This window comes from Streptomyces sp. NPDC052064 (genome assembly GCF_055585925.1).
Genome location: NZ_JBVJJE010000004.1, coordinates 230,687 through 285,682 on the forward strand (window position 1 = coordinate 230,687; position 54,996 = coordinate 285,682).

A 54,996-nucleotide genomic window follows, 5' to 3' on the forward strand; every position below is an offset into this window, starting at 1 on the left:
TCCCTCAGTTCCTGCTGTGGCCGTCGCGCGCCGAACAGATCCCGCAGCCGTACGTCTTTGACCGCACGTCAGCCCGTCGAACCTGACCGCCCGGCACGGAAGGGCCAGAGCTACAGCCCCCACCAGTAGTGCTTCGTCTGATTCTGGGTCTGGCAAGGGGGCGGCCGCAGGTGGTGGGCTTTTGGGTCCAGCCCCCGGAGGGTGAGGAAGGCCCGGACTGCGGTGACGAGGGTGACGTGGTGGTGCCGGCCGCGCCAGGAGCGGCCTTCGAAGTGGTCCAGCCCCAGGCTGCCCTGCCGCCAGGTCACCTCGGTGAACCGGTCCACACTGGTCTCGCCAGCGTGGAGCGAGATTGCTTCCGGGGTCCGGTAGCGAGGCGGTGCCGGCGGCCCAGCCCGCCGTAGCCGCACCGGCCTCCTGCGGATGGGCGACTTCCTTGCCGGTCAGCGCCGGCACATACGACAGGCCCTAACGTTTGCCCGGAGTTTGCCGAGCGCTGGCCCGGCGGGCTGAACACACCTGCCGCACGCCCCGTACGGAACTGCGGCGGACCCGTACCCCCACGCGGGTCCGCCACCTCACCGCGTTCCGCACGGGAAGGACCTCCGGGTGCCTGTCTTCACACGCTTCAGCGAGTCATCGCAGCCGGGCAGCTCGGGGGCCGAGTCCGAGACGGGGCGTGGCGAGTGGGAGCAGGCCGTCGCAGAGGACGTGGAAACTTCCGAGGCTCCCGCCCCCGGATCCCGGCTCACCCGTCTCCGCACCTGGCGCACCCGTCACCCCCGAGCCGCCCGCGCCCTCCACCTGACCAGCACCGCCCTCGCCGCCGCTCTGGTCCTCGGTGCCCTGCTGCTGCCCAACACCCTCGCCGCCGTCGAGCCGGACAGCTTCGCGCGGATCCCGGCGGAGGCGGTCATCGGGGCCGTCGTGATGCTGGTGCTGCCGCGCCGGCCCCGGCTGGCGGCGGCGGTGCTGTACGGGCTCGGTCTCACCGCGCTGACCACGGTGAACCTGCTCGACATGGGGTTCAACGAGTACCTGGGCCGGGGCTTCAACGCCGCGCTGGACTGGGACCTGCTCCCGGACGCGCAGGCGTACGTCGAGGACACGCTGGGCGCGGGCGTCGCGACCGCCGCCGCCGTCGGCGCGGTCGTGCTCGTCCTGCTCATGGCGGCCGTCATGGTCGCGGCGACGACCCGGCTCGCCGAGGCGCTGGCCCGCCACCGGCTCCGCGCGACCAAGGGCGCCCTGCTCGCCGGCACCGTCTGGGTCACCTGCTCCGCCCTGAGCCTGACGCTGTTCGGCGGTCCGATCGCTTCCGAGCGCGGGGCCGGGGCCCTGCGGGTGCACGCGCAGCGGACGGTGGAGTCGCTGCGGGACGAGGCGGCGTTCGTGCGGCAGTCGAAGGCGGACACCTTCGGCAACACTCCGCCCGACCAACTGCTGCCGGACCTGCGCGGCAAGGACGTGATCTTCACCTTCATCGAGAGCTACGGCCGCAGCGCGATCGAGGACCCGATCATGGCACCCGGCGTCGACCGGACCCTCGACACGAGCACCGAGGCCCTGGCGAAGGCCGGCTTCCACGCCCGCAGCGGCTGGCTGACCTCGGCGACCTACGGCGGCAGCAGCTGGCTCGGCCACTCCACGACCATGTCCGGCCTGTGGATCGACAACCAGCGCCGCTACCGCACGGTCACCGCGGGCGACCACCTCACCCTCACCAAGGCGTTCCAGAAGACCGGCGCGTGGGACACGGTGGGCGTCATGCCGGGCGTGCAGAAGGGCTGGCCGGAGGAGAAGTGGTACGGCCTGGACAAGCTCTACGACGCCTTCGACCTGGGCTACCGGGGCCCGAAGTTCAGCTGGTCGACGATGCCCGACCAGTACGCGCTGGAGGCGTTCCAGCGCCAGGTGCACGGAAAGAAGCGCGACAAGCCGCTGATGTCGTTCGTCATCCTGACCTCCAGTCACCAGCCCTGGGCCCCCATTCCGAAGACGGTCGGCTGGGACGAACTCGGCGACGGCTCGGTCTTCGACGCCGTCCAGAAGGCCGGCAAGAAGCCCGCCGACATCATCACCGACACCACCAGATCCCGGCAGGAGTACGGCAAGTCCATCCGGTACTCGGTCACCAGCCTCACCCAGTGGCTGGAGCGCTACGGCACCGACGACACCGTCCTGGTCTTCCTCGGCGACCACCAGCCCATGGCCCGGGTCAGCGGCAACCGCGCCAGCCGGGACGTGCCGGTGTCGATCGTCGCGAAGGACCCGAAGGTCCTCGACAAGGTCGCCGACTGGAACTGGACGGAAGGCCTCAAGCCCGACCGCGACGCCCCCGTCTGGAAGATGAGCGCGTTCCGCGACCGCTTCCTCAAGGCGTACGGCTCCACACCGCACGCCTCGGGAGGCTGATCAGCCGCCGGAGGTGTCCAGCTCCGCGTCCTCGCCGATGCCCGCGCAGTCGTACGGGTCCTTCAGCCAGCCGTCCGGCAGCACCACCCGGTTGTTGCCGGACGTACGGCCCCGGGGCCCGTCGGCGCCGGCGGGCCAGGGCTGGTCGAGGTCCAGCTCGTCGAGACCGGTCCGCAGCTCTTCGAGCGACGAGGTGATCGCGAGCCGCTTGCGCATCTCGGAGCCGACCGCGAAGCCCTTCAGATACCAGGCGACGTGCTTGCGGAAGTCGATCACGCCCCGTGACTCGTCGCCGATCCACTCGCCGAGCAGGGTGGCGTGCCGGACCATGACGTCGGCGACCTCGCGCAGGGTGGGCCTGCGGAAGTCGGTCCTGCCCTCGAAGGCCGCCACCAGGTCGGCGAACAGCCAGGGCCGCCCGAGGCACCCGCGCCCCACGACCACTCCGTCGCAGCCGGTCTCCCGCACCATCCGCAGGGCGTCCTCGGCCGACCAGATGTCGCCGTTGCCGAGCACGGGGATCTCCGGCACGTGTTCCTTCAGCCGGGCGATGGCGTCCCAGTCGGCGGTGCCGCCGTAGTGCTGGGCGGCCGTGCGGCCGTGCAGCGCGATGGCGGTGACGCCCTCCTCGACGGCGATCCGGCCGGCGTCGAGGAAGGTGATGTGATCGTCGTCGATGCCCTTGCGCATCTTCATCGTCACGGGCAGGTCACCGGCGCCGCTGACCGCCTCGCGCAGGATGGCCCGCAGCAGGTTCCGCTTGTACGGGAGCGCCGACCCGCCGCCCTTCCGGGTCACCTTCGGCACCGGACAGCCGAAGTTCAGGTCGATGTGGTCGGCGAGGTCCTCCTCCGCGATCATGCGGACGGCCTTGCCGACGGTCGCCGGGTCCACACCGTACAGCTGGATGGACCGGGGCCGCTCACTCGCGTCGAAGTGAATGAGCTGCATCGTCTTCTCGTTGCGCTCGACCAGCGCCCTGGTGGTGATCATCTCGCTGACGAACAGGCCCTTGCCACCACTGAACTCCCTGCAGAGCGTGCGGAAGGGCGCGTTGGTGATCCCGGCCATGGGGGCCAGGACGACGGGGGGCTGGACGGCGTGCGGACCGATCTGGAGGGGCGTGGACATTCCTCCATTGTGCCGTGCAATGAGCTGGCAAAATTCATTAGTTAGCCACACTATCGAAATCGGCCTACGATGGTCCGCATGCCCGAGCTCAGTCACCGCCGCCGCATGCTGGTGCTCGCGATCTGCTGCATGAGCCTGCTGATCGTGAGCCTGGACAACACGGTCCTGAACGTGGCCCTCCCGTCCATGCAACGGGACCTGCACGCGAGCACGTCCGGCCTCCAGTGGACGATCGACGCCTACACCCTGGTCCTGGCCTCGCTGCTGATGCTCGCGGGCTCCACCGCCGACCGGATCGGCCGCAAGCGCGTCTTCACAGCGGGCCTGGTCGTCTTCACCCTCGGCTCGGTGCTGTGCTCGCTCGCGCCGAACCTGGAGGCGCTGGTCGCCTTCCGGATGGTGCAGGCGGTGGGCGGCTCGATGCTGAACCCGGTCGCCATGTCGATCATCACCAACACCTTCACCGACCCGCGCGAGCGGGCCCGGGCGATCGGCGTGTGGGGCGCGGTCGTCGGCATATCGATGGCCGCCGGCCCGCTGGCCGGGGGCCTCCTGGTCGAGTCCGTCGGCTGGCGCTCCATCTTCTGGATCAACCTGCCCGTCGGCCTGGCCGCCCTCCTGCTCACCCTGCGCTTCGTCCCCGAGTCCCGCGCCGCCGAGGCCCGCCGCCCCGACCCGGTCGGCCAGCTCCTGGTGATCGCCCTGTTCGGCTCCCTGACGTACGCGATCATCGAGGCGCCGACCGCGGCGTTGTCCTCGGCAGCCCCCTTCGCGGCGCTGGCCCTGGTCGCCCTGGCAGGCCTGCTCCGGTACGAGCCGCGCCGCGCGGAACCCTTGATCGACCTGCGCTTCTTCCGCTCGGCACCGTTCAGCGGAGCCACGGTCATCGCGATCGGCGCGTTCGCCGCACTCGGCGGCTTCCTGTTCCTGTCCACGCTGTACCTCCAGAACGTACGCGGCCTGACCGCCCTGGAGGCGGGCCTGTGGATGCTCCCGATGGCGGCCCCGACGTTCCTGTGCGCACCGCTCTCCGGCCGCCTGGTCGGCAGCCGGGGCCCGCGTCTGCCCCTGCTGATCGCGGGCTGTGCGATGACGGCGAGCGGCATCCTCTTCGCGGCGTTCGAGGCCGAGACCTCGAACACCACCCTCTTCGCCGGGTACGTCCTCTTCGGCATCGGCTTCGGTTTCGTCAACGCGCCGATCACCAACACGGCGGTCTCCGGCATGCCCCGCGCCCAGGCGGGCGTCGCCGCGGCCGTCGCCTCCACGAGCCGCCAGCTCGGCCAGACGCTGGGCGTCGCGGTGGTGGGCGCGGTACTCGCCTCCGGCGTGGGCGTGTCCTCGTACCGCGAGATGTTCGTCTCCGCCGCCCGGCCGGGCTGGTGGATCATCGCGGCGTGCGGGTTCGCGGTGCTGGTGCTCGGGGCGGTGAGCAGTGGGCGCTGGGCTCGGGGGACCGCCGAGCGGACGGCCGAGAGGCTGGAGGCGGCGGAGGTGCGGGATGTCGTGGCAGCTGCGGAGCGTGCCTAGCCGCGGGTGAGTTGTGGCTGGTCGCGCGGATCCCCGCGCCCCTGAAGGTCGGTTTCCCTGCTCAGCGCTATGGCTTGCAGCCTCTCCAGGCGCTCTCGCGAGTCAGGGTCCGCCGGAACGTACGTCACGATCCGCGGCCCCGCCCCCGGCGTCAGCCACAGGTCCGTGTGGTCGACGGTGACGCGGCCGACGTGGCGGTTGAGGAACTCCTTGCGTTTGCTGCGGTGGGCGACGACCTCGTGGCGGTCCCAGGCCGTGCGGAAGGCGGGGGACTCCGTGCGCAGCCGCTTCAGGAGCATCTTCCAGGCGGGCTCGGCGAGATGGCCGGCCATCGTGGCGCGGAAGCGGGCGGCCATCATGCGCTGCGTCTCCTCCAGGTGCACGATCGACGACTGCCACTCGGCGTGGGTGTAGGAGAGGAGCACGCAGTTGCGGTCCTCGGGCGGCACCGCGTCCAGGTCGCACAGCAGCAACCCGTACGTGCGGTTGTAGGCGAGGATGTCGTACCGGCTGTTCTGCAAGCACGCCGGGAACGGCTCGACCTGCTCCAGCACCGCCCGCATCGCCGGGGTGGCCGACGGGCACGTGGTCGCCGGTGTCGGATCCGTGGCCCCGGCCAGCCGGAAGAGGTGGGCGCGCTCGCTGGGGTCGAGCAGCAGCGCGCGGGCCAGCGCGTCGAGGACCTGGACGGAGACCTGGATGTCCCGGGCCTGCTCCAGCCACGTGTACCAGGTGACGCCCACGGCGGAGAGCTGGGCGACCTCCTCGCGGCGCAGACCCGGCGTACGACGCCGGCGGCCCCGGGGCAGGCCGACCTGCTCGGGGGCGATCCGCTCCCGGCGGCTGCGCAGGAACGCCGCCAGCTCGTGCCGCCGGACGTCCGCGTCGCGGGGGGCCTCGGGCGGGCGTGCCGCTGTCTCCTGCGCCATGGTCGTCATGCCCTTCAGCCTGCCGCCGCCCGGACCCTGTTTCCAGGTGGTGCTTCTACCAGGATAAGAACACTCTGGTACCAGCCTGGGTATCGCCGCAGGCTGATGACGTGACCACGGAATCCCTCACTTCACGTCCCGTCAGCTCCTCCGCCGCCCCGGCTCCCGTGCTCGGCGGACTCGGACTGTTCACGGTGCTGCTGGCCGCGGCACTCCCGCTCATCGACTTCTTCATCGTGAACGTCGCCCTGCCCACCATCGGCACCGACCTCGCCGCGAGCGAGTCGGTCCTCGAACTCGTCGTCGCCGGGTACGGGGTGTCGTACGCCGTCCTGCTGGTCCTCGGGGGGCGGCTCGGTGACCTGTTCGGCCGGCGGCGGCTGTTCCTCATCGGAATGGCGGCCTTCGGGCTGACCTCACTGGCGTGCGGACTGGCGCCCGACGCCTGGTCGCTGGTCGCGGCCCGGGTCGCACAGGGCGCGTCGGCCGCCGCGATGCTGCCGCAGGTGCTGGCCACCATCCAGGCCACCACGACCGGCCCCCGCCGGGCGAAGGCCATGGGGCTCTACGGCGCGACCGCCGGGCTGGCGATGGTCGCCGGGCAGATCCTCGGCGGGGTCCTGGTGGCCGCCGACATCGCGGGGACCGGCTGGCGCTCGGTGTTCCTCGTCAACGTGCCGGTCGTCCTCGCCGGACTGTTCCTGGCCGCCCGCGCGGTCCCCGAGACCCGCTCCGCGCGCCCGGAGCCGGTCGACGTCCCGGGCACGGTCCTCCTGGCGGCCTCGCTCCTCACGCTGCTCGTCCCGCTCACCGAAGGCCGGGCGGCGGGCTGGCCGCTGTGGACATGGCTGTCGCTGGTGGCGTTCCCGTTCGCGGCGGCGGCGTTCTACGTGGTGGAGCGGCGGGCCGACCGCGCGGGCCGCACGCCCTTGGTCCCGCCGAGCCTGTTCGAACTGACCTCCCTGCGGCGCGGGTTGCTGCTGGTGCTGCCCTTCTCCATCGGCTTCAGCGGCTTCATGTTCGTTATCGCGGTGGCGTTGCAGCAGGGCGCCGGGCTCGATCCGGTCGCCGCGGGCCTGGCGCTCGCGCCCCTGGCGGTGGTGTTCTTCGTCTTCTCGCTGCTGGGCCCGCGGCTGGTCGCCCGGTACGGCACGCGGGTGGTGACGGCGGGTGCCGTGCTCCAGGGCCTGGGTCTGGCTCTGATGGCGCTGGCCGCCTGGCGCTTCTGGCCGCACCTGGGCTTCGTCGAGCTGCTCCCGGGGGCGGCGGTCGCCGGCGCGGGCCAGGCGCTGCAACTCCCCGTCGTCTACCGGGTCATCCTCTCCGAGGTGCCGCCCGTCCGCGCCGGCGTCGGCAGCGGCGTGATGATCACCACTCAGCAGTCGGCGCTGGCACTCGGTGTGGCGACCCTGGGCACGCTGTTCCTTTCCCTGGTCCCGGGGATGGGCATGCGGAACGCCCTGGTCACGACGCTCCTGGTGCAGATCGCCGGTGTGGTGCTGACCGGCCTGCTGAGTCTCCGGCTGCCGCGTACGGTCGCTTGAGGTCCCTCACGGCCTGATAACCCGCATCCGGGGAAGCCCTGTTGATGTTGGTTCTGCTGCACACTCCTTGCTGCGAGCAGACCGGATCGGCCGGATTCCTGGACGCGGGAGGCGTCATGGCGCAGATCGACACCAGCAAGGTCAGCCGCTGGGACCAGCACGGCCGGGAGCACGTGGTGCGGGTGCGGCGCACGGGCGTGCAGCGCACGATCAGATGCGACACCTGCGGCTGGCGCAGAGGCGCCCAGTTCCTGCCCTGGCTGAAAGCGGAGGAACACCTGGCGGAGGCCCACCAGGCGACGGTGGACCCCACGGCGGCGTGAACGGCCGGACGGGGCCGGCCCTAGATGAATGATGCGAAGGGCTCGCTGTCGCGCATGACATGAAGCGAGGGAGTCCAAAGATCGGTTGTGACGCCCGACCCAGACTCCCTCGCTACCGCGCTCTACGTGAAGACCGATGACCTGCTGAAGGAATCGCCGCACCTGGCGCCGTGGCGGCCCAGGATCGGCATCGCGCCCCGGCTCAGTGACGCCGAGCTGGTCACCCTCGCCGTGATGCAGGCCCTGCTTGGCTTCACCTCCGAGCACCGATGGATCCGCCACGCCCGCGCCCGGCTGCGGCATCTGTTCCCCTACCTGCCAGGGCAGTCCGGCTACAACAGGCGGCTACGCAAGGCGGCCGACCTGATCGCCCACGTCAACCGCCTGCTCGCCACCGACACCTCGCTCTGGACCGACACCGTCCGGGTCGTCGACTCCACGCCCGTGGAATGCGGACGTTCACGCGAGACGGTCAAACGCTCCGACCTGGCCGGATGGGCCGAGTACGGCTACTGCGCCAGCCACTCCCGCTTCTTCTGGGGCCTTCGGCTGCACCTCGTGTGCACCCTCCACGGGCTGCCCGTCGCGTTCGCTCTGACCGGCGCGAAAGCCGACGAACGCCAGACCCTTCTCGGCATTCTCGACGCCGAGTCCGACCTCGTCGGCTCCCACCCAGGGCAGACCCTGATCAGCGACCGCCACCACTACGGCGCCGCGTTCGAACGCGAACTCACGCAGTGGGGAATCCGACTGCTGCGGCCAGCCCGCGAGGGCGAGCCCGCGCGGGCCGGGTCCGAGCTGTTCAGGCCGCTGCGGCAGACCATCGAGTCGGTCAACCAGACCTTCAAAGCCCAGCTCCCCCTCGAACGCCACCAGGGCCGTACCCCCGGCGGTGTCATGGTCCGCGTCCTACAACGCGTCCTCGCACTCACGGCCGGGATCTGGCACAACGACCACACAGGGCCCGTCATGCGCTCACTGACCGCTTACGACCACTAACTCCTCGGGTCATTCATCTCAGGCGGCAGGAGCCGGCGACGGCCTCAGGCCGAGTGGACGCTCGGCGAATGCCTTCTCCGAATCGACCTCGTAGCAGACGTTGATGCTCGAGTCACCGAGAGTTGTGTCGACGAAGCTCTGGACGTCTTCAACCGACTCTGACTCCCAGAGGCACGTCACGGCGGATCCATCGACGTGCGGGTAGACCTGCAGCACCCGGGTGCCACCGGGCGCTCCGATGCCGTCGGTAAGGGCCTGGGCGCGGGAAAACGCTGTCTCCGGGTTCAAGATCTTGTGCTGGACCACGACGTACATGAGGCCCTCCTCGTTTGGTGTCGTGTCGTTTGACGATTCGACGCTGGGCGTGCGGAGGTGGACGCCGCGTCGCGCATGTTCACCAATTCCATTGTGGACTGGGATCGTCATTCCTGGCCACGGAGCTCAGACCGGCTCGAACGCCACCAGGGCGCCCGGGACTGGCCAGCCCGTCATGTGCTCACTGACCGCCTATGACCGCTAACCCTTCGCATCATTCATCTAGTAGAGGATCGAGGGCAGGTACGCCCCGTCGGGCTGGTTGTACAGGCCGATGGTCATCAGGCTCATCAGCTGCACGACCTTGAGGCCGTTGGACAGGCACCACTTGAGCAGCACACTGTCGCCCGCGGGCACGAGGATGCCCGGGCCGGCGAACTGCGGGGCCGCCGCGATCAGGGCCTGGAGATCCGGGGTGGTCTCGCCGACGGCGTGCGCGAAGAAGGCGAGGTCGGTGGCGTACCCGGTGACGCGTCCCTCGCGCTCGACGACGCGGGCGGTGCCCTGTTTGAGCCCGTCGGCGACCTCGCCGCCCCGGTCGACGCCGTGGACCTGCCGGCACACGTCGTTGCAGGCGCCGATGTCCGCGTCCGTGGCCTCCCGCACCGCGTAGCCGGGCATCGCACGCCCGATCGGCGGGCCCTGCACACAGGCCACCGTGGCCCGGTGGACGAAGCCCAGACTCACGTACAGCGAGAACGACCTGTTGTGGTAGCCGCTCTGCAACAGCCGGATGCCCGGCGCCCCGCGCTCGTCGGCCCGCTGCATCACGTCCCGCATCAGACGGCGGCCCACGCCCGCGTTCTGCACGGTGGGGTCGACGGTGACGGGTCCGACCCCGACGACGGTCGAGCGTTCGTCTAGGAAGTTGCTGCCCACGATCCGCCCGTCGAGTTCGGCGACCACGCTGTAGAAACCGGGGTGCGTCAAGGCTCCCTCGATCACCGCGACGCCCACGTCGGGGCTCGGGAAGTCGGATGGGAAGGCGTGCTCCCCGGCGATGCCGGAGAAGGCCTCGTAGCAGATCCTTCCGCACTCTGCGGCATCGTCCGCCGTGCCCGGGCGCAGCACGAGATCCATGATCGCCATCTCCTTCTCAGCGCCCCCGCGCGGCGACCCACCCCTCACTTCCCATCCTGTGCCCCTCCGGGCCGGGGCGCACCCGGTACGGCGATCCCCTAGGCCCGCAGTCCCCGCACCACCAGGTCCGTGACCGCCGCGAAGTCCGCCTCGATCCCGGGCTCTTCCCACTCCCGGGCGTAGCACGGGTCGTGGAAGCGGCCCGTGGCGTGGAAGAGGGCGCGGGCGGTCGTCCCGGGATCGGTGGTGGCGGCGAAAGTGCCGGACTCGACGCCGGACTCGACGATCCGGGTCAGCTGAGCGGTCAGGTCGGCGATGTGCTCGCCGACCGCCGTGCCGTTCTCGCCGGTGAGGACCATGTACGTGGCGAACAGCTCCGGGTCGTCGCCCGCCTTGCGGCGCTTCGCGGCGAACAGTGCGGTGAGCCAGTCCCGCAGCCGGGTCTCCGGGTCGCGGTCCGCGGCGACGATCCCGGACAGTTCCCCGGACGTGCGGTCCAGCCAGCGCTTGGTGACCGCCTCGCGCAGCGCCGCCTTGGTGCGGAAGTGACGGTAGACACTGCCGTGGCTGACGCCGAGCGCGCGGGCCACGTCCACCACGGTGGCCTTGGCCGGACCATGGCGGCGCAGCACCTCCTCGGTCGCCTCGAGGATGCGCTCGGCGGTCAGGATCTCGCTGGTCGGTGCCATGTCCTGACCGTACCGTTCCTAGGATTGCTGGCCGCGGTTGGCCAACTCGCCCTGATCCGGACAGCAAGACGTCGCCCGCCCACCGTGATCGATGGCTGACCGGCCGCGATCCGCGCCGCCACCACCGCCGGCCGGGCCCCGAGTACCTGCATCCGTCGCTGCTTTTGCACCCGCTCGTTCTGATCGGCGTAGCCACGCACACCGTTGGCGGACCGCTTGCCACACGGAGCGGCCAGGCGACGGCCGATCGTGCGGATGGCCCGGCGCAGGCCTGCGCGCTCGTCGTACAGGCAGCGCATCGACAGTTGGTACTGGTCCTCGCTGGCACGGGTCATCGCCCCGCCCAGCGCGACGACGACACCGCCGTCAGTTTCTTCTTCCGCTCCGCCCGCCGCGTGTCCTTCACTGCGACCTGGCCAATCCTTACCCGCTCAGCCAGATCGCCCCGCTGACAGCGACCCAGATGCTCACCCACGAGACGCAGGACCTTCTCATCCGCCGACGCCAGACGCAGCCGGTCTCTGATCCGCGCCCCCGACGGCGCAGCCACGGTGAAGGGAGCTGCCAGCCCGCGCAGCTCACGTCTTCTCCCACGTTTGCGCGGCACGCCACTCCCTCCTCTCCCTGGTCTCGTCGAACTAAGTCGCCGCGACCGATCATGCGTCCCAACTGATCGCTCGTCCGGAAGAACCAACTTCGTTCACCCGCACGAGGGACACAACGGTCAGCCGTCAGCCAAAACCGATCCACAGCTGCTCGCCCGGAGCCCGGTTCAGCTCTCGAGGTGTGCCATCTGGGCCGCCGGGTAGCGGTCGCCGGCGGCGGCACCGGGCGGTACGGCCTCCTCGATCGCGGTCAGGTCGGCCGCGTCCAGCGTGACGTCCAGCGCGCCCAGCGCCTCCGTGAGCCGGTCGCGGCGGCGGGCGCCGACCAGGGGCACGATGTCCGTGTTGTGCCGCGGGCCCCGCGAGAGCACCCAGGCGATGGCGATCTGCGCGACGCTGACGCCCTTCTGCTCGGCGATCTTCCGCAGCGCCTCGACGAGGTTCAGGTTGTGCTGGAGGTTGTCGCCCTGGAAGCGCGGCGACATCGCCCGGAAGTCGCCGGCGCCGAGCTGCCGGTCGGCGGTGAAGTGGCCCGAGATCAGACCCCGGGAGAGCACGCCGTACGCCGTGATGCCGATGCCCAGCTCGCGCGTGGTGGGGAGGATCTCGTCCTCGATGCCGCGCGAGATGAGGGAGTACTCGATCTGGAGGTCGGAGATCGGCGCGGTGGCGGCGGCCCGGCGGATCGTGTCGGCGCCGACCTCGCTGAGGCCGATGTGCCGCACGTATCCCTTCTCGACCAGTTCCGCGATCGCGCCGACCGTCTCCTCGATCGGCACGTCGGGGTCGAGGCGGGCGATGCGGTAGACGTCGATGTGGTCGACGCCGAGCCGCTGGAGGGAGTACGCGGCGAAGTTCTTCACGGCGGCGGGCCGGCCGTCGTAGCCGGACCAGCCGCCGTCCGGGTCGCGCAGGGCGCCGAACTTCACGCTGACCAGGGCCTGTTCACGCCGGGCGGCGGGGGCCGCGCGCAGGGCCTCGCCGATCAGCATCTCGTTGTGGCCCATGCCGTAGAAGTCGCCGGTGTCCAGCAGGGTGACGCCCGCTTCGAGCGCCGCGTGGATGGTCGCGATGGACTCGGCCCGGTCCGCCTCGCCGTACAGCGCGGACATGCCCATGCAGCCGAGGCCGAGCGCGGAGACCCGGGGGCCGGTGGTTCCGAGGGTTCGGGTTCGCATCGTCATGCCCTCCACCATGCCATGACAGCTGACAGATTTCAATATCTGTCATTCGATACTTGTCACCTCCTGTCGCCCCCCCCGGCGGCCCGCCCCGGAACCCCCGCTACCGCGCCGTGAACGCCAGCTTCGCCCCCAGCGCCACGAACGACCCCGCGAAACCCCGCCGCAGCCACGCCATCACCCGTGGCCGCCCGACCACATGGCTGCGCACCGACGCGGCCAGCACCCCGTACGCGGCGAACACGGCGAAGGTCGCCAGCATGAACACCCCGCCGAGCCCCACCATCCGCACCACCGCGTGCGGCTCCCCCGGGCTCACGAACTGCGGCAGGAACGCGAAGAAGAAGATCGTCAGCTTCGGATTGAGGATGTTGATCAGCACCCCCCGCACGATCACCCGCCGCGCGGACACCGGCGCCGCCCGCTCCTCCACCACGAGGGCCTCCTTGTCCCGTACCGTCGCCCACGCCATGTACAGGAGGTAGGCGACCCCGGCGTACTTCAGCACCTGGAACGCGGTGGCACTGGCGTGCAGCAGGGCGGCGACACCGGTGACCGTGGCCAGCAGATGCGGCACGATCCCGAGCGTGCACCCGAAGGCCGCGACGACACTCGCGCGCCGGCCCCGGGAGAGCGCGGCGGCGAGGGTGTAGACGACTCCGGTGCCCGGCGTGGCGACGACGACAAGAGTGGTCAGCAGGAACGCGATGCTCATGCGCTCACCCTGTCGCCGCGCCACTCCCGGGAACAGGACCAATCGGCAGCGGCGATGAAGGGCCAATCCTGCCGATCTCACAGCCCATCGCCGAGCTCCTCAAGAAGCACCGGGTACACGACTCGCGCAAGGACAGGCCGTTCTTCGTCAACAAGACCCGCGGCCAGGGCACGCAGTTCAAGACGGGAGGCAGCGGCGAGCACGTCACCTTCGAGATCGTCGCCGAGGGCCACTCGGGGTGGGCCGGCCGGGTGGAGCCGGTCCGTGACGACCTCGACCGGGAGGCCGTGGACAACACGGGCCGGGTGATCGCCGAGGTCGACGCCGACATCCTGGTCACCGTGGAGGCGGCCGGGACTGCCTCGAGTGCGAGATCCAGATCGGCGGTACCCCGCTGTGGCTGCTCGGCAATCACCCGAAGAGCCAGAGCGGCGACGATCCCTGCTGGGCACCGGCCTGCGGGATGTGATGAGCCACCCGGGGCACCAGGGCACCCCGGGCACCCCGGGCACGGGTACCTCCGAGTGGAACCGCGCGCCTCGGACCACGCCCCCGTCTACGCGGACCTGGATCTCTGAAACGCGGCGGTGCCGGGCCCCTCCGCGGAGGAACCCGGCACCGCCGTAGACCCGAGAGCGATCAGCAGCCGACCAGGCGGGCCGCCAGGTAGCCCTCGATCTGGTCGAGGGAGACGCGCTCCTGCTTCATCGAGTCACGCTCACGGACGGTGACCGCGTTGTCCTCCAGGGTGTCGAAGTCGACGGTCACGCAGAACGGCGTGCCGATCTCGTCCTGCCGGCGGTAGCGGCGGCCGATCGCGCCGGCGTCGTCGAACTCGATGTTCCAGTTCTGGCGCAGCGCCTGGGCGAGGCCCTTGGCCTTCGGGGACAGCTCCGGGTTGCGGGACAGCGGGAGCACCGCGACCTTCACCGGGGACAGCCGCGGGTCGAGGCGCAGCACCGTGCGCTTCTCCAGCTTGCCCTTGGCGTTGGGCGCCTCGTCCTCGACGTAGGCGTCGAGCAGGAAGGCGAGCATCGCCCGGCCGACACCGGCCGCGGGCTCGATGACGTACGGCGTCCAGCGCTCGCCGGCTTCCTGGTCGAAGTAGGTGAGGTCCTGGCCGGAGGCCTTGGCGTGGGCGCCGAGGTCGTAGTCGGTGCGGTTGGCGACACCTTCCAGCTCGCCCCACTCACTGCCGCCGAACTGGAAGCGGTACTCGATGTCGGCGGTGCGCTTGGAGTAGTGGGAGAGCTTCTCCTTCGGGTGCTCGTACCACCGCATGTTCTCTTCGCGCAGGCCGAGACCGGTGTACCAGCTCCAGCGCTGCTCCATCCAGTACTCCTGCCACTTCTCGTCCTCGCCCGGCTTGACGAAGAACTCCATCTCCATCTGCTCGAACTCGCGGGTGCGGAAGATGAAGTTGCCCGGCGTGATCTCGTTGCGGAAGGACTTGCCCATCTGGGCGATGCCGAACGGCGGCTTGCGGCGCGAGGTGGTCTGCACCTGGGAGAAGTTGGTGAAGATGCCCTGCGCCGTCTCGGGCCGCAGGTAGGCGACGGAGCCGGAGTCCTGCGTCGGGCCGAGGTGGGTGGACAGCAGGCCCGAGAACTGCTTGGGCTCGGTGAACTGGCCCTTGTTGCCGCAGTTGGGGCAGTTGACGTCGGCCAGGCCGTTCTCCGGCAGGCGGTTGTGCTTGGCCTCGTAGGCCTCCTCCAGGTGGTCCGCGCGGAACCGCTTGTGGCAGGAGGTGCACTCGGTCAGCGGGTCCGTGAAGGTGGCGACGTGGCCGGAGGCGACCCAGACCTCGGGGGCCAGGATCACGGACGAGTCGATACCGACGACGTCCTCGCGCGACGTCACCATGTAGCGCCACCACTGGCGCTTGAGGTTCTCCTTGAGCTCGACACCCAGGGGGCCGTAGTCCCAAGCGGCGCGCTGGCCGCCGTAGATCTCACTACAGGGGAATACGAAGCCACGGCGCTTGCTCAGGCTGACGATGGTGTCGATCTTGTCGGCGGCCACGGTGCTCTCTTCATTACGACGACGGGCGACGAAGCGAGTTGCTTCCAGCGAATGCTTCAGGTTACCGGCGGGGGCGCCCCCTCAATCAAATCGCTCCCCCTCCCGCGACCGCCAGACCCCCTCCACGGAACCCGCTCAGCTCGTTTGTTGACAACGGTTTCCATATTTGTTGAAAATGAGTGTCATGAACGTACGACGACGCCTCATATCCGCCACCGCGGTCACCGCGGCCACCGCTCTCGGCCTCGGTGCTCTCTCCGCCTGCTCCAGCGACAGCGCGGCGACGGGCAACACGGACAAGTTCGACGTCGTCGCGTCGTTCTACCCGATGGCCTTCCTCGCCGAGCAGATCGGCGGCGACCACGCGAACGTCACCAGTCTGACCGAGCCCGGCCAGGAGCCGCACGACCTGGAGATCAGCACCAAACAGCGGGCGCAGCTGGAAGAGGCCGACGCGGCGCTCTTCCTCAAGGGCCTCCAGCCCGCCGTCGACGAGGCGGTCTCGCAGACCGGCATCAAGACGAAGATCGACGCGGCCGGCCTGACCACCCTCGAGGACCACGGCAGCACCGAGCACGACCACGCGGGCGAGGAAGGCCACGCCGAGGAGGAGGGCAACGCCGAGGAGGAAGAGCACGCGCGCGACCCCCACATCTGGCTGGACCCGGTGAAGTACGCCGAGGTCGCCCAGGGCGTCGGCAAGGCCTTCGAGAAGGCCGACCCGGACCACGCGGCCGACTACAAGAAGAACACCGCGGCCCTGGTCGAGAAGCTGAACGGGCTCAACGGCAAGTTCGAGACCGGCCTGAAGAACACGAAGACCAAGGTCTTCTTCACCAACCACGCCGCCTTCGGCTACCTCGCCGAGCGCTACGGCCTCACCCAGGAGGCCATCTCCGGCCTCGACCCCGAGAGCGAGCCCAGCGCCGCCCGGGTCAAGGAGCTCCAGCAGGAGGCCAAGGCCGACGGCGTCACCACCGTCTTCTACGAGACACTGGTCTCCGACAAGACCGCGAAGACCCTGGCCCGGGACGCGAAGCTGAAGACGGACGTCCTCGACCCGCTCGAGGGCATCACCGACAAGTCCCGCGGCGACGACTACTTCCAGGTCATGGAAGCCAACCTCAAGGCCCTTCAGGCGGCCCTGGGAGCCAAGTGATCGACCCATCGGAGGACGGCATGACCGAGCCCGTCGTATCCCTGCGCGGCGTCCGCGCGGACCTGGGCTCGCGCCCCGTCCTGCGCGGCATCGACCTCACCGTGCACCACGGTGAGGTCGTCGCGCTGCTCGGGGCGAACGGCTCCGGCAAGTCCACGGCCGTGCGCAGCATCATCGGCCAGGTGCAGACCGGCGCCGGCGAGATCGAGCTGTTCGGCACGGACCGCAGGCGGTTCCGCGACTGGCGGCGCGTGGGCTACGTCCCGCAGCGCACCACGGCCGCGGGCGGAGTGCCCGCCACGGTGACCGAGGTGGTCTCCTCGGGCCGTCTGTCCCGGGCCCGCTTCGGCGTGCTGCGCAAGGCGGACCACGCGGCCGTGCGCGCGGCCCTGGAGCTCGTCGGCATGGCTGACCGGGCCAAGGACTCGGTCAACGCCCTGTCCGGGGGCCAGCACCAGCGTGTCCTGATCGCCCGCGCCCTCGCCTCCGAACCCGAGTTGCTGATCATGGACGAGCCGATGGCCGGCGTCGACCTGGCCAGCCAGGAGGTGCTCGCGCACACGCTGCGCGAGCAGGTCTCCCAGGGCACGACCGTGCTGCTCGTGCTGCACGAACTGGGCCCCCTTGAGCCCCTCATCGACCGGGCGGTCGTACTCCGCGACGGCTGCGTCGTGCACGACGGCCCGCCCCCGAAGGCGGTCGGGCAGCACGCCCTGCCCGGCCACGACCACGTACACCCGCACGCACCCGCGGGCCACGAACCGATCCGCACGGGACTGCTGAGCTGATGGAGATCCTCGACTACGCCTTCATGCAGCGGGCGCTGCTCGCCGCCGTCCTGGTCGGCATCACGGCCCCCGCGGTGGGGATCTACCTGGTCCAGCGCCGCCAGGCCCTGATGGGCGACGGCATCGGCCACGTGGCGATGACCGGCGTCGGCCTCGGCTTCCTGCTGACCTGGTCCCCGGTGTGGATGGCGACCCTCGTCTCCGTCATCGGCGCGGTCCTCATGGAGCTGATCCGCTGGTACGGCAGGACGCGGGGCGACATCGCCCTGGCGATGCTGTTCTACGGCGGCATGGCCGGCGGTGTGATGTTCATCAACCTCGCGCCGACGGGCTCCAACGCCAACCTGACGTCGTACCTGTTCGGCTCCCTGTCGACGGTGTCCGAGTCGGACGTCACGGCGATCTGCGTCCTGGCCGCCTTCGTCGTCCTGGTCACCCTCGGCCTGCGCCGGCAGCTGTTCGCGGTCAGCCAGGACGAGGAGTTCGCCCGGGTGACGGGCCTGCCGGTGCGCGCCCTGAACCTGCTGACGGCGATCACCGCGGCCGTCACGGTGACGGTGGCGATGCGCGTGGTCGGCCTGCTCCTGGTCAGCGCGCTGATGGTGGTGCCCGTCGCAGCCGCCCAGCAGATCGGCCGCAGCTTCGCCGCGACCTTCGTGATCGCCGTCGCCATCGGCGTGAGCGTGACGATCGGCGGCACCGTCACCTCGTACTACCAGGACGTCCCGCCCGGCGCGACGATCGTGCTGCTGACCATCGGCGCCTTCGTCGTGCTGACGGCCCTCGCGGCCCCGCTGGCCCGCCGCCGCGCCCGCGCCCGGAGCGCCGCGGATCCCGCCCACGACCCTGCCGAGTGCGCGATTCCGGCCACCCGGAAGACAACCGACGAAGTCGGCGTCTGACCGCCCCCACCCCGGGCTGGCACAATGGCCCGGGCAAGGCAGACGTGAGGAGGCAACGGTGACGACCGCTGGACCGTCCGTGAAGGGCCGCGCCACCAGGCAGCGTGCCGCCGTGGCGGCGGCCCTGGACGAGGTCGAGGAGTTCCGCAGCGCGCAGGAACTGCACGACATGCTCAAGCACAAGGGCGACTCGGTCGGGCTCACCACGGTCTACCGCACCCTGCAGTCCCTCGCCGACGCCGGTGAGGTCGACGTCCTGCGCACCGCCGACGGCGAGTCCGTCTACCGCCGCTGCTCCACCGACGACCATCACCACCACCTGGTGTGCCGCGGCTGCGGCAAGGCCGTCGAGGTCGAGGGTCCGGCCGTGGAGAAATGGGCGGAGGCCATCGCCACCGAGCACGGCTTTGTGAACGTGGCCCACACGGTGGAGATCTTCGGCACGTGCGCGGACTGCGCGGCCGCGGCGAAGAAGTAGCGGACCAGAGCGGCCCGGCTGCCACCTGAGGGGCTGCCGGGCCGAGAGGGACCGCTGAGAGCTACTGCTGCTTGCCCTCCATGGCCAGCAGCTCCTCGTTCGGGATGGCCCCGCCGAACCGCCGGTCCCGCGAGGCGAACTCCAGGCACGCCCGCCACAGGTCGCGGCGGTCGAAGTCCGGCCACAGCACGTCCTGGAAGACCATCTCGGCGTACGCGCTCTGCCAGATCAGGTAGTTGGAAGTGCGCTGCTCACCGCTCGGACGCAGGAACAGGTCCACGTCCGGCATGTCCGGGTAGTACATGTACTTCGCGAAGGTCTTCTCGTTGACCTTCGACGGGTCGAGCTTCCCGGCCTTCACATCGGCCGCGAGCGCCTGCGCCGCGTCGGCGATCTCGGCGCGCCCGCCGTAGTTCATGCAGAAGTACAGCGTGAGCTTGTCGTTGCCCTTGGTCTGTTCCTGGGCGATCTGGAGCTCCTTGGCGACCGACCGCCACAGCTTGGGCATACGGCCCACCCAGCGCACCCGGATGCCCAGCTCGTCCAGCTGGTCGCGGGTCTTGCGGATGAAGTCCCGGTTGAAGTTCATCAGGAAGCGCACCTCGTCCGGCGACCGCTTCCAGTTCTCGGTGGAGAAGGCGTACAGGGAGATGGCGCCCACGCCCATCTCGATGGCGCCCTGGAGCACGTCGAGCACCCGCTCGGCGCCGACCTTGTGCCCCTCGGTGCGCGGCAGGCCCCGCTCCTTCGCCCAGCGCCCGTTGCCGTCCATGACGATCGCCACATGCTGCGGTACGAGCTCTCCGAGCTTCGGCGGCCGCGCGCCGGACGGGTGGGGCTCCGGCGTCCTGTACTCCCGGCGCTGCCGCCCCAGGATCCCGCGTACGGCCATGTGCTTCTCGTCTCCTCGTGCTTGCTTGCTTCGCTTACTTCTCGACGTAGCGCAGGGAGCGCAGCCCACGCTCCATGTGCCAGTGCAGATACGCGGACACCAGCCCGCTGCCCTCCCGGACGTACCGCGCCTCGCAGCCGTCCGCGGTCTCCCAGTCTCCCGTAAGCAGCGCGCCGAGGAGCTCCAGGGCCTGGGGCGAGGGTACGACGCTGCCGGGCACCCGGCAGTCCGCGCAGACGGAACCGCCCGACGCGACCGAGAAGAACCGGTTGGGCCCCGGCATACCGCACTTCGCGCAGTCGGTGAAGCTCGGGGCGTACCCGTTGACGGCGAGGGACCGGAGCAGGAACGCGTCCAGCACGAGATGCGGCGCGTGCTCCCCGCGGGCGAGGGTCCGCAACCCGCCGACGAGCAGCAGATACTGCTGCACGGCCGGCTCCCCCTCATGGTCGGTGAACCGCTCGGCCGTCTCGAGCATCGCGGTCCCGGCGGTGTACCGCGCGTAGTCGCTGACGATCCCGCCCCCGTACGGGGCGATGGTCTCACTCTGCGTACACAGCGGCAGCCCGCGCCCGACCAGCTCGCTCCCCTTGGCGAAGAACTGCACGTCGACATGGGAGAAGGGTTCGAGGCGCGCACCGAACTTCGACTTCGTCCGGCGCACGCCCCTGGCCACCGCCCGTACCCGTCCGTGACCGCGGGTGAGCAGCGTGATGATCCGGTCCGCCTCACCCAGCTTCTGGGTGCGCAGCACGATGCCGTCGTCGCGGAACAGACTCATGGCGTCATTCTCGCAGGGTCATCGCGTCAAGGGACCTCACCCCTGCTGCGGGCGTTGGCGTACGCCGTCGCCGCGCGCAGCCGCTCGGCCGGGGTGGCGTACCGGACGGCACCGGGATCGGCGTCCCACTCCTTCCCGCCCCCGTACGGCCTCAGCTGCACGTAGGGCCCCTCATGCCCCATGACGATGCCGATGCGGTCGCTGCGGGTGTCCACGACATACGCGCCGACCCGGGGCTTCATCGCAGCACCGCCGCGATCCGCCGGGCGGTCTCCACGGAACACCGGCCCAATTCCACGAGCGGACAGGGTGCTTCCCGCGCAAGACTTACCGGGTCCAGCCCCAGTGACGGCAGAATAATTCCGTCCTTGGCGAGTTCTGCCCGCAATTCTTTCACCGCATCCTCCGCTTCTTCGACGCAGAGCGCCGAGTGTCGTGCCTCCACTGTGCTCCCCTTCCTTTTGGAGTTTCACTCTTCGCGTCTCCACGGTGACGCTCCGCGCCTACACTCGGGAGAGGGTCTGCGCCCTACAACTGCGGGGCAGCACAAAGGGGTCGGCAATGCCAACGGTTCTCGGCAGTTCGAACAGGCCATTCGCAAGCCACAGTTGGATGTGACAGAAAGCTGATTGTCGATAAGCGGGTATTGCGGATTACTTCGCGGAGGTTGTGGAGTCCGACCGGATGAAGCGTGCACGGCGCGCCTACGATCCGACCCATGGAACACGTTTGGACCATGCGTCCCGCCGAGCCGGCAGATGTCGAGCCGATAGCGGAGCTACGGGCGGTGGTGATGCGCCCGGATTTGGAGCGCCTGGGCCGCTACGACGAACACCGGGTCAGGCAGCGCCTGCGAGACGCCTTCTCCCCCCGGCACACCTCGATCATCGAGGCCGACGGCGCCTTCGCGGGCAGCGTCACCCTGCGCCCGTCCGAGACCGACGAGAACGGCCACTGGCTGGAGCACTTCTACCTCGCCCCGGACCTCCAGGGCCGAGGCCTGGGAGCGGCGGTCCTGCACACCCTGCTGACCCGGACAGACGCCGACAACGCACTCGTCCGCCTGAACGTCCTCCAGGGCAGCCCGGCCCGCCGCCTCTACGAACGCCACGGCTTCACGGTCGACACCCAGGACGCGATCGACATCTTCATGCTGAGGCTCCCGAACACCGCTCATCCAATGATCCCGTAGGGGGTGAACCCCCTGAAAGTTCCGGCAGTTGCCCGGATGTGAAGCGGGCCGGAGAGGCGCCAGGCTCGTCCCATGACGCAGAAGAAGACCAAGCGCAACGCCTCACTGGTCGCGGCCACCGCCGTCCTGCTCGGACTCACCGTTCCGATGACCGCGTCCGCCGCCGGTGCCGGTACCGAGTCCCTGAAGTGGACCGCGTGCGAGGGCACCGGCCTCGATCCCCGCCAGCAGTGCGCCACCGTCGACGTGCCCATGGACTACTCCGACCCGGACGGCCGGAAGATCCGGATCGCCGTCTCCCGGATCCCCAGTGAGAAGCCCGCCGCGCGTCGGGGTGCGTTGTTACTCATCCCCGGCGGGCCCGGTGGGAGCAGTCTCGGAGATCCCTCACGCAAGGGCCAGAAGCTGCCGAAGCAGGTACGGGACGCCTATGACCTGATCGGGTTCGCGCCGCGCGGGATGGCGCCGTCCAGCGCCGTGGACTGCGGTCTCGACAGCAAGGATCTCGCCCTCGCGAAGCTGCCCTGGCCCGCCCCGGACGGTTCCGTCACCGAGTCCATGGCCACCGCTCGGCGTATGTCGCGGGCCTGCGCCCGTAACGGCGGTGAACTGCTCCGGCACATCAGCACCGCCAACGAGGCCCGCGACCTCGACCGCATCCGGGCCGCCCTCGGCGAGACCAGGCTGTCCGCCTGGGGCGTCTCGTACGGCACCTACGTAGGAGCCGTCTACAGTCAGTTGTTCCCGCACCGCACCGATCGCGTCGTGCTGGACAGCAACGACAACCCCGACCACACGCGGGTGGGACGTGCCTGGCTCGCCGCGTTCGAGGCCGGCGTGGAGGACAACTTCCCCGAGTTCGCCAAGTGGGCGTCCGAGCCCGGAAATCCGTACCGGCTGGCTCGCAAGGCCGCCGACGTGCGGCCCCTCTTCCTGCGCCTCGCCGACCGGCTCGACCGCGAGCCCCTCCCCTGGCCCGGCACCGGCCCGGCGGAGCTGAACGGCAACGTCCTGCGCCAGATCATGCTGACGAACCTGTACTACCCCGACGACTACCCCACGCTGGCGAAGACGATCCTGGCCGCGCTCAAGGGGACCGTGCCGTCCGCGCCCCCGATGCCGCCCGAGTCGGTGATGCAGAACACCGCCGCGGTCGGCGCCGGCACCCTCTGCAACGACGTCGCCTGGCCCCGGTCCGCCGCCCACTACCAGAAGGGAGTCGACGAGAGCCGGGCCGAGTTCCCGCTGACGGCGGGCATGCCGCGCGGCGCGATGCTCTGTGCCGCCTGGCCGTTCGCGCCGAAGGAGCCCGCGGTACGGATCACCGACCGCGGGCCGTCGAACATCATGCTCGTGCAGAACCAGCGGGACGTCGCCACGCCGCTCGCCGGGGCCCGCGAACTGCGCCGCGCCCTCGGTGACCGTGCCGTCATGGTCACCGTGAACTCCACCGGGCACCACGCCTACCTCGACAACGGCAACGCCTGCGGCGACCGGACCGTCTCCCGCTTCCTGGCCACCGGGAAACGGCCCGGGTCCGACGTCACTTGCGACTGACCAAGGGATGAGCCGCCGCACCGAAGGAGCGGCTCATCCCTGGCCGAACCGGCGTACGTACCGCCGCTGCCAGGGCGTTTCCACCGCGTGCCGGTCATAGTGCCGACGCACATATGCCACCGCCTCCTCCCCCGGCACCCCGTCCAGCACCGCCAGACAGGCCAGGGCCGTGCCCGTGCGGCCCCGGCCGCCGCCGCAGGCGATCTCCACGCGCTCCCCGGCGGCCCGTTCCCACGCGTTCGCCAGCACCGCCCGGGCGGCCGGCCGGTCCACCGGGAGCCGGAAGTCCGGCCAGCGGAGCCAGCCGGACTCCCAGGGCACCTCGGGAGGCTGCTTGCCGAGCAGGTAGAGGCCGTAGGAGGGGGTGGGCGCGGCGGGGTCCAGGGAGTGGCGGAGCCCGCGGCCGCGTACCAGTCGGCCGGAGGGCAGCCGCAGGACTCCGGCGTCACCCTCGCTCCACAGCTCACCCATGCCGCCGTCTCCGCGTGTCGTCCGCCATGGGCCCATTCCAGACCTGCCGTGCAGGGCCGACAACCCGGTTCGCCGACGGCCGAAACCGAATCAGCCCACCCCCCGCGACTCCTCCGCCGCCCGCGCCTCGATCCCCCGGAAGTGCACCGCCATCGCCCGCTGCGCGCCCTCGACGTCGCGGGCGCGCAGGGCGGTGACGATGTCGCGGTGGCGGCGGACCGTGATCTCGGGGGACGGGTCGTCGGTCCAGCCCCGGGCTCCGGAGACCCGGCGGAAGACCGTCCAGAACGCGCCGAGGAGCTGCGGGACCAGCGCGTTGCCGAGGGAGGCGTACAGGATCTCGTGGAACTCGCGGTCGAGCTCCGGGAAGGAGCGCCCCGCGCCGCCCGCGGACTCCATACGGGTCACCACGCCCTCCAGCCTGTCCAGCTCCGCCTCGGTGACCGTCGCGGCGACCCGGCGGATCAGACCTTCCTCCAGCACCTCGCGGACCTGGAGGATCTCGGCGAGGGCGCCGGTGTCGTCGTCGTGCCGGGCCAGGGTGCGGAAGGTCAGGCCGTCGACGAGGGGGGTGAGGGAGGCCTGGCCGACGTAGGTGCCGTAGCCGTGTCTGATCTCGACGATGTCGAGGGCCTGGAGGGCTTTGAGGGCCTCGCGGACGGAGTTGCGGCTGACGCCGAGACCCTCCATGAGCTCGGCCTCGGTGGGCAGCGGCGCGCCGGCGGTGAGTCTGCGGTCGAGGATGAGCTGCACGACCTGGCGTTGTATCCGGCTGGTCCTGGGCTCCTCGGACATGCGCCGCATCGTACGCGCCCCGGACGTCCCACGTCCCACCTCTGGCGATACCTGGTGGCACTCAGGCTCTGACAGGCCGTCAACTCGCCGCAGTGACGGCGCCATTGGTCCGACCTCTGGCAGATGCACCATTCGTGTGCGATCCCTTGACCGCCCCCACGGCCCCTCCTATGGTCGCGCTGACCGCAGGACGTAGGACGTCGTATCTCCTCTGCTCGCCCCTCGTTTCCTTTCCAGACCTCTCGCTGGAGGACTCCGTGCGCGACGTGACCCATGACGTGCCGGCGCCGCACCGCCGGACGTTCCTGAAGTACACCGGCGCGCTGGGCGCGGCCGCCGCCGTCTCCGCGTCGCTGTCGGCCTGTTCGTCCGGGCCCCAGTCCACCAACGACACCGGTGGCGGCGGCAGCGGGGCGAACCGGACGCTGACGGCGGTGATCGGCTACGGCAACGACGGCAGCTGGGACCCCACCCAGACGGCGTCCGCGTTCTGCATGGCCGCCAACAACCACATCTACGAGGGCCTGCTCGACACCGACCCGATCTCCCGGGAGCCGTACGCGGCCCTGGCGACCGAGGTGCCGAAGGACCCGGACAGCACGTCCTGGAAGTTCGCGCTGCGGGCCGGGGCGAAGTTCCACGACGGCAAGCCCGTGACCGCCGACGACGTGGTCTTCGTCTTCGAGCGGATCCTCGACCCGGACACCCAGACCCTCGCCAAGGGCTTCTTCGCGAGCTGGCTGAAGGAGGTCCGGAAGATCGACGCGCGGAACGTGGAGCTGGTGCTCAAGTTCCCGTTCCCGGACGGGCTTTCCCGGCTGACGCTCGCCAAGATCATGCCGAAGCACGTGTTCTCTCAGCCGGGCGCCTGGGACGACGCCATCAAGGGCAAGGCGATCGGCTCGGGGCCGTACCGGCAGACCGCGCACCACCCGAAGTCGAACACGACCTTCGAGGCGTTCGCCGGCTACAACGGCCCGCGCAAGCCGGCCTTCCAGAAGATGAACTGGCTGACGATCGTGGACGCGGCACCCCGCGTCGCGAAGATCTCGGGGTCGAGCGCGGGCGCGCAGATCGCGGACAACATCCCGTACGCCAACATCGCGCAGCTGGAGAGCGGCGGCCTGACGGTCGCCGGCGGGGCCGGGATGAACAACCTGTTCCTGATGTTCAACACCAAGCACAAGCCCTTCGACGACGTGCGCGTGCGTCAGGCCCTGCACTACGCCATCGACACCGAGAAGATGGTGGAGGTCGCGCTCAAGGGCCATGGGAAACCGTCGAGTTCCTTCCTCGACGAGAGCAACCCGTCCTACCGCCGGGCCAGGACGGTCTACGACTACGACCCCGACAAGGCGAAGGCGCTGCTGAAGGAGGCCGGCGTCAGGGGGCTGAGCATCGACATCCTCGCGGTGAACGTGAGCTGGATCGTCGACTGCCTGCCGACCATCAAGTCCTCCTGGGACGCGATCGGTGTGAAGACGACCCTGTCCCCCCAGGAGACCACGGCCGTGTTCACGAAGATGGACCAGAAGCAGGACTACCAGGTCGTCGCCGCCGCCTCGAACCCCAACCAGTTCGGCCTCGACGCCGACCTGATCATGCACTACAACTACGGGCCCGAGAACCTGTGGATGCAGTACACGCGGTGGGCCGGCAACCCCGTCGCCAAGGCGCTCTTCAGGGACATGGACCGGGCCACCCGGGAGCCGGACCCCGAGAAGAAGAAGGCGATCGTCCAGGACTACATCGACGTCGTCGCCGAACAGGCCGTGCTCTACCCGGTCGTCCACAACGAGCTGATGACCGCCTGGGACCCGAAGCGGCTCAGCGGGATAAGGGCACAGCCGTACCCGGGCATCAACCTCCTCCAGGCCAAGTGGGCCTGACGGGCGGGGGAGCCACGTGATCGCCGTCGCCCGTATCCTGCTCCGCCGCCTCGCCCTGCTCGTGCCGCTGATGCTCGGCATCGTGCTGTTCGTGTTCCTGGTGATGCGGTTCTCGGACGTCGACCCGGCGTCCGCGTTCTTCCAGGGCGCCAACCCGACGCCGCGGCAACTGCACGACTTCCGCGAGGAACACGGCCTGCTCGACCCGCTGCCCGTGCGCTACGCCGACTTCGTCGCCGACCTGCTGCACGGTGACATGGGCACCAGCGCGCTGACCCGGGCGCCGGTCGTCGACCAGGTCACCACCGCGCTGCCGCTCACCCTCCAGCTGACCTTCCTGGGCCTGGGCATCGCGGTCGTGCTGTCCCTCGTGGGCGGTGTGACCGCGGCGATCCACCGGGACCGGCTGCCCGACCAGATCATCCGGGTCGTGTCGCTGACCGGTGTCGCGGCGCCCGGCTTCTGGCTGGCGCTGCTGATGATCCAGTATCTGGCGGTCGATCTGGGCTGGTTCCCGACCGGCGGCTACATCAACCCGGCCGACTCCTTCACCGGCTGGCTGAGGACCATGACGCTCCCTGCCCTCGCCCTCTCCCTTCCGGTGGCGGCGCAGCTGACCCGGATCGTGCGGACGGCCGTGGTGGAGGAGCTGGACAAGGACTACGTACGGACGGCGATCGGAAGCGGCCTGCCGCCGCGCGTGGTCGTCGGGCGGAACGTGCTGCGGAACGCGCTCATCAACCCGCTCACCGTGCTCGGGCTGCGCGTCGGCTATCTGCTGGGCGGCGCGGTCGTCATCGAGACGATCTTCTCGCTGCCCGGCATGGGCAAGCTGATGATCGACGCCGTGAAGAACGGCGATCCGGCCGTCGTCCAGGGCGTCGTACTGACCACGGCGGCCGGGTTCGTCGTCGTGAACCTCGTCATCGACGTCCTCTACCTGCTGGTCAACCCGCGACTGAGGGATGCGACCACATGATGACCCGCAAGAGCCTCAGCGAGGCGCTGTCCCGGCCCGGCGTGCGGCTGCGCGGCTGGCGCCGGCTGCCATTGCTGTCGAAGGCCGCCGTCTGCTTCCTGGCGGTCGTCGTGCTGCTGGCGCTGCTCGCCCCGCTGCTCGCCCCGCACGACCCGCTCGACCAGCAGCCGCCCGTGGACGGCACCGGGCACCCGTCCGCCGGGCACTGGATGGGCCAGGACAGCCTCGGCCGGGACATCCTCAGCCGGCTGATGTACGGGGCGCGCTGGTCGCTCGCGATCGGGCTCGGCGCGACCGGGCTGGCCCTGCTGGTCGGCGCGCTGCTCGGGGCGATCGCCGCGACCTCCCGCAAGGCGGTGGACGAGACGCTGATGCGCTGCCTGGACGTCGTCATGGCGTTCCCGGGCATCGCGCTCGCCGCCGTGCTGGTGGCGGTGTTCGGCGGTGGCATCACGGTGCTGATCTGCGCGATCGCCTTCCTGTTCACGCCGCCGGTGGCGCGGGTCGTCCGGGCGAACGTCCTCGACCAGTACGGCGAGGACTACGTGACGGCGGAACGGGTGATCGGCGCCCGGACACCGCACATCGTGCTGAAGCACGTGGCGATCAACTGCGCCGCGCCCGTGCTGGTGTTCTGCACGGTGCAGGTCGCCGAGGCGATCGTCTTCGAGGCGTCGCTGTCCTTCATCGGAGCGGGCGTACGGCCGCCCGACCCGTCCTGGGGCAGTGTCATCGCGGACGGCAAGAACATGGTGCTGACCGGCGGCTGGTGGGCGACCGTGTTCCCCGGCCTGCTGATGCTGGTCACGGTGCTGTCGCTGAACATCCTGTCCGAGGGGGTGTCCGACGCGTGGGCGGCTCCGTCGGCACGGGAGGTGGACGTACGCGACGACGACCGGCTGGAGGCGCCCGAGCCCGGCAGCGGGGAGATCGTGCGACTGCCCGGGCTCGTGGAGGCGGCCCGGCGGCTGCGGGCCCGGGCCCGTGACCTGCCGCGGGACGGGCAGCCCGTGCTCGCGGTGGAGAACCTCGCCATCGGCTTCGACCAGCGGCACGGCGGCGTGGACATCGTCGACGGCATCAGCTTCGAGGTGCATCCCGGGGAGGTGCTCGGGCTGGTCGGCGAGTCGGGCTGCGGCAAGTCGCTGACCGCGCTCGCGATCATGGGCCTCCAGCCGAAGGGGGCGCGCGTCGGCGGCCAGGTCCGGTTCAGCCGGCGGGATCTGCTCGCCGAGCCGATGCGCGTCCGCCGCAGGCTCCTCGGACACGAGATGGCGATGATCTACCAGGACGCCCTGTCGTCGCTGAACCCCGCGATGACGATCCGCGCGCAGCTCAGACAGGTCGTGCGGCGGGGCGGGCGGCGCAGTCCCGCCGCGTTGCTGACGATGGTCGGCCTCGACCCCGAGCGCACCCTGCGCAGCTACCCGCACGAGCTGTCCGGCGGACAGCGGCAGCGCGTCCTGATCGCCATGGCCCTGTCCCGCGAACCGAAGCTGATCGTCGCCGACGAGCCGACCACCGCCCTCGATGTCACCGTGCAGGCGCAGGTCATAGAGCTGTTGCTGCGGCTGCGCGAGGAGCTGGGGTTCGCGCTGATCCTCGTCTCGCACGACCTGGCGCTGGTCGCGGACGTCACCGACCGGGTGGTGGTGATGTACGGCGGGCAGATCGTCGAGACGGGCGTGACCGCCGACCTGGTGGAGGCCCCGTCCCACCACTACACGCGCGGGCTGCTCGGCAGCGTGCTGTCGCTGGAGTCGGCGCAGGAGCGGATGACGCAGATCAGAGGGGTCGTGCCCGCCCCCGCCGACTTCCCGGCCGGGTGCCGCTTCGCCGACCGGTGCCCGCTGGCGAGCGAGCTCTGCCGGACGACGGCACCCGGCCTGACCGGCACCCCTGCGCACACGGCGGCCTGTCATCACCCGGCCGTGGCGCTGGCGGCTTCCGAGACCGAGGCGGTGTCATGAGCGGGCCCGCCCAGCTCTCCGGTCCCGCGCTGGTGGAGCTCTCCGACGCGCACGTCGTGCACAAGGCCCGCAGCGGCGGCCTGTTCACCCGCGACCGGGTGTACGCCCTGACCGGCGCCGACCTGGCGATCGCGCCCGGCGAGACCATCGGCGTGGTGGGCGAGTCGGGCTGCGGGAAGTCGACGCTGGCGAAGGTGCTGGTGGGGGTGGAGCGGCCGACGCGGGGGACGGTGTCGTTCCGGGGCCGCGACCTGTGGACGATGCCGCCCGCCGAGCGCCGCAGGGCCGTCGGCGGCAGCACCGGCATGATCTTCCAGGACCCGTCGACGGCCCTGAACCGCCGCCTGACCGTGCGGCAGATCCTGCGGGACCCGCTGGACGTGCACGACCGGGGCACGAAAAGCGAACGCGACGATCGCGTACGGGAGTTGATGTCGCTGGTCGGCCTCCCACGGGCGCTCACCGACGCCCTGCCGGGCCAGCTGTCGGGCGGGCAGCGGCAGCGCGTCGCTATCGCCCGGGCGCTGGCGCTGGACCCGGACCTGGTGGTGGCGGACGAGCCGACGAGCGCCCTGGACGTGTCGGTCCGCGCCCAGATCCTCAATCTGCTGCTGGACCTGAAGGAACGCCTGGGTCTGGCGCTGGTGTTCGTCTCGCACGACATCCAGACGGTACGGCGGATGAGCGACCGGGTCATCACCATGTACCTGGGCCGGATCGTCGAGGAGTCCCCGGCCGACCGGGTCACCGACCGGGCCCGCCACCCGTACACCCGCGCCCTGTTCTCCGCCACGCCGGGACTGCTGGACCCGATCGACCCGATTCCGCTGGCCGGGCCGGTCCCGTCGGCGACACACCCGCCGAGCGGCTGCCCGTTCCGCACCCGCTGCTGGAAGGCGGACGGGACGTGTGCCGAGGTGATGCCGGGCTTCTCCGCCGCGTCGGCCCCCGCGCACCGCTTTCGCTGCCACCATCCTGTCGAGGAGGACGAGTCGACCCGCGACCTCGTACGCCAGAGCACGACGATGGAGGCTCCATGACAATCCCCGCCCCGCTCACCGGTGTCATCCCGCCCGTCTGCACGCCCCTGACACCGGACCGCGAGGTGGACGTCCCCTCGCTGCTGAGGCTGGTCGACCATCTGGTGTCGGGCGGGGTGCACGGGCTGTTCTTGCTCGGTTCGACGTCGGAGGCGGCGTACCTGACGGACCGGCAGCGCCGGCTGGTCGTCGAGTCCGTCGCGGCCCACGTGGGCGGGCAGCTCCCGGTCCTGGCCGGGGCGATCGACATGTCGACGCCCCGGGTGCTGGACCATGTGGCGTCGGTGACGGCGGCGGGCGCGCAGGCGGTCGTCGTGACCGCCCCGTTCTACGCCCGCACCCACCCGGCGGAGATCGCCCGCCACTACCGCGCGGTCGCCGCCGCGAGCCCGGTCCCGGTCATCGCCTACGACCTCCCCGTCGCCGTCCACACGAAGCTGCCCGCCGACCTGGTCCTGGAACTGGCCGCCGACGGTGTGCTGGCCGGGCTCAAGGACTCCAGCGGCGACCTGGCCGGCTTCCGCGAGGTCGTCACCGGCGCCCGGGCGCACCCGGGCATCAGCGGCTTCAGTGTGCTGACCGGCTCGGAGCTGATCGTCGACGCGGCGCTCGCGATCGGGGCGGACGGCACGGTGCCCGGCCTCGGCAACGTCGACCCGCACGGTTACGTCCGCCTGGACGGCCTGTGCCGCTCCGGCGACCGGGAGGGGGCTCGCGCCGAACAGGAGCGGCTGTGCGCCCTGTTCGGCATGGTGAGGGCCGGCGACCCGGCCCGCATGGGCCCAGGCTCCTCGGCCATCGGCGCTTTCAAGGCGGCCCTGCACCTGCGGGGCGTGATCGACTGCCCGGCCACGGCGGAACCACAGATCCCGCTGTCCCCGCAGGAGACGAGCCAGGTGGGGAAGTATCTGGCGGCGGCGGGCCTGTTGTAGGGAGCAGAGGCGCGTTCATGACCGGGCTCCGACGTCGATACGAGGGGGTGCGGGCCACTCCTCCGACATGCCGAGGTCCACGACGCTCCGCAGCGGTTCGCCGTACGTCCGCCCGGCCTCCTCGCTGGTGATGAACCAGCACTCGAAGTGGTCGTCGAGGGTGCCCCGGGTCGCGGGCAGGTAGCACGTGAACAGTGGCTGGTCGGCGATGTCCAAGCCGTGCAGTGCGGCGATCCCGGGGGCGTCGCCGAGGACGAGGCGGGCGCGGGCCCGCCGGCCGGCGGCGATGTCGGCGGCGCCCTCGAAGTAGACGGCGGACTTCATCAGCATGCCCCGGAACGCGCAGTAGTTGGTCGCCGCCACCTTCAGCGGCAGCCGGGTCTCGGGCGGGCGGGCGATCTCGATGTACATCCCGAGCCGGCCGTCGTCCTCGTACTGGCTCGACACGGCCCGCTCGCCCACGTGGAAGTCGAGGCTGGCGCGGTGCTTGGGCATGCCCCAGATGCCCTTGCCGCCCTTGACGGAGACCTCGCTGCTGACCGGGAGGTCCAGGACGTACTGGCCGGTGCCGAAGCGGCCGCGCAGCAGTCCGGGCAGCAGCGGCGGCCCGGGCCGGGGGCCGTGGGTGCAGGCGAGGGCGACGGAGAACTCGATGTAGCGGCCGATGTCGGTGCGGGCGTAGTCGACCACGGTGACGACGAGCAGGCCCCGGCCGCCGGGCAGGGTCAGCGGATGCAGTTCACCGCCGGGCAGCAGGCGGGCGGCGGCCGCCCGGTCGACGGGGAACGCGGCCATCAGCGCGGGGGTGTCGGCGGAGTTCACCGGCAGCACGAAGGGAATGCCGTCGACGACCGCGTGCCGTCCGGCGAGGCGCCGCTGGCGGCGCGGTACGGGTGACGGCTGCGCCGCCAGGACCATCCGGGCCAGGCCCAGTGCGGGATTCATCGCGCCAGCTCCTCCAGGATCAGCGGATGGATGTCGGTGGCCGCGCGGCGGCCGAGGAAGACGTCCAGGTGTCCGTAGCCGGGCAGGAGGTGCAGGCTGTCGCGGCCGGGGCGGTGGTGGTTCAGGAAGTCGAAGGTGCGGCGCTGGCTCTCCGCGAGGAAGCACCGGTTGTCCTCCCCGGCCAGCAGCACGATCCGGGCGTCGGTCTGCGGTGCCCGGTCGACGAAGGACGGCGGCAGTCCCTCGGCGTCGCCGGCCGGCACCAGGTGGCCGGCCCGCACGCTCCTGTTCATCTGCGCGAAGAAGGTCATCGGGACCTCGGCGAACTCGCCCCGGATCCAGTCGTGGGTGGCCTCGTCGAGATTGGCGTGGGACCACAGGGCCGGCCGACCCGAGCCGTAGGTGAAGCTGACCATGCGGCAGACGGCGTTGCGGCACTCCCGGTGGGTGGCGCGCACGAATCCGGCGACGCAGCGGGCCGGGACGCCCTCGGGCCGGTCTCCCCAGGCGGGTGAGATGTGCGGCAGGACGCGGCCGATGACCGGCGCGACCCGGCCGATCTTGAACCGGGACACGGCGGGGATGACGGGGTGCAGCGAGACGGCGTTGCTGACGATGGTGTCCACCTCGGGCAGCAGTCCGGCCGCGGCGGCCATCATGAACGAGGTGGAGCCCTGGCAGTGCACGACCGCCTTGACCCGGTCGGCGCCGGTGGCGGACCGGACGTGGGCGACGGCCGCCGGGTGGTCGTGGGCGGCGGCCTGGTCGAGGGTCCAGGGCACCGGGTCGAGGTCGATGGAGGCCCGCCAGTTCAGCAGCCACACGTCCCAGCCGTCGTCGATGAGGGCGTCGACGAGGGTCCTGGGCAGGGGCGGACGGAAGAGCTCGGCACGGACGCCGGCACCGTGCACGACGAGCACCGGTCCCCGGGTGGGCGGGTGCCTGCCCTGGACGTGGACCAGGGTCAGCGGCCGACCGTCGCGGGCGGTGAACGGCTGCACCTCGGTGACGTGGTCGCGGCGGGTGGTGGGGCGGGTGGGCGTTCGCTGGGCGGGGGGTGGTCCGGTGCGGGCGCGAGGGCTGTCGGCAGGCGCGTCGCCGGTGCGGACGCCGGTGCGGTCGGTCGGCCCGTCGCCGGTGCGGACGGCGGTGCGGTCGGTCGGCCCATCGCCGGTGCGGACGGCGGACCGGTGACCGAACCGATCGCCGGACCGGTCGCTGGGCTGGTCGCCTGACCGGTCGCCGAACCGGTCGCCAGGACGGGCGCCGGTGTCTCGGTGGGTTCCCGTGGATGGGGGTGGTGGTGCGGTCATCGGGGTTTCGCCTCCCGGGCGATCACGACGGGGTCCTCGATCAGCCGTACGGCCGGAGGCTCGGCGGGGACGGCGCGCTTGCCGCCCGTGGGGGCGTCCACGAGGTTCCATTCGTGGCAGACCTCGTCGATCACCAAGGAGTGGAGAACGAGGTCGCCGTCCGGGTCGAGGTGCAGGCGCACGAAGCCCTTGTGGTCCTCGACCGCCTGTCCCGACATCTGCCAGTCGGCGACCGTGCCGCCGCGTGCCGACAGCACCCACAGGGCGAATGCCTCCGAACCGGCCGTCGCGCCCATCACGGCGGCTACCGCGAGGCAGGACAGCAGAACCCCCCACGCGGACCAGGACTCGGGGAACGGCAGCGCGACGGTGACGGCCAGGACCGCCAGCGCGACCAGGGCCTGCGGGAGTGCGGCGCCGACGATGCCGGGCGGTGACGCGGTCCGGGGCCGCGGTGCGCTCGGGCCGGTCCACCTGCTGATCAACAGGAGCAGCAGCAGTACCGCGCACACGGCACCGGCGGCGGCGGTGAACCCGCCGAGGTCCGCGGGGCCGGCGCGGCGTATCGCGTCGACGGGCTGGAGTCTGCCCTCGGTCACCGCGAACAGGAAGCCGAGGACGACGAAGGCGGCGGTGTGCACGGCCGCGGTGACCACCGGGAACCCCGGGTTGCGCCAGGGCAGCCAGTACCGGCACCAGGGCATCGCGATGCGGCGGGCGAGCCTGCGGGACTCCCGGGCCCCGGGGTACGTGGTCCGCCGGGCGTGGGAGAACACCGACGGCGGATCGTCCTTCTCCCGCAGGCCGGTGCCGTCGGGCGGCAGCCGCAGGGTGGCGGGGAGATGGTGGGTCGAGGCCAGGTAGGCGCCGCCCAGGCCGCACGTCACCATCTGGCGGCGACGCGGGTCGGGGGGCAGGTCGTCGCTGTCCGGTGGGTCCTCGGGCAGGTGCTCGGCATAGCGGGCGTAGTGGTGTTTGTCGCCCGTCAGCCAGAGCCGGATCGAGGCGTGGGTGGGCACCCGCTCGCCCGTGCGCGGGTCGATCCGGGTGCGGACCACGTTGCGGTCGAACCAGTGCAGGGTGTCGAAGGCGTCGACCTCGGAGTCGGCGCTCTTGACCCAGGTCGGCTCGGCGGAGCAGACGATGACCCCGTCGCCGGGCCGCAGCCGGGCCGACAGGTGGTTCTGGAAGTAGCGCATCTGAGGGTCGTCGAGGTACGAGCCGAGCTGGCTGTCGAGGCCGACGAGCCACCAGTGCCGGGGCAGTTGTACGACGAAGTAGCTGCGGGTCTGCCGGGTCTGCCAGCCGCCGATGGGCTGTTGCAGGGTGAAGGTGCGCAGGAACGCGGTGAGGCCGTCGTACCAGTCGTGGTTGCCCGGCAGGGCGAGCATCAGCGGTGCGTCTCCGTCCGCGGTCGGCAGGGCGGAGGCGTACGGGCCGGTCATACGGTCCCGGTAGGCCGCCACCGATCCGACCGGGTAGACCTCGTCGCCGCCGAGCACGAGCAGCGAGCCGCGCGGCAGGCCGGCCCCGGCGGGCCCTGGGACGGTGAGGTGCTCCTCGGCCAGCGCCCAGGCCACCGACGCGGTGGCGTCGAAGCCGTCGCCGAGGTCGGCGACGAAGTCGATCCAGGTGTCCTGCGTGCGGGGGACGCCGGTCCCGTCGGTGGGCGCGTCGTGCGCCGGGTCCGGGGGCGGGTCGTACGTCGTGCCGGGGGCGTCGAGCGGGATCCGCAGCGGTGCCGCCCTGAGCGTGCCCTGGATCTCCCGCTTGTCCGCGTACCCGGCGAACACGTCGGCCAGCGCGACCTTGACGGCGGTGCGCGCGAGGGCCTTCGGGGCCAGCCAGCGCACCTGGTCGCAGGGGGTGAAGCCGAGGGCCTTGGCGTGTGCGCGCAGTTCCTTGACGTTCATGGCACCGCCCCGTCCGGTACGGCGGCCAGCAGGCGTCTGCCGTAGACCGCCCACAGCTCGCCGAGGAAAAGCCGACCGAAGCGCTCCATCGCCCGGGCCGGGTGGGGGCCCACGGTGCGGAAGGTGGTCAGCTGCTGGATGAAATCGCCGATCTGGATCGTGATGACGCCGGCGCCGAGGACGGGCGCGGTCGGGTCCTCGGCCGGGCGGGTGTGCCCGGCGAGCAGCCGGACGTAGAGGGTGGAGGTGTCGGGCCAGACGTCGAAGCCCGGGTCGTCGTGCACCTCCTTGTGCCCGGTGAGGGTGACCGGGGCGCCGTCCGGGGTGCGCAGGTGGAGCCGGTACAGCATGCGTCGGCGGCTCGGGTCGTCGTCGCGGGTGAAGAGGTTGAACCAGCCCCGCTCGACCCAGAGCCGGCCGCCGAGCACGTCGCAGTCGACGTGCCCGACCGCGTCTGCGGCGTGGTCCGGGTCGCTGACGAACCGGTCGATGTCGGCCGCCGTGATGGTGAGCCGGAAGCTCAGCCGCTGTCCCTGCGAGCGCCCCAGGGCCCGCCCCTGCTCGGGGTCGTCGACGTCGAGGGCGACGTGGCCCTTCATCTCCTCGGTGAAACTCAGGCTGGTCGGCTCCCCGCCGTCCCGGGAACCGGACGCGGCCCGGTCGGTCGCCGCCCGACCGCCGGCCATCCGGCCCGGGAAACCGGAAGCGACCCGGTCGTCAGCCGCCGCCCCGCCCGCAGAACCGGGCCCGCCCCCGTCGGCCCCGGTCCCGCCCGCGGCACCGGACAGGACCCCATCGGCCCCCGCCCGGCCGGCGGCGTCCGGCACAGCCCCCGTCTGAAGAATCCGGTCGCAGGCCCGGTCGGCCACGGCGGCGATGGTCAGCGACGGGTTCGCTCCCACCGATCCCGGCAGCAGCGCGCCGTCGAGGACGTGCAGGCCCGGGAAGCCGTAGACCTCGCCTACGTCGTCGCAGACGCCCTCGCCGGGGTGTCGGCCCATGGGGGCGCCGCCGAGCGGGTGGACGGTGATCACGCGGTTGCCCCACCACCACAGGGGGTTGTCGAGGAAGTCGGCGCCGAGCGCACCCGCGATGTCCCGCATGGTCGAGCGGACCCGCTCGAAGTACCCGCGTGAGGTGAGGGTGGTCCAGTCGATGTCGAGGTGCCCGCGGCGCAGCCGCATCCGGCCGTCCGGGACGTCGCGCCCCATGCCCAGCAGCGGCAGCGACGACGCCGAGAACACCGCGGGCCCGAGCAGCAGCGCCAGCTGGCCGCCTACGCGGCTGGACGGGTCCACGCCGAGCCGGGCCAGCAGCCGGTGCAGGCCGAAGCCGAGGAGCCGGCGGGCGCTGCCGGGCAGTTGGGAGGACTCGGCGAGCCACGCGACGAAGTCGGGGTAGCCGGCGTCCTCGATGTAGAAGCCGCGCCCCGAGGACCCGTCCTCGTCGAGCGCGTCGCCGCCCCGTATGGCGCTGGTGATGACCGGCCCGGTGTTGCCGTCCAGCCGCAGGGCCCGACTGCGCTCGGCGCCGCCGGTGGCGCGCAGCACCATCCCGAGGAGGTCGCCGTTGCCGCAGAAGCGGGTGCCCAGCGCGCGGCTCAGGCCGGGCAGCGACGCGCGGTTGCGCAGCAGCAGGTAGGTCGAGCCGAAGGTGCCGGCGGCCAGCACCAGGCGGTCGCACGCGATGTGGTGCACGGGCAGCCGGTCCGTGGCGGTGCGCCGGCCCTCACGGTCCGGGTCGTGGACGACGTACCGGACGTCGTAGCCGCCGCCGGGGCGCGGCGCGAACCCGCGCACCTCGCAGCGGGTGCGCAGCTGGGCGCCGTGGTGCCGGGCGGCCGACAGGTAGGTGTGGTCGAGGGTGTTCTTGGCGCCGTAGTTGCAGCCGACGTCGCACTCGCCGCACAGCCGGCAGGAGCTGCGGGGCAGGTCGTGCAGGTTGCCGTACCCGGGCTCGTCGAGCTGTGCTCCGGGGACGGGCGGCGCGCCGGGGCGGGGGCCGAAGGAGACGGCGAGCGGCGGCCGGGACACCGGCAGGCCGAGCCGGGCCGCCGCCAGGTGCATGGCGCGGGTCTTCGGGGTGTCGTCGTAGGGGTACGGGGTGGCGCCGAGCATGCGCTCCACCCGGTCGTAGTGCGGGTCGAGGTCGGCGCGGCCGACCGGCCAGTGCTCGTAACCGCCGCCGGGCAGCGGCGACTCGTGCACGAACCACCGTTCGTCCTTGCGCAGCAGGACGTTGGCGTAGATCAGGGAGCCGCCGCCGAGGCCGCTGGAGACGACGCCTTCGAGGCCGCGGAACGACCAGATGTCGAACAGCCCGTGCAGGCCGTTGCTCGGGTCCCAGAAGTTGCGGGCCATGTCGGCGGGGCTGCGGGGGAATCCGCCCGGTGGGTACGGCTTGCCCCGTTCCAGCACCACCACCGACCGCCCGGCCTCGGCGAGGCGGTACGCGGTGACCGCTCCTCCGAATCCCGAGCCGACGACCACGGTGTCGACGAAGGGTGTGTTGCGGCTGTTGAGTGGTTCGCTGGCCATCGGCGCTCCCTGCCCTGAACCCCTACAACATGCTCACACCAGGCCGATATGCCCGCAAATGAGACAGCTGGATGGCAAGGCCGTTGAACAGGTGACCATGCACCGGCGAAAAGCATGAAGCCGCAACCGGGACGGGCCTAACCCACCACGCTCGCCGGTACGCGGCGGAACTCGATCGTCTCGTACGTCCCGTTCACCCCCGTCTCGTAGAGGATCCCCACCGTCTTCCGCCCGAGCGGCACGAGGTCCGAGTAGGCCGCCCGCCGCTGAGACAGCGTCAGCACCTTGCTGAAGGTGGCCCCGCCGTCCGTACTGCGCCAGAGCGCCATCGCCTGACGGGCGGTGGGGACGGACGGGCCGGAGAACAGCAGCACGCCTCGAAGAGCCGGGTGCTGGAGGACGCTGCCCTGGACCACCGGGACGTCGTTCAGGGTGGGTTGCACGGTGTAGGGGCGGTCGAGGGACTCGCCGCCGTCGTGCGATTGGCTGTCGAGGCGGTTGCCGGGGCTGGTGCCGTGCTGGTCGCGGGCATTGAAGTACAGGCGTCCGTCGGGGAGTTGGGCAACCGTGGACTCGTTGGCGTTGGCCGCTCCGTCATAGGAGTCGTCGACGAAGCCCAGGCGCCAGGTGCGGCCGCCGTCGTCGCTGAGGAGCGCGTGGGCGCCGTAGTACCGGGGCTCCTGGCCGGTGTCCGGGGAGCCCGCCGGCGGTGCGGACGAGTGGTTGGCGGGGACGACCAGCCGGCCCGCGTACGGGCCCCGGGTGAGGGCGATCGCGTGGCCGGGGCCGGTCGCGTACCAGCGCCAGGACGGGCGCTTGACCTGCGGCGTGATCTCCCGGGGTGGGGTGAAGTGGCGGCCGTCGTCCCGGCTGCGCTGCACGAACACCCGGCGGCTCTGCTCGGGCGTCACCTCGCCGCGCATGATCTGGGCCTCCGTCACGTCACCGCTGTTGTAGGAGGTGAGGAGCACGACCGCACCGGTACGCGGGTCGACGACCGGCGCCGGGTTGCCCCGGGTGTCCCCGTCCCCGGCGGCGACGACCGTGAGCGGGCCCCAGGTGCAGCCGCCGTCGGACGAGCGTCTCAGGACGACGTCGATGTCGCCGGTGTCGCCCGCGCCGCCCCGTCTTCCTTCGGCGAAGGCGAGGACCGTGCCCCTGCCCGTGCTGACCGCCGCGGGGATGCGGTACGTGTCGTAGCCGCCCTCACCCGAGACGTACGGGACGGAGGAGGTGCAGCCGGGAGTGGCCGAGGCGTGGGTCGTGGCGGTGAGGGGCGTGAACAGGACGGCGGTGACGAGGAGTGTGCGTCTGAGGAGTGTCATCCCTCTCCTGACGGAGCGTGACGGAGCATCGGACAGTACCTGTCCGTCAGATGCTCCCCGGCGTCACCAGCCCCGACTCGTACGCGACGATGACCAACTGCGCCCGGTCCCGGGCCGCCAGCTTGCCCATGATGCGGCTGACGTGGGTCTTCGCGGTCAGCGGGCTCAGACCCAACGCATCGGCTATCTCGGTGTTGTTGAGGCCGCGCGCGACCAGCGACAGCACCTCCCGCTCACGGCCGGACAGGCACTCCGGCCCGCCGGTCTCCGGTGCCGAGGGGCTGCGCAGGAACCGCTCGATCAGCCGTGCCGTGGGCCCCGGCGACAGCAGGGACTCCCCGGCCGCGACCGTACGGATGGCGTCGAGGAGTTCGGCCGGCCTGGTGTCCTTCACCAGGAACCCGGAGGCGCCGGCGCGCAGGGCGTCCACGATGTTCTCGTCGGTGTCGTACGTGGTGAGGACCAGGACGCGGACGCCCGCGAGGTCCTCGTCGGCCGCGATGAGCCGGGTCGCCTCGATGCCGTCCAGGTCGGGCATGCGGATGTCCATCACCACGAGGTCGGCGCGCTCGCTGCGGGCCAGTCGCACGGCCTGCCGGCCGGTGGCGGCCTGGCCGACGACCTCCATGTCCCTGGCCGACTCCACGAGCATCGCGAACGCCTCGCGCACCAGCGTCTGGTCGTCCGCGAGCAGCACTCGGATGGTCATCCGGTCCCCTCCCCCACGGTCCCCGTCCCCGTCCCCGTCAGCGGCAGCACGGCGGTCACCTCGAAGCCGCCGTCCGCACGCGGGCCGGCGTCGAGTGTGCCACCCACGCTGCGCGCCCGCTCGCGCATTCCGACCAGTCCGAAGCCCGGCGTGCCGCCCGCGCCCGGTCCCGTGCCGTCGTCGCTGACCGACAGGTGCAGGGCGCCCTCCCGTTCCACCAGGTCGACACGGACGGCCGGTTCGGGTCCCGCATGCCGTACCGCGTTGGTCAGCGCCTCCTGCACGATGCGGTAGGCGGCGGCACCGACGGCGGGCGGTGCCTGCCGTATCCGTACGGTCTGCTCGACCCGGGCACCGGCGAGCCGCGCGGCCTCCGCCAGGTCGGTCAGACCGTCGAGGCCGGGCAGCGGACCGCGGGCGTCCGGAGAACCGTGCTCGCGCAGCACCTCCAGCGTCGTACGGAGTTCCCCGCGGGCGCTGCGGCAGGTCTCGGCGATGTCGTCCAGCGCCTTGGCCACGGTCTCCCGGTCGAGCCGCTCGGGGTCGGCGGACAGCAGGTGGGCGGCGACGGAGGTCTGCACGCCGATGAGGGTGATGGTGTGCGCGAGCAGGTCGTGCAGGTCCCGGGCGATCCGCAGCCGCTCCTCGGCGACCCGCCGCCGTGCCTCCTCCTCGCGGGTGCGTTCGGCACGTTCGGCGCGTTCCACGATGGAGGCGACGTACTGGCGGTAGAAGCGCACGTCGACGCCGAGGAACAGCACGGCGACTACCCAGCCGGACGCCTTCAGCAGCCCCAGCGCCTCGTGGGCGCTGATGGTGAGCATCACGCTCACCGACAAGGTGATGACGCCGATGCCGACCAGGACGGTGCGCAGCGGCCGGCCGGTGACGGCGACGGTGTAGAGGGCGACGTACGCGGCCTGGGTGGCGGCGGTGTGCGGGTAGTCGAGGAAGTGGTAGGGGAAGACGCAGGCCACCACGGCGAGCAGGACGAGCACGGGACGGCGGCGGCGCCACACCAGCGGCACGTGGGAGACGAGCAGCAGGGCCCAGCCGAGCGCGTCGGGCCTGCGGCCGTCGTCGACGAACAGCGCGAGGACGACGGCGAGCGCGGCCGTCAGAACAGCGAGCAGCGCGTCGTTGCGGATGGCGTGCGGGGCGGTCAGGGGCTCGCGGTTGATCGCGGCCATGATGCGCTCCGCGGGCCGCGACCAGGTCGTCGACGGTGTGGTGGGTGCCTGCACGGGCATCATCCTGGGCCAGGAAGGCGCCCCTCCGGGAGAGGAGGGGCGCCGTCGGTCGGTCAGGGGGCGTTCGCGGCCAAGGGCTTCCGCTCCTGAGGCGGGGCCGTCCGCTCCGTTGCGCGGGGGAGCCTCCCCGGCCACCACATCCGCCGCTTGAGCAGCACACTCGCCGTGGTCACCAGGTACGTACGCACCAGGAACGTGTCCAGCAGCACCCCCACCGCGATGACGAAGCCGAGTTCCACCAGCCCCACCATCGGCAGCGTCGTCAGCACCGCGAACGTCGCCGCGAGCACCACCCCCGCCGAGGCGATGACCCCACCGGTCGTCCGCAACGCGGTGAGCGCGGCCGCCTCCGGTTCGGCTCCCTTCACGGACTCCTCGCGCATCCGGTGCATCAGGAAGATGCCGTAGTCGACCCCGAGGGCGACCAGGAACACGAATGACAGCAGCCCGAGCCCCGGATCGGTCCCGCCGAACCCGAACACCGGCTCGAACACCAGCCCCCCGATGCCGAGGGCCGCGCCCCACACCGCCACCACGGCCGCCAGCAGCAGCAACGGCGCGACGAGACTCCGCAACAGGCCGACCAGGATGACGAACACCGCGGCCAGCACCAGCGGCACGATCACCTTCCGGTCCCGGGACTCGCTGTCGGCCAGGTCGATCTGCTGGGCGCTGGGCCCGCCGACGTAGGCACCCGTGGGATCGAGCCGGGCGCGCAGGGCCTCGATGGTCCGGGTCTCGGCCGCCGTCTCGGGCGCGGCCGTGGTGAAGACGGCGATCTCGGTCCAGCCCGAGCCGCTGCGCCCCGGGGCCACTTCGGCGACTCCGCCCGCCGCACGGGCCCGGTCCAGGACCGCGTCGGCCCGGTCGGCCGGGGCGATGACGGTGAGGGGCCGGCTGCTGCGTTCGGGATACTCCCGCGCCAGCGTCTGCATGGCGGTGATGGACTCGGGCCGTTCGGTGAAGGAGTCCTCCTGCTTGATGCTGCCGGACAGGTTGAGCGTGCCCAGCGCGAGCGCACCGAGCAGGACGCCGCCACCGACGAGCACGGTGACGGGCCGGCGCGTCGCCGAGGTCCCCATCGCGGCGAACAGCGACCGGCGGGCCTTGGGCTCGCTGCCGAAGGCAGGTATCAGCGGCCAGAAGACCCGCCGCCCGAGCAGCACCAGCACGGCGGGCAGCAGGGTCGTCATGGCGACCAGCGCCGCGAGCACCCCGACCGTGCCGACCGGCCCCATGCCGCTGCTGCTGTTGAGATCGGCGGCGAGCAGGCACAGCAGCCCGGCCGCGACGGTCCCGGAGGAGGCGAGGATGGCCGGCCCGCAGCCGCGCAGAGCGGTGCGCATGGCGTCGTACGGCCGTTCGTGGCGCCGCAGTTCCTCGCGGTAGCGGGCGATGAGCAGCAGCGCGTAGTCGGTGCCAGCGCCGAGGACGAGCACGGTCATCACGCCGCCGCTCTGGCCGGTGACGGTGACGTCGAACAGTTCGTGGAGTCCGTACCCGGCGGCCATGGCCGTGGCGGCGGCGACGCCCGCGACGGCGAGCGGCACCAGCCACAGGAACGGGCTGCGGTAGATCAGGATCAGCAGGACGGTGACGACGGCGAGCGTGGCCAGCAGCAGGGTGCCGTCGATCGTCTCGAACACCTTGCCCATGTCGGTGTTCAGCGCCCCTGGCCCGCCGACCTCGACGCTCAGCCCGCCGCTCCCCTCGGCGACCTCCCGTACGCCGTCCACGAAGGCGTTCCGGGCCTCCTCGTCCTGGCCCGGCTGGGTGCTGGACACGGGGTACATCAGGGTGGAGCCGTCCTCGGACGGCACGCCCCGCGGCTCGCCGGTCAGGTCGTAGGCGCCGCGCACCTCGGCGATCTGCTCGGCGGCCGTGCGCCGGTCGGCGTCGGTCAGACCGCCGTCCCGGTGGTACACGAGCACCAGGTCGGTCGACTCGCCTCCCGGGAGCCGGTCCTGGATCCGCGCCACCTGCGTGGAGTCGGCGCTGTCGGGCAGGTAGTCGACCGCGCGGTTCTGCTGGATGCCGGCGAACTTCCCGGCGAGCGGCCCGACCAGCACGAGCGCGGCGAGCCAGAGCCCGACCACCACCCAGGGCACGGCTCGCCGCCGTGCGGTGTTCCTTGTGTCCCCCACTGTTCGGGCTCCCTCCGGTCCGGGTGTCTGGAACGGTCTCCAGACTCCCGGCGCTCGGGGGCCGATTCGTCGGGCGCGAGGCCGAGTCGGGGGTTACTGCGGAGGGCGGTACCGGCGGCGGATTACTCCCCGGGGAGTAACGCGGGGGCGGCGGATGGCAGGGGCGGGACGGCAGGGGGCGGCTGGAAGGCGCGGTGCGCTGCCCTACGACGGCGTACGCGCCGCCTCTGCCAGCACCCGGGTCACGTCGTCCGAGCAGATGGTGAGCGCCGCCCCCACCGTCGCGAGCACGTCCCGCTCGGCCGGTGTGTACGGTCCGTCGGCCAGGGCGATACGCGCCCCCTGGAGCAGGATCGATTCGCGGCCGACCGTGGCGAGGTGCGGAGCCAGCGGGTCCAGCGCCTCGTGCAGCTCTATGGCCAGCCCCGCGCCGCAGGGCTCCCCGGTGATCCGGCCGGTGTCCGCCTCCAGCGCCTCCACGAGCGCGGCCAGCTGCTCCTCCGTGCAGTCGTCGAAGCCGGCCGCGCGCACGGCGGACACGGCGGCCTCCAGCGCCGCACGGGAACCGGCGCCGCCCGCGGCCAGCACCGCGAGGGCGACGGTGTGGACGGCGTCGCGGAGCATCGCGGAGAAGCGGGTCGTGGTCGGGTGGTCGAGGACGTCGGTGCCGAAGTGGCGGCGGCAGGCCGCGCACTCGACGACCGGGCCGGTCTCGCCCCGCGGCAGCACGGGCAGGCCGAGCAGGGTGAAGCGGCGTTGTCCGGTCAGCCGCTGGTAGTTGCGGTCGCCGCCGCAGGCGGGGCAGAAGAACTCCCCGTCACCGGCGGGCGTCCACGCGGTACGGGTGCCCAGGATGCTCGAAAACCTGGCGGCATGGCCGTTTCGTCCCCGTCCTGGCAGCACGTCGCACCTCCGTCACGCCGCACGGCAGCGTCGCCGCGCTTGCGTGATGTTAGCCACATCCATGAGGAGGAGTCAGCACCCCGGAGGAGACCTTTCCGTGACCCTCACAGGGATTGGCCGGTATGCGACGGGGCTTCGTCCGCCGGACAACGGCGGACGAAGCCCCTGCAGCATCCGTGAGCGGCCCCGGCCGCGGGTCCGCAGGACTGGTCAGCGCGTCGCGCGGTTGACGGCGGAGACGACCGCCTTCAGCGAGGCACGCGTGGTGTTCGCGTCGATTCCGATCCCCCACAGGACCTTGTCGCCGATCGCGCATTCGATGTAGGAGGCGGCCTGCGCGGAGGCACCCTCGCTCATCGTGTGCTCCTGGTAGTCCAGCAGGCGTACGTCGATGCCCACGGACTGGAGCGCGTCGAAGAAGGCCGAGATCGGACCGTTGCCGGATCCGGTCAGCACGGTGTCCTGGCCGTCGAGCGTGGCCTCCACCGTCAGCGTGTCCACGCCGTCGGTGTCGGTCGTCGACTGGTTGTTCTTGACCTGGATGCGGCCCCACGGGTTCTCGGGGTTGGGCAGGTACTCGTCCTCGAAGGTCGCCCAGATGTCCTTCGGCGTGACCTCGCCGCCCTCGGCGTCCGTCTTCGCCTGGATGATCTTCGAGAACTCGATCTGCATCCGGCGGGGCAGTTCCAGCTTGTGGTCGTTCTTCAGGACGTACGCGATACCGCCCTTACCGGACTGCGAGTTGACCCGGATGACGGCCTCGTAGGAGCGGCCGACGTCCTTGGGGTCGATCGGCAGGTACGGAACGGCCCACTCGATGTCGTCGACGGTGACACCCTTGGCGGCCGCGTCGGCCTCCATCGCGTCGAAGCCCTTCTTGATGGCGTCCTGGTGGGAGCCGGAGAAGGACGTGTAGACCAGGTCGCCCACGTACGGGTGGCGCGGGTGGACCTCCATCTGGTTGCAGTACTCCCACGTGCGACGGATCTCGTCGATGTCGGAGAAGTCGATCTGCGGGTCGACGCCCTGGGAGAAGAGGTTCATGCCCAGGGTGACCAGGTCGACGTTGCCGGTGCGCTCGCCCTGGCCGAACAGGCAGCCCTCGACGCGGTCGGCGCCGGCCATCAGGGCCAGCTCGGCGGCGGCGACGGCCGTGCCGCGGTCGTTGTGCGGGTGGATCGACAGGCAGACGTGCTCACGGCGGGAGAGGTTGCGGCCCATCCACTCGAAGCGGTCCGCGTGGGTCGACGGGGTCGAACGCTCCACCGTGGCCGGCAGGTTGAGGATGATCTCGCGGCCCGGACCGGGCTGCCAGACGTCCATGACCGCCTCGCAGACCTCCAGCGCGAAGTCCAGCTCGGTGTCGGTGAAGATCTCGGGGCTGTACTGGTAGCCGAACTCGGTCTCCGGCCCCAGCAGCTTCTCCGCGTACTCCATGACCAGCCGCGTGCCGTCGACGGCGATCTGCTTGATGTCGTCCTTGGAGCCCCGGAAGACGACCCGGCGGAAGACGGGGGCGGTGGCGTTGTAGAGGTGGACGGTCGCGCGCTTGGCGCCCTTCAGCGACTCCACCGTGCGCTCGATCAGGTCCTCGCGGGCCTGGGTCAGTACGGAGATGGTGACGTCGTCGGGGATGGCCCCGGGCTCCTCGATGATCGACCGTACGAAGTCGAAGTCCGTCTGACCCGACGCCGGGAAACCGACCTCGATCTCCTTGTAGCCCATCTTGACCAGCAGGTCGAACATCGCTCGCTTGCGGGCGGGCGACATGGGGTCGATCAGGGCCTGGTTGCCGTCACGCAGGTCGGTGGAGAGCCAGCGGGGGGCGGTGGTGATGCGGTTCTGCGGCCAGGTGCGGTCCGGGATGTCGACCTGCTCGTAGCGGCCGTACTTGTGGATCGGCATGGAACTGGGCTGCTGGCGGTTCGCCATGATGCGGGGGCTCCTCAGGGGGTGTCCGGAAGGACGGCCGACGACGCAGCACCAAGCTCCGCGGGGAGGGAGTCGGCCTCTACTACAGGCCCTCGCCGCGGCAGCTAAGGAGAAGCAGCCCGAAACGCATGATGCGCAGCATGCTAGTCGAGGCCCTCCCGGATGCGCGGGTCCGTATCAGTATGCGGGACCGGGCGCATATACGGGACAAAAAGTGCGCTATACCACTTCGCCACGGAGAGTGAAGGACCTTGTCCCGGTATTTCACCAATCACGGTGGCGACTAGTGACAGGATCGTCACGCAGTGCAAGGGTGCCGGGCATGACGACTCACGGGGGCTTCGAGCCCGTCTTCTGCACCATCGTTCCACCCCATGTCCTCGACAAGCTCTCCCAGGCCGAGGACCCCGCGCTCGCCGGACCCGCCCGCCGGACCCTGGAGCGTGACGCCCTGGAGCGCACCCACCGCCGGCTGACCACGGTCGTCGGCGCCCCGTCCGTGGCCCCGCCCGCCGGGGCCGAGCCCGCCAAGCCGCACCGCACGGTCTACGACGCCCGGCACGGCACGGACCTGCCCGGACACAAGGTGCGAGGGGAGGGCGAGAAGCCCGGCAAGGACGCCACCGTCAACCGCGCCTACGCGGGCCTCGGCGCCACCTTCGAGCTGCTCCTGAAGGCGTACCGGCGCGACTCGATCGACGGCAACGGTCTTCCGCTGGACGCGACCGTGCACTACGACCGCGAGTACAACAACGCCTTCTGGAACGGCGAGCAGATGGTGTTCGGCGACGGGGACGGGGAGATCTTCCTCGACTTCACCATCCCGATCGACGTCATCGGCCACGAACTGATCCACGGCGTCACGCAGTACACGGCCAACCTCACCTACTTCGGCCAGCCCGGGGCGCTGAACGAGTCCGTGTCGGACGTCTTCGGCTCGCTCATCAAGCAGTACACGCTCGGCCAGACCGCCGCCGAGGCCGACTGGCTGATCGGCGCGGGCCTGCTCGCCCCGCGGGTGACGGGCAGGGCACTGCGCTCCATGAAGGAGCCGGGCACGGCGTACGACGACGACGTCCTGGGCAAGGACCCGCAGCCGGCGACGATGGACGACTACGTCCGCACCGGCCGCGACAACGGCGGCGTCCACATCAACTCGGGCATCCCGAACCACGCCTTCTACCTGGCGGCCACGGCCCTCGGCGGCCACGCCTGGGAGCGTGCGGGGATGGTCTGGTACGACGTGCTGACCGGCGGCGAGCTGAAGGAACAGGCGATGTTCGCCGACTTCGCCACGCTCACCGTCAAGGCCGCGCGGGAGCGGTACGGCGACGGGGAGGAACTGGACGCCGTGTCGAAGGCCTGGGAGCAGGTCGGGGTGCGGACCCTGTAGTTCCGTACTAGACAGGTGCCATGCGTATTCAGGTGAGGCGCACGGGCGGGTTCGCGGGCATCGAGCGGCATGCCGAGGTGGACACCTCCGGCCGACCCGATGCCCCCGAATGGCACGCACTGGCCGAGCAGGCGGTCGCCGACGGCCGGAGCACGCCGCCGATCGGGGTTCCGGACGGGTTCAGCTACCAGCTCACCGTGGACGGGAAGACGGTGTACGCGGCGGACCCGCGACTGACGGACGAGCAACGGAAGCTGATCTCGCGGGTGCTGAAGGAGGGTGCGTAACAGCTCCTCCACGGCGGCCTGTTGACTTCCGTTACCGGCGGTACGGATGATCCAGCGCATGGCGACTGACGCAGGCAATCCGATCCCCCGCTTCCCGGCCGGCTTCCTCTGGGGCGTGTCGACCTCGGCGCACCAGATCGAGGGCGCGGCGGACGAGCGCGAGCCGTCCGTGTGGGACGCCTTCACGGCCGAGCCGGGCCGGGTGAAGGACGGCTCGACGGCGGCGGTGGCCTGTGACCACTACCACCGCCACCGCGAGGACGTGGCCCTGCTGGCCGGCCTCGGCGTGAACGCCTACCGCTTCTCGGTCTCGTGGCCGCGAGTGCGGTCCGAGAAGGGCCTGGACTTCTACGACCGGCTGGTGGACGACCTGTGCGCGGCGGGCGTCCGCCCGGTACCGACCCTGTTCCACTGGGACCTGCCGGCGGACCTCGACTGGCTGGAGCGGGACACGGCCGCGCGCTTCGCTGACTACGTCTCGCTGGTCGCCGGCCGCCTCGGGGACCGGGTGACGAAGTGGATCACCCTCAACGAACCCGCCGAACACACCCTGCTGGGCCACGCCCTGGGCGTGCACGCACCGGGCAGGCAGCTGCTGTTCGACGCGCTCCCGGCCGCCCACCACCAGTTGCTGGCCCACGGCCTGGCCGTCCGGGCCCTGCGCGCCTCGGGCGCCACGGACATCGGCATCGCGAACTCGCACGGCCCGACCTGGGCGGCGTCGACGGAGGCGGAGGACGTGGAGGCGGCCGAGTTCTACGACGTGCTGCTGAACCGCCTGTTCGCGGACCCGCTGCTGCTGGGCCGGTACCCGGACGGCATCGGCGAGCTGATGCCCGGGGACGTCGAGGCCGACCTGGAGGTGATCGCCGAGCCGGTCGACTGGTACGGCGTCAACTACTACGCGCCGACGCGGGTGGGCGCCCCGCAGGGCACCGACATCACCTTCGGCGGCGTCGCCATGCCCGCCGAACTCCCCTTCGCGGTACGCGAGATCACCGGCCACCCGGTCACCGACTTCGGCTGGCCGGTCGTGCCCGAGGGCCTGACCGAACTCCTCACGACCTTCCGCGACCGCTACGGCGAGCGGCTCCCGCCCGTCGTCATCACCGAGAACGGCTGCTCGTACCCGGACGTCGACGACCAGGACCGCATCGCCTACCTGGACGGCCACATCCGGGCTCTGCACCGGGCGCTGGAGGCGGGCGTCGACGTGCGCGGCTACTTCGTGTGGTCCCTGCTCGACAACTTCGAGTGGGCGGAGGGCTACGCACGCCGTTTCGGCCTGGTCCACGTCGACTTCGAGACCCTTCAGCGGACCCCGAAGTCGTCGTACCGCTGGTACCGGGAGGTGCTGCGGGCCCAGGGAACTACGGCTTGATGCCCACCCCGGTCCACAGGCTGACCTCGGCGTCCGTCGGGGCGTCGCCGTCGGTGGGGTCGGGCCGCCAGCGGTGGCCGACGGTGACGCCCGGGTCGAGCAGCTCCAGGCCGTCGAAGAATCGGGCGACGTCCGCCTGGGACCGGAACCGCACCGGGGTACCGGCCGTGGTGTAGATGTCGGTGACCTTCTGCCAGGTCGACGGGTCGAAGTCGGGCGTGCAGTGGCTCAGCGCCAGGGCGCTGCCCGAGGGCAGGGCGTCCAGCAGGCGGCGCACTATGCCGTACGGGTCCTGGGCGTCGGTGACGAAGTGCATCAGGGCGTTGAGGGAGAGCGCGACCGGCCGGCTCAGATCCAGGACCTCGGCCAGTTCGGGTGCGTTCAGGAGCGCCTGGGGGTCGTTGACGTCCGCCTCTATGTACGTCGTACGGCCCTCGGCCGAGCTGCGCATCAGGCGCTCGGCGTACTTGAGGACGAGCGGGTCGTTGTCGGCGTAGACCACGCGGGCGTCGGGGACGACGGACTGGGCCACCTGGTGCAGGTTGGGCTCGGTGGGGATGCCGGTGCCGATGTCCAGCCACTGGCGAATGCCGTGCTCCCGGGCGAGGACCCGCGTGGCGCGGTGCATGAAGGCCCGGTTCTCGCGGGCGCAGACGAAGATGGCGGGGTAGGCCTCGGCGACCCGCTCGGCCGCCTGCTTGTCGACCTCGAAGTGGTCCTTGCCGCCGAGGTAGTAGTCGTACATGCGGGCGGAGTGCGGCCTGCTGGTGTCGATGTCCCGCGCGGCCTGCGAGTTGGTCATGGGGGGCCTCTCGGTGGGGGGTGGTGGTGCGAGTCCGGCTCAGGGGGGCTCAGTGGGCCGTGAGATGGTCGGCGAGGCCCTGCTTGACCCCCGAGACGAACGCGGTGATCTCCTCGGGCGTGTAGATCAGCGCGGGGCCGGCGGGATCGGCCGACTGCCGAACCGCCACGCGGCCGTCTGCGAGCTGCTTGGTCTCCACGCACTGGCCCCCGTTGGGGCCGCTCCACGGACGCTCCCAGCCCTGTTCCCCGAGGTCCGACGCGGGCATCCCGTTGTAGACGGCGCCCTCGGCGATGGTCATGAGTACTCCTTCCGCATGCGGTTCAACAGCGCCTTGCTGTCCGCGGACGAGGTCTTCAGCGACAGCCGGTTGTGAGCCTCCAGATGGGCCACGACATCGGCGCGCTGGTCGAGGTATACGGACGCGGAGAGGATCTCGCTGTAGACGATGTCGGGCAGCTCCCGCTCCTCGAACCGGAAGTAGGTGAAGGGCGCGCACGCCCCGACGTGGGCGCCCGCGTCGAACGGCACGATGTCGACGCTGACGTGCTCCAGCTCGGACGCCTCCAGGAGCCGGTCGATCTGCTCGCGCATCACCTCGGAGCCGCCCACCACCCGGTGCAGCACGGCCTCCTCCATCACCACCCACAGGGTGGGCGCGTCCGGCCTCGTGAGCAGGCTCTGGCGGCGCAGCCGCAGCTCCACCCGCCGCTCCAGGTCCTCCTCGTCGTCGTTCGGGAAGCCCCCGCGCAGCACGGCACGCGCGTACCCGGGTGTCTGGAGCAGGCCCGTGACGTACTGCGGCTCATAGGTGCGCAGTGTTCTGGCGCCGGTCTCCAGGCTCACGTAGGCGGTGAACCAGGACGGCATCACATCGCGGTACGGGTGCCACCAGCCGGGCTGGTTGGCCCGCTCGGCCAGGGTGACGAACTCGTCGACCTCCTGCTGCCCCGCCCCGTAGGTCTGGAGCAGCTTCTCGACGTAGAGGATCTTCAGGCCGACCTCGGCCTTCTCCAGGCGGCGGATGGTCAGCGGCGTGACGCGCAGGGCCTTGGCCGCGTCGTCGAGGGACAGGCCCGCGGTCTGGCGTGCCTCCTGGAGACGGCGTCCCAGGATCATGCGGAGAACGGTGGGTGCGCCGGCGCCGGTGCCTGATCGCGCGTCGTTCACGCCGTACCTCCTGAGGGGTCGTCACCGGCGCAAGCCTGACAAGGACTTGATCGTTCCGCCAAGCGACCAGAGCAGCGATGTCTTCATTCTGAAATTATCAGGCAGATGGTTGCAGCGTGAACTGCTCTGCGAGCATAGTTACTTGTGTGAACACGGCGCCGGAACCCCCAACTCCCCTTTCCGGCCGGACCGTTTCGCGCCTCGCCCCTTCCATGACTGCGCCCACCCCCACGGAAGGCGACCGCCGTGTCCCCCCACACGACTTCCACTCCCCGGTTTCTGGACGCGGTGCGCCCGGGCCGCACCCACTGGCTGGAGCTGCCGCCCCACCGGACCAGCGTCAGAGTCGCCCGTCATGCCACGCAGGCGCGGCTGGCCTCGTGGCAGGTGCCTGACGAGGTGTGTGCGAACGCCGTCCTGCTCGTGTCCGAGCTGGTGACCAACGCCGTGCTGCACACGCCCAGCGAGCGGATCCTGTGCGGCGTCGGGCGGGTGACGGACGAGAGCTTCCGGCTGGAGGTGCACGACGGCGACCTCACGGGCCGCGGCATCCCCGACTGCTGCCCCGGCCTCGACGACGAGAGCGGCCGCGGCCTGCTGCTCGTCCGCGAGCTGGCCGACAGCTGGGGAGTCACGCGCTCGCCCCTCACCGGCGGCAACGCGGTCTGGGCGAGCCTGGCGACGCCGTTGTAACGCGAGCAAAGAACCGCTGCAACGCGGCGAAGGACCTCAGAACCCCAGCCGCCGCAGCTGCTTCGGATCCCGCTGCCAGTCCTTGGCGACCTTCACGTGGAGGTCCAAGAACACCGGAGTGCCCAACAGGGCCTCGATCTGTTTGCGGGACTTGATGCCGACCTCCTTCAGGCGCTTGCCCTTGGGGCCGATGATGATGCCCTTCTGGCTGGGGCGCTCGATGTAGACGAAGGCGTGGATGTCCAGGAGGGGCTTGTCGGCGGGGCGGTCCTCGCGGGGGAGCATCTCCTCGACGACCACGGCGATGGAGTGGGGGAGCTCGTCGCGGACGCCCTCCAGCGCGGCCTCCCGGATCAGCTCCGCGATCATGACCTGCTCGGGCTCGTCGGTCAGGTCGCCCTCGGGGTAGAGCGCCGGGCCCTCCGGCAGGAGGGGGACGATCAGGTCGGCCAGCAGACCCACCTGCTGGTCGCCGACCGCCGACACCGGGACGATCTCGGCCCACTCGAAGCCGAGCTCCTTGCCGAGCTGGTCGATCGCGATGAGCTGCTCGGCGAGCGTCTTGCTGTCCACCAGGTCGGTCTTCGTGACGATGGCGATCTTCGGCGTCTTCTTGATGGACGCCAGTTCCTTCGCGATGAAGCGGTCACCGGGGCCGAGCTTCTCGTTCGCCGGCAGGCAGAAGCCGATCACGTCCACCTCGGCCCACGTCGTGCGCACGACGTCGTTCAGCCGCTCGCCCAGCAGCGTGCGCGGCTTGTGCAGCCCCGGGGTGTCGACCAGGATCAGCTGGGCGTCCTGGCGGTGCACGATGCCCCGCACGGTGTGCCGCGTCGTCTGCGGCTGGTTCGCCGTGATCGCCACCTTCTGGCCGACCAGAGCATTCGTGAGGGTGGACTTGCCCGCGTTGGGACGGCCCACGAAGCAGGCGAAGCCGGCCCTGTGGACAGCCTCGGCCGGCTCTTCGGATGACTGGGTACGAACGCTCATGGCGCCCATTCTCCCTGATCCACGGAGCCCTGCCGCACAGGCGCCCGAACGCCGCCCGCCCCGTGAGGATCCGGAAACCCGCAGGCAACGAAACGCCACGGAAACACACCCGTACGCAACCGGAAACGCAGGCCGGTGAACCTCTGACGAGCCCCCGGAGCCCCACCTCGTTGGAGACACCGTGCCTCTGGCCGCCGCAAGCGCCGACACCGGCGACACCGCCTGGCTGCTCGCCGCCACCGCCCTCGTCCTGCTGATGACCCCGGGACTGGCCCTGTTCTACGGCGGCATGGTCCGCACCAAGAGCGTGCTCAACATGCTGATGATGAGCTTCGTGTCGATCGCCCTGGTGACGGTGGTGTGGCTGGCGGCCGGCTACTCACTCGCCTTCGGCGAGGACGCCGCAGGGGGTCTCATCGGCGGGCTCGACCACATCGGCATGAGCGGCCTCGGGCCGGACAGCGTCCAGGGGACGGTCCCCACCCTCCTCTTCGCCACCTTCCAGCTCACCTTCGCGATCATCACGGCCGCGCTGGTCAGCGGCGCGGTCGCCGACCGGGCGAAGTTCGGGGCCTGGCTGGTCTTCGTGCCGGTGTGGGCGCTGCTCGTATACGTTCCGGTCGCGCACTGGGTGTGGGGCCCCGGTGGCTGGATCCTGGAGAAGCTCGGCGCCCTCGACTTCGCCGGCGGGCTGCCCGTCGAGATCGTCTCCGGCGCCTCCGGACTGGCGCTGTGCCTGGTCCTGGGCCCGCGGCTGGGCTTCAAGAAGGACGCCATGCGCCCGCACAACCTGCCCATGGTGATGCTGGGCGCCGGTCTGCTCTGGTTCGGCTGGTTCGGCTTCAACGCCGGGTCCGCCCTCGGCGCCAACGGCCTCGCGGCCGCCGCCTTCCTCAACACCCTCGCCGCGGGCTGCACCGGCCTGCTCGGCTGGCTCTTCGTCGAGCAGAAGCGCGACGGCCACCCCACCACCCTGGGCGCCGCCTCCGGCGCGGTCGCGGGCCTGGTCGCGATCACCCCGTCCTGCGGCTCGGTCTCCCTGCTCGGCGCCCTGGTCGTCGGCCTCGCCGCCGGCACCGTCTGCTCGTACGCCGTGAGCTGGAAGTTCAAGCTGAACTACGACGACTCCCTCGACGTCGTCGGCGTCCACCTGGTCGGCGGTGTCATCGGCACGCTCCTCATCGGCGTCTTCGCCGTGGACTCGATGACCGGCGGCGCCGAGGGCCTCCTCTACGGCGGCGGTCTCGGTCAGCTCGGCAAGCAGCTGCTGGCCCTGGTCGTGGTGGCGGCGTACGCGTTCGCCGTGACGTACGGCATCGGCAGGCTGATCGACGCCACGATGGGCTTCCGCGCGAGCGAGGAGCAGGAGCAGACCGGCCTGGACCTTACGGTGCACGCCGAGACGGCCTACGATCACGGGGTCCTGGGCCACGGCGCCCCGGTCTCCTCCGTCGTCTCCCCCGCCCAGAAGGTCACCCCCCAGGCATGAAGCTCATCACCGCGATCGTCAAGCCGTACCGTCTCGACGAGATCAAGAACGCCCTCCAGGAACTCGGCGTCCAGGGCCTGACCGTGAGCGAGGCCAGCGGCTACGGCCGGCAGCGCGGCCACACCGAGGTGTACCGCGGCGCCGAGTACCAGGTCGACCTGGTACCGAAGGTCCGTATCGAGGTCGTCGTCGATGACGCGGACGCCGAGGCCGTCATCGACGCGGTCGTGAAGGCCGCGCACACCGGCAAGATCGGCGACGGCAAGGTGTGGGCGCTGCCCGTCGACACCGTCGTGCGGGTGCGGACGGGCGAGCGCGGGCCGGACGCGCTGTAGGTCGCGCCCGGCCCGCCGGGATCAGTCGAACACGAACGGGCCCGGCGACTGCGGCCCGGTCGCCGTGCAGGTGATGGTGATGCCGAAGACGGTCATCTTCAGCGAGCCGCCGAAGGCCTCCAGGCTGTCGCCGGAGGCCACGGTGCCGCTGAGGGGGCCGACCTCGACAGGGGCGCCGGCGG

At 71.2% G+C, this 54,996-nt stretch carries 53 protein-coding genes and 1 pseudogene (2 of these 54 only partly in view); 22 read left to right on the plus strand and 32 right to left on the minus strand.

The features are described from left to right. Both ACZ6TU_RS12250 and ACZ6TU_RS12255 read right to left on the minus strand, forming a co-directional pair. Window positions 1–47, minus strand: partial view of an MFS transporter gene (locus tag ACZ6TU_RS12250; protein WP_469548445.1) — the 5' end (the start) only. Its footprint begins 616 nt before the window's first position; the window shows 47 of its 663 coding nt (coding positions 1–47); the start codon lies at window positions 45–47; its stop codon lies off the left edge, out of view. Between the two features lie 63 nt (window positions 48–110). After that, window positions 111–290: pseudogene (locus tag ACZ6TU_RS12255) on the minus strand (IS701 family transposase); the annotation flags it as partial. 319 nt (window positions 291–609) lie between these two features. On the opposite strand from ACZ6TU_RS12255, the gene ACZ6TU_RS12260 reads away from it, so the two are divergent. Further along, on the plus strand, window positions 610–2,415 hold the full coding sequence (locus tag ACZ6TU_RS12260; RefSeq protein ID WP_467668697.1) for a sulfatase-like hydrolase/transferase: 1,806 nt from the start codon (window positions 610–612) through the stop codon (window positions 2,413–2,415). On the opposite strand, the gene dusB is transcribed toward ACZ6TU_RS12260, so the two are convergent. Next, a complete protein-coding gene (gene dusB, locus ACZ6TU_RS12265) occupies window positions 2,416–3,546 on the minus strand; it encodes a tRNA dihydrouridine synthase DusB (RefSeq protein WP_467668695.1) in 1,131 nt (376 codons plus the stop codon). A 78-nt stretch (window positions 3,547–3,624) separates the two neighbouring features. On the opposite strand from dusB, the gene ACZ6TU_RS12270 reads away from it, so the two are divergent. After that, a complete protein-coding gene (locus tag ACZ6TU_RS12270; RefSeq protein WP_469548031.1) occupies window positions 3,625–5,076 on the plus strand; it encodes an MFS transporter in 1,452 nt (483 codons plus the stop codon). Here ACZ6TU_RS12270 and ACZ6TU_RS12275 read toward each other — a convergent pair. Further along, a complete protein-coding gene (locus ACZ6TU_RS12275) occupies window positions 5,073–6,014 on the minus strand; it encodes an MmyB family transcriptional regulator (protein WP_467668691.1) in 942 nt (313 codons plus the stop codon). The genes ACZ6TU_RS12270 and ACZ6TU_RS12275 overlap by 4 nt on opposite strands. A 101-nt stretch (window positions 6,015–6,115) precedes the next feature. Here ACZ6TU_RS12275 and ACZ6TU_RS12280 point away from each other — a divergent pair, with 101 nt between their 5' ends. The 3 genes from ACZ6TU_RS12280 to ACZ6TU_RS12290 all read left to right on the plus strand — a co-directional run bounded on the left by ACZ6TU_RS12280 (window position 6,116) and on the right by ACZ6TU_RS12290 (window position 8,871). After that, window positions 6,116–7,549, plus strand: coding sequence for an MFS transporter (locus ACZ6TU_RS12280; protein WP_467668689.1), 1,434 nt, complete (start codon window positions 6,116–6,118; stop codon window positions 7,547–7,549). A 116-nt stretch (window positions 7,550–7,665) separates the two neighbouring features. Next, the gene (locus tag ACZ6TU_RS12285) at window positions 7,666–7,872 is read left to right on the plus strand and encodes a hypothetical protein (RefSeq protein ID WP_010042152.1); all 207 of its coding nucleotides are present in this window, start codon (window positions 7,666–7,668) and stop codon (window positions 7,870–7,872) included. Between the two features lie 87 nt (window positions 7,873–7,959). Further along, on the plus strand, window positions 7,960–8,871 hold the full coding sequence (locus ACZ6TU_RS12290; RefSeq protein WP_469548034.1) for an IS982 family transposase: 912 nt from the start codon (window positions 7,960–7,962) through the stop codon (window positions 8,869–8,871). A gap of 18 nt (window positions 8,872–8,889) precedes the next feature. Here ACZ6TU_RS12290 and ACZ6TU_RS12295 read toward each other — a convergent pair whose 3' ends face one another. The 7 genes from ACZ6TU_RS12295 to ACZ6TU_RS12325 all read right to left on the minus strand — a co-directional run bounded on the left by ACZ6TU_RS12295 (window position 8,890) and on the right by ACZ6TU_RS12325 (window position 15,478). Further along, window positions 8,890–9,186, minus strand: coding sequence for a hypothetical protein (locus ACZ6TU_RS12295; RefSeq protein ID WP_467668685.1), 297 nt, complete (start codon window positions 9,184–9,186; stop codon window positions 8,890–8,892). Between the two features lie 222 nt (window positions 9,187–9,408). After that, the gene (locus ACZ6TU_RS12300; protein ID WP_469548036.1) at window positions 9,409–10,266 is read right to left on the minus strand and encodes a GNAT family N-acetyltransferase; all 858 of its coding nucleotides are present in this window, start codon (window positions 10,264–10,266) and stop codon (window positions 9,409–9,411) included. A gap of 98 nt (window positions 10,267–10,364) precedes the next feature. Further along, the gene (locus ACZ6TU_RS12305) at window positions 10,365–10,955 is read right to left on the minus strand and encodes a TetR/AcrR family transcriptional regulator (protein WP_467668681.1); all 591 of its coding nucleotides are present in this window, start codon (window positions 10,953–10,955) and stop codon (window positions 10,365–10,367) included. A 331-nt stretch (window positions 10,956–11,286) separates the two neighbouring features. Next, a complete protein-coding gene (locus tag ACZ6TU_RS12310; protein WP_469548039.1) occupies window positions 11,287–11,562 on the minus strand; it encodes a hypothetical protein in 276 nt (91 codons plus the stop codon). 165 nt (window positions 11,563–11,727) lie between these two features. Continuing rightward, window positions 11,728–12,744, minus strand: a complete 1,017-nt coding sequence (locus tag ACZ6TU_RS12315; RefSeq protein ID WP_467668677.1) for an aldo/keto reductase — start codon at window positions 12,742–12,744, stop codon at window positions 11,728–11,730. Window positions 12,745–12,844: 100 nt separating this feature from the next. Continuing rightward, a complete protein-coding gene (locus ACZ6TU_RS12320) occupies window positions 12,845–13,456 on the minus strand; it encodes a LysE family translocator (RefSeq protein WP_467668675.1) in 612 nt (203 codons plus the stop codon). 639 nt (window positions 13,457–14,095) lie between these two features. Next, a complete protein-coding gene (locus ACZ6TU_RS12325; protein WP_467668673.1) occupies window positions 14,096–15,478 on the minus strand; it encodes a glycine--tRNA ligase in 1,383 nt (460 codons plus the stop codon). Window positions 15,479–15,662: 184 nt separating this feature from the next. Here ACZ6TU_RS12325 and ACZ6TU_RS12330 point away from each other — a divergent pair, with 184 nt between their 5' ends. From ACZ6TU_RS12330 to ACZ6TU_RS12345, 4 genes are read left to right on the plus strand one after another with little or no spacing between them, the layout of a single operon-like run. Further along, a complete protein-coding gene (locus tag ACZ6TU_RS12330; RefSeq protein WP_467668671.1) occupies window positions 15,663–16,637 on the plus strand; it encodes a metal ABC transporter substrate-binding protein in 975 nt (324 codons plus the stop codon). Window positions 16,638–16,657: 20 nt separating this feature from the next. Then, on the plus strand, window positions 16,658–17,425 hold the full coding sequence (locus tag ACZ6TU_RS12335; RefSeq protein WP_467668669.1) for a metal ABC transporter ATP-binding protein: 768 nt from the start codon (window positions 16,658–16,660) through the stop codon (window positions 17,423–17,425). Next, window positions 17,425–18,327, plus strand: a complete 903-nt coding sequence (locus ACZ6TU_RS12340; RefSeq protein WP_467668667.1) for a metal ABC transporter permease — start codon at window positions 17,425–17,427, stop codon at window positions 18,325–18,327. Before ACZ6TU_RS12335 ends, ACZ6TU_RS12340 begins: the two co-directional genes overlap by 1 nt. A 58-nt stretch (window positions 18,328–18,385) precedes the next feature. Beyond that, window positions 18,386–18,805 carry a Fur family transcriptional regulator gene (locus tag ACZ6TU_RS12345; protein ID WP_467668665.1) on the plus strand — a complete coding sequence of 140 codons (420 nt, stop codon included), beginning with the start codon at window positions 18,386–18,388 and terminating at the stop codon, window positions 18,803–18,805. 61 nt (window positions 18,806–18,866) lie between these two features. Here ACZ6TU_RS12345 and ACZ6TU_RS12350 read toward each other — a convergent pair whose 3' ends face one another. Genes ACZ6TU_RS12350 through ACZ6TU_RS12365 form a run of 4 tightly spaced genes read right to left on the minus strand, consistent with a single transcriptional unit; the run spans window position 18,867 to window position 20,923 of the window. Continuing rightward, a complete protein-coding gene (locus ACZ6TU_RS12350; RefSeq protein WP_279543949.1) occupies window positions 18,867–19,697 on the minus strand; it encodes an isoprenyl transferase in 831 nt (276 codons plus the stop codon). A 34-nt stretch (window positions 19,698–19,731) separates the two neighbouring features. Beyond that, window positions 19,732–20,478: a DNA repair protein RecO gene (gene recO / locus ACZ6TU_RS12355; RefSeq protein ID WP_467668663.1), complete on the minus strand. Its 747-nt coding sequence runs from the start codon at window positions 20,476–20,478 to the stop codon at window positions 19,732–19,734. 26 nt (window positions 20,479–20,504) lie between these two features. After that, window positions 20,505–20,720: a hypothetical protein gene (locus ACZ6TU_RS12360; RefSeq protein WP_467668661.1), complete on the minus strand. Its 216-nt coding sequence runs from the start codon at window positions 20,718–20,720 to the stop codon at window positions 20,505–20,507. Beyond that, window positions 20,717–20,923 carry a hypothetical protein gene (locus ACZ6TU_RS12365; RefSeq protein WP_467668659.1) on the minus strand — a complete coding sequence of 69 codons (207 nt, stop codon included), beginning with the start codon at window positions 20,921–20,923 and terminating at the stop codon, window positions 20,717–20,719. The genes ACZ6TU_RS12360 and ACZ6TU_RS12365 overlap by 4 nt, the downstream gene beginning before the upstream one ends. 291 nt (window positions 20,924–21,214) lie before the next feature. Between ACZ6TU_RS12365 and ACZ6TU_RS12370 the strand changes: the two genes are divergently transcribed. Both ACZ6TU_RS12370 and ACZ6TU_RS12375 read left to right on the plus strand, forming a co-directional pair. Then, complete coding sequence (locus tag ACZ6TU_RS12370; protein ID WP_467669094.1) at window positions 21,215–21,670, plus strand: GNAT family N-acetyltransferase; 456 nt, start codon at window positions 21,215–21,217, stop codon at window positions 21,668–21,670. Window positions 21,671–21,742: 72 nt separating this feature from the next. Further along, window positions 21,743–23,227: an alpha/beta hydrolase gene (locus ACZ6TU_RS12375; RefSeq protein ID WP_469548044.1), complete on the plus strand. Its 1,485-nt coding sequence runs from the start codon at window positions 21,743–21,745 to the stop codon at window positions 23,225–23,227. Window positions 23,228–23,260: 33 nt separating this feature from the next. Here the strand turns inward: ACZ6TU_RS12375 and ACZ6TU_RS12380 are convergent, their stop codons facing one another. After that, window positions 23,261–23,698, minus strand: coding sequence for a protein-tyrosine phosphatase family protein (locus tag ACZ6TU_RS12380; RefSeq protein ID WP_467668655.1), 438 nt, complete (start codon window positions 23,696–23,698; stop codon window positions 23,261–23,263). Window positions 23,699–23,788: 90 nt separating this feature from the next. Continuing rightward, entirely contained in the window at window positions 23,789–24,502 is a 714-nt protein-coding gene (locus tag ACZ6TU_RS12385; RefSeq protein WP_469548047.1) for a FadR/GntR family transcriptional regulator, read from the minus strand. Between the two features lie 248 nt (window positions 24,503–24,750). Here ACZ6TU_RS12385 and ACZ6TU_RS12390 point away from each other — a divergent pair, with 248 nt between their 5' ends. Genes ACZ6TU_RS12390 through ACZ6TU_RS12410 form a run of 5 tightly spaced genes read left to right on the plus strand, consistent with a single transcriptional unit; the run spans window position 24,751 to window position 31,303 of the window. Then, window positions 24,751–26,382, plus strand: a complete 1,632-nt coding sequence (locus tag ACZ6TU_RS12390; protein ID WP_469548049.1) for an ABC transporter substrate-binding protein — start codon at window positions 24,751–24,753, stop codon at window positions 26,380–26,382. 16 nt (window positions 26,383–26,398) lie between these two features. Continuing rightward, on the plus strand, window positions 26,399–27,361 hold the full coding sequence (locus tag ACZ6TU_RS12395; RefSeq protein ID WP_469548051.1) for an ABC transporter permease: 963 nt from the start codon (window positions 26,399–26,401) through the stop codon (window positions 27,359–27,361). After that, window positions 27,358–29,331: a dipeptide/oligopeptide/nickel ABC transporter permease/ATP-binding protein gene (locus tag ACZ6TU_RS12400; protein WP_467668647.1), complete on the plus strand. Its 1,974-nt coding sequence runs from the start codon at window positions 27,358–27,360 to the stop codon at window positions 29,329–29,331. Before ACZ6TU_RS12395 ends, ACZ6TU_RS12400 begins: the two co-directional genes overlap by 4 nt. Further along, the gene (locus tag ACZ6TU_RS12405) at window positions 29,328–30,371 is read left to right on the plus strand and encodes an oligopeptide/dipeptide ABC transporter ATP-binding protein (protein ID WP_467668645.1); all 1,044 of its coding nucleotides are present in this window, start codon (window positions 29,328–29,330) and stop codon (window positions 30,369–30,371) included. The genes ACZ6TU_RS12400 and ACZ6TU_RS12405 overlap by 4 nt, the downstream gene beginning before the upstream one ends. After that, the gene (locus ACZ6TU_RS12410) at window positions 30,368–31,303 is read left to right on the plus strand and encodes a dihydrodipicolinate synthase family protein (protein WP_467668643.1); all 936 of its coding nucleotides are present in this window, start codon (window positions 30,368–30,370) and stop codon (window positions 31,301–31,303) included. Before ACZ6TU_RS12405 ends, ACZ6TU_RS12410 begins: the two co-directional genes overlap by 4 nt. A gap of 15 nt (window positions 31,304–31,318) precedes the next feature. On the opposite strand, the gene ACZ6TU_RS12415 is transcribed toward ACZ6TU_RS12410, so the two are convergent. The 10 genes from ACZ6TU_RS12415 to leuA form a co-directional block, all read right to left on the minus strand. Then, complete coding sequence (locus tag ACZ6TU_RS12415; RefSeq protein WP_467668641.1) at window positions 31,319–32,248, minus strand: acetoacetate decarboxylase family protein; 930 nt, start codon at window positions 32,246–32,248, stop codon at window positions 31,319–31,321. Beyond that, a complete protein-coding gene (locus tag ACZ6TU_RS12420; protein ID WP_467668639.1) occupies window positions 32,245–33,561 on the minus strand; it encodes an alpha/beta fold hydrolase in 1,317 nt (438 codons plus the stop codon). Before ACZ6TU_RS12420 ends, ACZ6TU_RS12415 begins: the two co-directional genes overlap by 4 nt. After that, window positions 33,558–35,474 (minus strand): hypothetical protein, encoded by a 1,917-nt coding sequence (locus tag ACZ6TU_RS12425; RefSeq protein WP_469548054.1) that lies wholly within the window; start codon window positions 35,472–35,474, stop codon window positions 33,558–33,560. Before ACZ6TU_RS12425 ends, ACZ6TU_RS12420 begins: the two co-directional genes overlap by 4 nt. Then, entirely contained in the window at window positions 35,471–38,011 is a 2,541-nt protein-coding gene (locus ACZ6TU_RS12430; protein WP_469548056.1) for a GMC oxidoreductase, read from the minus strand. The genes ACZ6TU_RS12425 and ACZ6TU_RS12430 overlap by 4 nt, the downstream gene beginning before the upstream one ends. 137 nt (window positions 38,012–38,148) lie before the next feature. Then, window positions 38,149–39,336: a sialidase family protein gene (locus ACZ6TU_RS12435; protein WP_469548058.1), complete on the minus strand. Its 1,188-nt coding sequence runs from the start codon at window positions 39,334–39,336 to the stop codon at window positions 38,149–38,151. A gap of 46 nt (window positions 39,337–39,382) precedes the next feature. Continuing rightward, window positions 39,383–40,045, minus strand: coding sequence for a response regulator transcription factor (locus ACZ6TU_RS12440; RefSeq protein WP_086839236.1), 663 nt, complete (start codon window positions 40,043–40,045; stop codon window positions 39,383–39,385). Then, on the minus strand, window positions 40,042–41,298 hold the full coding sequence (locus ACZ6TU_RS12445; RefSeq protein ID WP_469548060.1) for a sensor histidine kinase: 1,257 nt from the start codon (window positions 41,296–41,298) through the stop codon (window positions 40,042–40,044). The genes ACZ6TU_RS12440 and ACZ6TU_RS12445 overlap by 4 nt, the downstream gene beginning before the upstream one ends. Window positions 41,299–41,348: 50 nt before the next feature. Further along, window positions 41,349–43,439, minus strand: coding sequence for an MMPL family transporter (locus tag ACZ6TU_RS12450; protein ID WP_469548062.1), 2,091 nt, complete (start codon window positions 43,437–43,439; stop codon window positions 41,349–41,351). Window positions 43,440–43,643: 204 nt separating this feature from the next. Continuing rightward, a complete protein-coding gene (locus ACZ6TU_RS12455; protein ID WP_467668627.1) occupies window positions 43,644–44,342 on the minus strand; it encodes a tellurite resistance TerB family protein in 699 nt (232 codons plus the stop codon). Between the two features lie 210 nt (window positions 44,343–44,552). Beyond that, on the minus strand, window positions 44,553–46,274 hold the full coding sequence (leuA, locus tag ACZ6TU_RS12460) for a 2-isopropylmalate synthase (RefSeq protein WP_467668625.1): 1,722 nt from the start codon (window positions 46,272–46,274) through the stop codon (window positions 44,553–44,555). A gap of 322 nt (window positions 46,275–46,596) precedes the next feature. On the opposite strand from leuA, the gene ACZ6TU_RS12465 reads away from it, so the two are divergent. The 3 genes from ACZ6TU_RS12465 to ACZ6TU_RS12475 are packed head-to-tail and all read left to right on the plus strand — an operon-like array spanning window position 46,597 to window position 49,335. Further along, complete coding sequence (locus ACZ6TU_RS12465; RefSeq protein WP_467668623.1) at window positions 46,597–47,667, plus strand: M4 family metallopeptidase; 1,071 nt, start codon at window positions 46,597–46,599, stop codon at window positions 47,665–47,667. A 20-nt stretch (window positions 47,668–47,687) separates the two neighbouring features. Beyond that, on the plus strand, window positions 47,688–47,954 hold the full coding sequence (locus tag ACZ6TU_RS12470; protein WP_399163508.1) for a protealysin inhibitor emfourin: 267 nt from the start codon (window positions 47,688–47,690) through the stop codon (window positions 47,952–47,954). 58 nt (window positions 47,955–48,012) lie between these two features. Continuing rightward, entirely contained in the window at window positions 48,013–49,335 is a 1,323-nt protein-coding gene (locus tag ACZ6TU_RS12475) for a GH1 family beta-glucosidase (RefSeq protein ID WP_467668621.1), read from the plus strand. Here the strand turns inward: ACZ6TU_RS12475 and ACZ6TU_RS12480 are convergent. Genes ACZ6TU_RS12480 through ACZ6TU_RS12490 form a run of 3 tightly spaced genes read right to left on the minus strand, consistent with a single transcriptional unit; the run spans window position 49,325 to window position 51,307 of the window. Further along, complete coding sequence (locus ACZ6TU_RS12480; RefSeq protein WP_469548066.1) at window positions 49,325–50,137, minus strand: SAM-dependent methyltransferase; 813 nt, start codon at window positions 50,135–50,137, stop codon at window positions 49,325–49,327. The two genes, ACZ6TU_RS12475 and ACZ6TU_RS12480, sit on opposite strands and share 11 nt — an antisense overlap. Before the next feature lie 49 nt (window positions 50,138–50,186). Continuing rightward, entirely contained in the window at window positions 50,187–50,438 is a 252-nt protein-coding gene (locus ACZ6TU_RS12485) for a DUF397 domain-containing protein (RefSeq protein ID WP_467668619.1), read from the minus strand. After that, window positions 50,435–51,307 carry a helix-turn-helix domain-containing protein gene (locus ACZ6TU_RS12490; RefSeq protein ID WP_467668617.1) on the minus strand — a complete coding sequence of 291 codons (873 nt, stop codon included), beginning with the start codon at window positions 51,305–51,307 and terminating at the stop codon, window positions 50,435–50,437. Before ACZ6TU_RS12490 ends, ACZ6TU_RS12485 begins: the two co-directional genes overlap by 4 nt. A 246-nt stretch (window positions 51,308–51,553) precedes the next feature. On the opposite strand from ACZ6TU_RS12490, the gene ACZ6TU_RS12495 reads away from it, so the two are divergent. Then, window positions 51,554–52,000, plus strand: a complete 447-nt coding sequence (locus ACZ6TU_RS12495; RefSeq protein WP_467668615.1) for an ATP-binding protein — start codon at window positions 51,554–51,556, stop codon at window positions 51,998–52,000. A 36-nt stretch (window positions 52,001–52,036) separates the two neighbouring features. Here ACZ6TU_RS12495 and era read toward each other — a convergent pair whose 3' ends face one another. Then, window positions 52,037–52,990, minus strand: coding sequence for a GTPase Era (gene era / locus ACZ6TU_RS12500; RefSeq protein WP_467668613.1), 954 nt, complete (start codon window positions 52,988–52,990; stop codon window positions 52,037–52,039). A gap of 181 nt (window positions 52,991–53,171) precedes the next feature. On the opposite strand from era, the gene ACZ6TU_RS12505 reads away from it, so the two are divergent. Continuing rightward, window positions 53,172–54,479: an ammonium transporter gene (locus ACZ6TU_RS12505; protein WP_469548070.1), complete on the plus strand. Its 1,308-nt coding sequence runs from the start codon at window positions 53,172–53,174 to the stop codon at window positions 54,477–54,479. After that, window positions 54,476–54,814: a P-II family nitrogen regulator gene (locus ACZ6TU_RS12510; RefSeq protein ID WP_467668609.1), complete on the plus strand. Its 339-nt coding sequence runs from the start codon at window positions 54,476–54,478 to the stop codon at window positions 54,812–54,814. Before ACZ6TU_RS12505 ends, ACZ6TU_RS12510 begins: the two co-directional genes overlap by 4 nt. Before the next feature lie 21 nt (window positions 54,815–54,835). Here ACZ6TU_RS12510 and ACZ6TU_RS12515 read toward each other — a convergent pair whose 3' ends face one another. Then, a protein-coding gene (locus tag ACZ6TU_RS12515) for a hypothetical protein (protein WP_467668607.1) crosses the window boundary here: on the minus strand, window positions 54,836–54,996 show its 3' portion. It continues 313 nt past the right edge of the window; the window shows 161 of its 474 coding nt (coding positions 314–474); the start codon falls outside the window, past its right edge; its stop codon occupies window positions 54,836–54,838.

Excerpts from the sequence above, each read along its gene's own strand:
- ACZ6TU_RS12485 (WP_467668619.1), bottom strand. The coding sequence starts at position 50,438 with ATGACCATCGCCGAGGGCGCCGTCTACAACGGGATGCCCGCGTCGGAC.
- ACZ6TU_RS12475 (WP_467668621.1), top strand. The coding sequence starts at position 48,013 with ATGGCGACTGACGCAGGCAATCCGATCCCCCGCTTCCCGGCCGGCTTC.
- leuA (WP_467668625.1), bottom strand. The coding sequence starts at position 46,274 with ATGGCGAACCGCCAGCAGCCCAGTTCCATGCCGATCCACAAGTACGGC.
- ACZ6TU_RS12275 (WP_467668691.1), bottom strand. The coding sequence starts at position 6,014 with ATGACGACCATGGCGCAGGAGACAGCGGCACGCCCGCCCGAGGCCCCC.
- ACZ6TU_RS12330 (WP_467668671.1), top strand. The coding sequence starts at position 15,663 with ATGAACGTACGACGACGCCTCATATCCGCCACCGCGGTCACCGCGGCC.
- ACZ6TU_RS12385 (WP_469548047.1), bottom strand. The coding sequence starts at position 24,502 with ATGCGGCGCATGTCCGAGGAGCCCAGGACCAGCCGGATACAACGCCAG.
- ACZ6TU_RS12300 (WP_469548036.1), bottom strand. The coding sequence starts at position 10,266 with ATGGATCTCGTGCTGCGCCCGGGCACGGCGGACGATGCCGCAGAGTGC.
- ACZ6TU_RS12370 (WP_467669094.1), top strand. The coding sequence starts at position 21,215 with ATGCGTCCCGCCGAGCCGGCAGATGTCGAGCCGATAGCGGAGCTACGG.
- ACZ6TU_RS12435 (WP_469548058.1), bottom strand. The coding sequence starts at position 39,336 with ATGACACTCCTCAGACGCACACTCCTCGTCACCGCCGTCCTGTTCACG.
- recO (WP_467668663.1), bottom strand. The coding sequence starts at position 20,478 with ATGAGTCTGTTCCGCGACGACGGCATCGTGCTGCGCACCCAGAAGCTG.
- ACZ6TU_RS12315 (WP_467668677.1), bottom strand. The coding sequence starts at position 12,744 with ATGACGATGCGAACCCGAACCCTCGGAACCACCGGCCCCCGGGTCTCC.
- ACZ6TU_RS12285 (WP_010042152.1), top strand. The coding sequence starts at position 7,666 with ATGGCGCAGATCGACACCAGCAAGGTCAGCCGCTGGGACCAGCACGGC.
- ACZ6TU_RS12465 (WP_467668623.1), top strand. The coding sequence starts at position 46,597 with ATGACGACTCACGGGGGCTTCGAGCCCGTCTTCTGCACCATCGTTCCA.
- ACZ6TU_RS12375 (WP_469548044.1), top strand. The coding sequence starts at position 21,743 with ATGACGCAGAAGAAGACCAAGCGCAACGCCTCACTGGTCGCGGCCACC.
- ACZ6TU_RS12425 (WP_469548054.1), bottom strand. The coding sequence starts at position 35,474 with ATGAACGTCAAGGAACTGCGCGCACACGCCAAGGCCCTCGGCTTCACC.
- ACZ6TU_RS12410 (WP_467668643.1), top strand. The coding sequence starts at position 30,368 with ATGACAATCCCCGCCCCGCTCACCGGTGTCATCCCGCCCGTCTGCACG.
- ACZ6TU_RS12400 (WP_467668647.1), top strand. The coding sequence starts at position 27,358 with ATGATGACCCGCAAGAGCCTCAGCGAGGCGCTGTCCCGGCCCGGCGTG.
- ACZ6TU_RS12510 (WP_467668609.1), top strand. The coding sequence starts at position 54,476 with ATGAAGCTCATCACCGCGATCGTCAAGCCGTACCGTCTCGACGAGATC.
- ACZ6TU_RS12430 (WP_469548056.1), bottom strand. The coding sequence starts at position 38,011 with ATGGCCAGCGAACCACTCAACAGCCGCAACACACCCTTCGTCGACACC.
- ACZ6TU_RS12405 (WP_467668645.1), top strand. The coding sequence starts at position 29,328 with ATGAGCGGGCCCGCCCAGCTCTCCGGTCCCGCGCTGGTGGAGCTCTCC.
- ACZ6TU_RS12295 (WP_467668685.1), bottom strand. The coding sequence starts at position 9,186 with ATGTACGTCGTGGTCCAGCACAAGATCTTGAACCCGGAGACAGCGTTT.
- ACZ6TU_RS12320 (WP_467668675.1), bottom strand. The coding sequence starts at position 13,456 with ATGAGCATCGCGTTCCTGCTGACCACTCTTGTCGTCGTCGCCACGCCG.
- ACZ6TU_RS12360 (WP_467668661.1), bottom strand. The coding sequence starts at position 20,720 with ATGAAGCCCCGGGTCGGCGCGTATGTCGTGGACACCCGCAGCGACCGC.
- ACZ6TU_RS12445 (WP_469548060.1), bottom strand. The coding sequence starts at position 41,298 with ATGATGCCCGTGCAGGCACCCACCACACCGTCGACGACCTGGTCGCGG.
- ACZ6TU_RS12270 (WP_469548031.1), top strand. The coding sequence starts at position 3,625 with ATGCCCGAGCTCAGTCACCGCCGCCGCATGCTGGTGCTCGCGATCTGC.
- ACZ6TU_RS12380 (WP_467668655.1), bottom strand. The coding sequence starts at position 23,698 with ATGGGTGAGCTGTGGAGCGAGGGTGACGCCGGAGTCCTGCGGCTGCCC.
- ACZ6TU_RS12335 (WP_467668669.1), top strand. The coding sequence starts at position 16,658 with ATGACCGAGCCCGTCGTATCCCTGCGCGGCGTCCGCGCGGACCTGGGC.
- ACZ6TU_RS12420 (WP_467668639.1), bottom strand. The coding sequence starts at position 33,561 with ATGACCGCACCACCACCCCCATCCACGGGAACCCACCGAGACACCGGC.
- ACZ6TU_RS12480 (WP_469548066.1), bottom strand. The coding sequence starts at position 50,137 with ATGACCAACTCGCAGGCCGCGCGGGACATCGACACCAGCAGGCCGCAC.
- ACZ6TU_RS12305 (WP_467668681.1), bottom strand. The coding sequence starts at position 10,955 with ATGGCACCGACCAGCGAGATCCTGACCGCCGAGCGCATCCTCGAGGCG.
- ACZ6TU_RS12340 (WP_467668667.1), top strand. The coding sequence starts at position 17,425 with ATGGAGATCCTCGACTACGCCTTCATGCAGCGGGCGCTGCTCGCCGCC.
- ACZ6TU_RS12470 (WP_399163508.1), top strand. The coding sequence starts at position 47,688 with ATGCGTATTCAGGTGAGGCGCACGGGCGGGTTCGCGGGCATCGAGCGG.
- era (WP_467668613.1), bottom strand. The coding sequence starts at position 52,990 with ATGAGCGTTCGTACCCAGTCATCCGAAGAGCCGGCCGAGGCTGTCCAC.
- dusB (WP_467668695.1), bottom strand. The coding sequence starts at position 3,546 with ATGTCCACGCCCCTCCAGATCGGTCCGCACGCCGTCCAGCCCCCCGTC.
- ACZ6TU_RS12350 (WP_279543949.1), bottom strand. The coding sequence starts at position 19,697 with ATGGCCGTACGCGGGATCCTGGGGCGGCAGCGCCGGGAGTACAGGACG.
- ACZ6TU_RS12440 (WP_086839236.1), bottom strand. The coding sequence starts at position 40,045 with ATGACCATCCGAGTGCTGCTCGCGGACGACCAGACGCTGGTGCGCGAG.
- ACZ6TU_RS12415 (WP_467668641.1), bottom strand. The coding sequence starts at position 32,248 with ATGAATCCCGCACTGGGCCTGGCCCGGATGGTCCTGGCGGCGCAGCCG.